The 57,148-nt window shown below is 57.9% G+C and carries 53 protein-coding genes, 2 tRNA genes and 1 pseudogene (1 of these 56 cut by a window edge); 19 read left to right on the top strand and 37 right to left on the bottom strand.

What is annotated here, in order from left to right:
* Positions 1-1,076: the 3' portion of a delta-9 fatty acid desaturase DesA gene (gene desA, locus B1722_RS25925; protein ID WP_041071041.1), read on the top strand. 109 nt of this gene lie to the left of the window's left edge; 1,076 of the gene's 1,185 nt are visible here — the last part of the coding sequence; its start codon lies off the left edge, out of view; it ends in the stop codon at positions 1,074-1,076.
* Positions 1,077-1,323: 247 nt separating this feature from the next.
* Positions 1,324-2,313, top strand: coding sequence for a sensor domain-containing diguanylate cyclase (locus tag B1722_RS25920; protein WP_041071038.1), 990 nt, complete (start codon positions 1,324-1,326; stop codon positions 2,311-2,313).
* A gap of 130 nt (positions 2,314-2,443) precedes the next feature.
* On the opposite strand, the gene B1722_RS25915 is transcribed toward B1722_RS25920, so the two are convergent.
* The 3 genes from B1722_RS25915 to gabD all read right to left on the bottom strand — a co-directional run bounded on the left by B1722_RS25915 (position 2,444) and on the right by gabD (position 6,695).
* A complete protein-coding gene (locus B1722_RS25915) occupies positions 2,444-3,655 on the bottom strand; it encodes a response regulator (protein ID WP_086794828.1) in 1,212 nt (403 codons plus the stop codon).
* Between the two features lie 131 nt (positions 3,656-3,786).
* The gene (gene gabT, locus B1722_RS25910; protein WP_086794827.1) at positions 3,787-5,067 is read right to left on the bottom strand and encodes a 4-aminobutyrate--2-oxoglutarate transaminase; all 1,281 of its coding nucleotides are present in this window, start codon (positions 5,065-5,067) and stop codon (positions 3,787-3,789) included.
* A gap of 185 nt (positions 5,068-5,252) precedes the next feature.
* Complete coding sequence (gabD, locus tag B1722_RS25905) at positions 5,253-6,695, bottom strand: NADP-dependent succinate-semialdehyde dehydrogenase (RefSeq protein ID WP_086794826.1); 1,443 nt, start codon at positions 6,693-6,695, stop codon at positions 5,253-5,255.
* A gap of 442 nt (positions 6,696-7,137) precedes the next feature.
* Between gabD and B1722_RS25900 the strand changes: the two genes are divergently transcribed.
* From B1722_RS25900 to B1722_RS25890, 4 genes are all read left to right on the top strand, one after another.
* A tRNA-Arg gene (locus tag B1722_RS25900) sits at positions 7,138-7,214 on the top strand.
* Between the two features lie 114 nt (positions 7,215-7,328).
* On the top strand, positions 7,329-7,919 hold the full coding sequence (locus tag B1722_RS29960; protein WP_256578869.1) for a Shufflon-specific DNA recombinase: 591 nt from the start codon (positions 7,329-7,331) through the stop codon (positions 7,917-7,919).
* Between the two features lie 12 nt (positions 7,920-7,931).
* On the top strand, positions 7,932-8,402 hold the full coding sequence (locus B1722_RS29955; RefSeq protein WP_256578868.1) for a site-specific integrase: 471 nt from the start codon (positions 7,932-7,934) through the stop codon (positions 8,400-8,402).
* 286 nt (positions 8,403-8,688) lie between these two features.
* The gene (locus tag B1722_RS25890; RefSeq protein ID WP_217436844.1) at positions 8,689-10,833 is read left to right on the top strand and encodes a helix-turn-helix transcriptional regulator; all 2,145 of its coding nucleotides are present in this window, start codon (positions 8,689-8,691) and stop codon (positions 10,831-10,833) included.
* Between the two features lie 101 nt (positions 10,834-10,934).
* Here B1722_RS25890 and B1722_RS25885 read toward each other — a convergent pair whose 3' ends face one another.
* Positions 10,935-11,519: a hypothetical protein gene (locus B1722_RS25885; RefSeq protein ID WP_086794824.1), complete on the bottom strand. Its 585-nt coding sequence runs from the start codon at positions 11,517-11,519 to the stop codon at positions 10,935-10,937.
* Positions 11,520-11,628: 109 nt separating this feature from the next.
* On the opposite strand from B1722_RS25885, the gene B1722_RS25880 reads away from it, so the two are divergent.
* The 3 genes from B1722_RS25880 to B1722_RS25870 all read left to right on the top strand — a co-directional run bounded on the left by B1722_RS25880 (position 11,629) and on the right by B1722_RS25870 (position 13,618).
* Complete coding sequence (locus tag B1722_RS25880) at positions 11,629-11,934, top strand: AlpA family transcriptional regulator (protein ID WP_086794823.1); 306 nt, start codon at positions 11,629-11,631, stop codon at positions 11,932-11,934.
* 187 nt (positions 11,935-12,121) lie between these two features.
* Positions 12,122-12,958 (top strand): plasmid replication initiator TrfA, encoded by an 837-nt coding sequence (gene trfA / locus B1722_RS25875; protein WP_086794822.1) that lies wholly within the window; start codon positions 12,122-12,124, stop codon positions 12,956-12,958.
* A 285-nt stretch (positions 12,959-13,243) separates the two neighbouring features.
* Positions 13,244-13,618, top strand: coding sequence for a hypothetical protein (locus tag B1722_RS25870; RefSeq protein ID WP_254616385.1), 375 nt, complete (start codon positions 13,244-13,246; stop codon positions 13,616-13,618).
* Positions 13,619-13,708: 90 nt separating this feature from the next.
* Here the strand turns inward: B1722_RS25870 and B1722_RS25865 are convergent, their stop codons facing one another.
* Positions 13,709-14,629, bottom strand: a complete 921-nt coding sequence (locus B1722_RS25865; protein ID WP_086794821.1) for a restriction endonuclease — start codon at positions 14,627-14,629, stop codon at positions 13,709-13,711.
* A gap of 367 nt (positions 14,630-14,996) precedes the next feature.
* On the opposite strand from B1722_RS25865, the gene B1722_RS29655 reads away from it, so the two are divergent.
* The 4 genes from B1722_RS29655 (at position 14,997) to B1722_RS25850 (ending at position 17,562) form a co-directional block, all read left to right on the top strand.
* Positions 14,997-15,086: transfer RNA gene (locus tag B1722_RS29655), tRNA-OTHER, on the top strand.
* Between the two features lie 27 nt (positions 15,087-15,113).
* Complete coding sequence (locus B1722_RS25860) at positions 15,114-16,034, top strand: hypothetical protein (RefSeq protein ID WP_086794820.1); 921 nt, start codon at positions 15,114-15,116, stop codon at positions 16,032-16,034.
* Between the two features lie 260 nt (positions 16,035-16,294).
* The gene (locus B1722_RS25855) at positions 16,295-17,095 is read left to right on the top strand and encodes a hypothetical protein (protein ID WP_086794819.1); all 801 of its coding nucleotides are present in this window, start codon (positions 16,295-16,297) and stop codon (positions 17,093-17,095) included.
* Between the two features lie 59 nt (positions 17,096-17,154).
* Positions 17,155-17,562 carry a hypothetical protein gene (locus tag B1722_RS25850; protein ID WP_086794818.1) on the top strand — a complete coding sequence of 136 codons (408 nt, stop codon included), beginning with the start codon at positions 17,155-17,157 and terminating at the stop codon, positions 17,560-17,562.
* A 69-nt stretch (positions 17,563-17,631) separates the two neighbouring features.
* Here B1722_RS25850 and B1722_RS25845 read toward each other — a convergent pair whose 3' ends face one another.
* The 3 genes from B1722_RS25845 to B1722_RS25835 all read right to left on the bottom strand — a co-directional run bounded on the left by B1722_RS25845 (position 17,632) and on the right by B1722_RS25835 (position 20,378).
* A complete protein-coding gene (locus B1722_RS25845; RefSeq protein ID WP_174377075.1) occupies positions 17,632-18,579 on the bottom strand; it encodes an RES family NAD+ phosphorylase in 948 nt (315 codons plus the stop codon).
* 477 nt (positions 18,580-19,056) lie between these two features.
* On the bottom strand, positions 19,057-19,677 hold the full coding sequence (locus tag B1722_RS25840; RefSeq protein WP_086794816.1) for a hypothetical protein: 621 nt from the start codon (positions 19,675-19,677) through the stop codon (positions 19,057-19,059).
* The gene (locus B1722_RS25835) at positions 19,674-20,378 is read right to left on the bottom strand and encodes a hypothetical protein (RefSeq protein WP_086794815.1); all 705 of its coding nucleotides are present in this window, start codon (positions 20,376-20,378) and stop codon (positions 19,674-19,676) included. The genes B1722_RS25840 and B1722_RS25835 overlap by 4 nt, the downstream gene beginning before the upstream one ends.
* Before the next feature lie 149 nt (positions 20,379-20,527).
* Between B1722_RS25835 and B1722_RS25830 the strand changes: the two genes are divergently transcribed.
* Positions 20,528-21,244, top strand: coding sequence for a nuclease-related domain-containing protein (locus tag B1722_RS25830; protein WP_086794814.1), 717 nt, complete (start codon positions 20,528-20,530; stop codon positions 21,242-21,244).
* A 268-nt stretch (positions 21,245-21,512) separates the two neighbouring features.
* On the opposite strand, the gene B1722_RS25825 is transcribed toward B1722_RS25830, so the two are convergent.
* The 3 genes from B1722_RS25825 to B1722_RS25815 all read right to left on the bottom strand — a co-directional run bounded on the left by B1722_RS25825 (position 21,513) and on the right by B1722_RS25815 (position 24,238).
* Positions 21,513-22,478 carry an S-4TM family putative pore-forming effector gene (locus tag B1722_RS25825; protein WP_086794813.1) on the bottom strand — a complete coding sequence of 322 codons (966 nt, stop codon included), beginning with the start codon at positions 22,476-22,478 and terminating at the stop codon, positions 21,513-21,515.
* Positions 22,478-23,479, bottom strand: a complete 1,002-nt coding sequence (locus tag B1722_RS25820) for a hypothetical protein (protein ID WP_086794812.1) — start codon at positions 23,477-23,479, stop codon at positions 22,478-22,480. Before B1722_RS25820 ends, B1722_RS25825 begins: the two co-directional genes overlap by 1 nt.
* Before the next feature lie 546 nt (positions 23,480-24,025).
* Positions 24,026-24,238, bottom strand: coding sequence for a hypothetical protein (locus B1722_RS25815; RefSeq protein ID WP_086794811.1), 213 nt, complete (start codon positions 24,236-24,238; stop codon positions 24,026-24,028).
* Positions 24,239-24,796: 558 nt separating this feature from the next.
* On the opposite strand from B1722_RS25815, the gene mobA reads away from it, so the two are divergent.
* Both mobA and B1722_RS25800 read left to right on the top strand, forming a co-directional pair.
* Positions 24,797-25,099, top strand: coding sequence for a plasmid mobilization protein MobA (mobA, locus tag B1722_RS25810; RefSeq protein WP_086794810.1), 303 nt, complete (start codon positions 24,797-24,799; stop codon positions 25,097-25,099).
* A gap of 514 nt (positions 25,100-25,613) precedes the next feature.
* Positions 25,614-25,862, top strand: coding sequence for a helix-turn-helix domain-containing protein (locus B1722_RS25800; RefSeq protein ID WP_086794809.1), 249 nt, complete (start codon positions 25,614-25,616; stop codon positions 25,860-25,862).
* 343 nt (positions 25,863-26,205) lie between these two features.
* Here the strand turns inward: B1722_RS25800 and B1722_RS25795 are convergent, their stop codons facing one another.
* The 7 genes from B1722_RS25795 to B1722_RS25765 form a co-directional block, all read right to left on the bottom strand.
* Complete coding sequence (locus B1722_RS25795) at positions 26,206-27,354, bottom strand: DUF262 domain-containing protein (protein ID WP_086794808.1); 1,149 nt, start codon at positions 27,352-27,354, stop codon at positions 26,206-26,208.
* Positions 27,351-28,379, bottom strand: a complete 1,029-nt coding sequence (locus B1722_RS25790; protein WP_086794807.1) for an adenine-specific methyltransferase EcoRI family protein — start codon at positions 28,377-28,379, stop codon at positions 27,351-27,353. The genes B1722_RS25795 and B1722_RS25790 overlap by 4 nt, the downstream gene beginning before the upstream one ends.
* A gap of 589 nt (positions 28,380-28,968) precedes the next feature.
* Positions 28,969-29,199, bottom strand: a complete 231-nt coding sequence (locus B1722_RS25785) for a hypothetical protein (protein ID WP_174377072.1) — start codon at positions 29,197-29,199, stop codon at positions 28,969-28,971.
* A 56-nt stretch (positions 29,200-29,255) separates the two neighbouring features.
* Positions 29,256-29,855 carry a hypothetical protein gene (locus B1722_RS25780; protein WP_086794806.1) on the bottom strand — a complete coding sequence of 200 codons (600 nt, stop codon included), beginning with the start codon at positions 29,853-29,855 and terminating at the stop codon, positions 29,256-29,258.
* Positions 29,852-30,433 (bottom strand): RNA polymerase sigma factor, encoded by a 582-nt coding sequence (locus B1722_RS25775; protein WP_174377079.1) that lies wholly within the window; start codon positions 30,431-30,433, stop codon positions 29,852-29,854. Before B1722_RS25775 ends, B1722_RS25780 begins: the two co-directional genes overlap by 4 nt.
* Before the next feature lie 29 nt (positions 30,434-30,462).
* Positions 30,463-32,148 (bottom strand): VWA domain-containing protein, encoded by a 1,686-nt coding sequence (locus tag B1722_RS25770; RefSeq protein WP_086794804.1) that lies wholly within the window; start codon positions 32,146-32,148, stop codon positions 30,463-30,465.
* Positions 32,149-32,237: 89 nt separating this feature from the next.
* Positions 32,238-32,798: a YbhB/YbcL family Raf kinase inhibitor-like protein gene (locus B1722_RS25765; RefSeq protein ID WP_041071019.1), complete on the bottom strand. Its 561-nt coding sequence runs from the start codon at positions 32,796-32,798 to the stop codon at positions 32,238-32,240.
* Positions 32,799-32,937: 139 nt separating this feature from the next.
* Between B1722_RS25765 and B1722_RS25760 the strand changes: the two genes are divergently transcribed.
* The gene (locus B1722_RS25760; RefSeq protein ID WP_086794803.1) at positions 32,938-34,464 is read left to right on the top strand and encodes an FAD-dependent oxidoreductase; all 1,527 of its coding nucleotides are present in this window, start codon (positions 32,938-32,940) and stop codon (positions 34,462-34,464) included.
* Positions 34,465-34,622: 158 nt separating this feature from the next.
* Here B1722_RS25760 and pgaD read toward each other — a convergent pair whose 3' ends face one another.
* The 14 genes from pgaD to B1722_RS25690 form a co-directional block, all read right to left on the bottom strand.
* Positions 34,623-35,156: a poly-beta-1,6-N-acetyl-D-glucosamine biosynthesis protein PgaD gene (gene pgaD / locus B1722_RS25755; RefSeq protein WP_086794802.1), complete on the bottom strand. Its 534-nt coding sequence runs from the start codon at positions 35,154-35,156 to the stop codon at positions 34,623-34,625.
* On the bottom strand, positions 35,153-36,508 hold the full coding sequence (gene pgaC / locus B1722_RS25750) for a poly-beta-1,6-N-acetyl-D-glucosamine synthase (protein ID WP_041071010.1): 1,356 nt from the start codon (positions 36,506-36,508) through the stop codon (positions 35,153-35,155). Before pgaC ends, pgaD begins: the two co-directional genes overlap by 4 nt.
* 1 nt (position 36,509) lies before the next feature.
* Positions 36,510-38,507: a poly-beta-1,6-N-acetyl-D-glucosamine N-deacetylase PgaB gene (gene pgaB, locus B1722_RS25745; RefSeq protein ID WP_086794801.1), complete on the bottom strand. Its 1,998-nt coding sequence runs from the start codon at positions 38,505-38,507 to the stop codon at positions 36,510-36,512.
* A gap of 12 nt (positions 38,508-38,519) precedes the next feature.
* Positions 38,520-41,000, bottom strand: coding sequence for a poly-beta-1,6 N-acetyl-D-glucosamine export porin PgaA (gene pgaA / locus B1722_RS25740; protein ID WP_086794800.1), 2,481 nt, complete (start codon positions 40,998-41,000; stop codon positions 38,520-38,522).
* Positions 41,001-41,248: 248 nt separating this feature from the next.
* Positions 41,249-42,754 carry a YdgA family protein gene (locus B1722_RS25735; protein ID WP_086794799.1) on the bottom strand — a complete coding sequence of 502 codons (1,506 nt, stop codon included), beginning with the start codon at positions 42,752-42,754 and terminating at the stop codon, positions 41,249-41,251.
* Between the two features lie 247 nt (positions 42,755-43,001).
* Positions 43,002-43,637 (bottom strand): hypothetical protein, encoded by a 636-nt coding sequence (locus B1722_RS25730; protein WP_047290746.1) that lies wholly within the window; start codon positions 43,635-43,637, stop codon positions 43,002-43,004.
* Positions 43,638-43,730: 93 nt separating this feature from the next.
* On the bottom strand, positions 43,731-45,173 hold the full coding sequence (locus tag B1722_RS25725; RefSeq protein ID WP_086794798.1) for an efflux transporter outer membrane subunit: 1,443 nt from the start codon (positions 45,171-45,173) through the stop codon (positions 43,731-43,733).
* Positions 45,170-46,057 (bottom strand): HlyD family secretion protein, encoded by an 888-nt coding sequence (locus tag B1722_RS25720; RefSeq protein ID WP_041070994.1) that lies wholly within the window; start codon positions 46,055-46,057, stop codon positions 45,170-45,172. Before B1722_RS25720 ends, B1722_RS25725 begins: the two co-directional genes overlap by 4 nt.
* Positions 46,054-46,263 (bottom strand): DUF1656 domain-containing protein, encoded by a 210-nt coding sequence (locus B1722_RS25715; protein WP_007957657.1) that lies wholly within the window; start codon positions 46,261-46,263, stop codon positions 46,054-46,056. Before B1722_RS25715 ends, B1722_RS25720 begins: the two co-directional genes overlap by 4 nt.
* Entirely contained in the window at positions 46,260-48,323 is a 2,064-nt protein-coding gene (locus B1722_RS25710) for an FUSC family protein (protein ID WP_086794797.1), read from the bottom strand. The genes B1722_RS25715 and B1722_RS25710 overlap by 4 nt, the downstream gene beginning before the upstream one ends.
* A complete protein-coding gene (locus tag B1722_RS25705; RefSeq protein WP_047290742.1) occupies positions 48,320-48,748 on the bottom strand; it encodes a MarR family winged helix-turn-helix transcriptional regulator in 429 nt (142 codons plus the stop codon). The genes B1722_RS25710 and B1722_RS25705 overlap by 4 nt, the downstream gene beginning before the upstream one ends.
* A 122-nt stretch (positions 48,749-48,870) precedes the next feature.
* On the bottom strand, positions 48,871-49,116 hold the full coding sequence (locus tag B1722_RS25700; RefSeq protein WP_086794796.1) for a hypothetical protein: 246 nt from the start codon (positions 49,114-49,116) through the stop codon (positions 48,871-48,873).
* A gap of 87 nt (positions 49,117-49,203) precedes the next feature.
* Positions 49,204-49,449 (bottom strand): DUF2789 domain-containing protein, encoded by a 246-nt coding sequence (locus tag B1722_RS25695; protein WP_086794795.1) that lies wholly within the window; start codon positions 49,447-49,449, stop codon positions 49,204-49,206.
* Between the two features lie 127 nt (positions 49,450-49,576).
* On the bottom strand, positions 49,577-50,038 hold the full coding sequence (locus tag B1722_RS25690; protein ID WP_041070977.1) for an aminoacyl-tRNA deacylase: 462 nt from the start codon (positions 50,036-50,038) through the stop codon (positions 49,577-49,579).
* Positions 50,039-50,192: 154 nt separating this feature from the next.
* Here B1722_RS25690 and B1722_RS25685 point away from each other — a divergent pair, with 154 nt between their 5' ends.
* Both B1722_RS25685 and B1722_RS25680 read left to right on the top strand, forming a co-directional pair.
* Positions 50,193-50,744 carry an NfeD family protein gene (locus B1722_RS25685; protein WP_065118211.1) on the top strand — a complete coding sequence of 184 codons (552 nt, stop codon included), beginning with the start codon at positions 50,193-50,195 and terminating at the stop codon, positions 50,742-50,744.
* A 2-nt stretch (positions 50,745-50,746) separates the two neighbouring features.
* Entirely contained in the window at positions 50,747-51,505 is a 759-nt protein-coding gene (locus tag B1722_RS25680; protein ID WP_041070974.1) for a slipin family protein, read from the top strand.
* An 80-nt stretch (positions 51,506-51,585) separates the two neighbouring features.
* Here B1722_RS25680 and B1722_RS25675 read toward each other — a convergent pair whose 3' ends face one another.
* The 5 genes and pseudogenes from B1722_RS25675 to B1722_RS25660 form a co-directional block, all read right to left on the bottom strand.
* The gene (locus B1722_RS25675; RefSeq protein ID WP_041070971.1) at positions 51,586-52,530 is read right to left on the bottom strand and encodes an aspartyl beta-hydroxylase; all 945 of its coding nucleotides are present in this window, start codon (positions 52,528-52,530) and stop codon (positions 51,586-51,588) included.
* Positions 52,518-53,303 carry an aspartyl/asparaginyl beta-hydroxylase domain-containing protein gene (locus tag B1722_RS25670; protein ID WP_086794794.1) on the bottom strand — a complete coding sequence of 262 codons (786 nt, stop codon included), beginning with the start codon at positions 53,301-53,303 and terminating at the stop codon, positions 52,518-52,520. The genes B1722_RS25675 and B1722_RS25670 overlap by 13 nt, the downstream gene beginning before the upstream one ends.
* Before the next feature lie 14 nt (positions 53,304-53,317).
* Positions 53,318-53,398, bottom strand: a pseudogene (locus B1722_RS29950) (adenylyl-sulfate kinase); the annotation flags it as partial.
* On the bottom strand, positions 53,382-54,899 hold the full coding sequence (locus tag B1722_RS25665; RefSeq protein ID WP_086794793.1) for a TolC family protein: 1,518 nt from the start codon (positions 54,897-54,899) through the stop codon (positions 53,382-53,384). The gene B1722_RS25665 and the pseudogene B1722_RS29950, both read right to left, overlap by 17 nt.
* Positions 54,900-54,952: 53 nt before the next feature.
* Positions 54,953-57,148, bottom strand: a 2,196-nt coding sequence (locus B1722_RS25660; protein WP_256578867.1) for an Ig-like domain-containing protein, incomplete at its 5' end; no start/stop codon positions are given.

Here is a 57,148-nt window from a genome sequence, read left to right as displayed (position 1 = left end):
CGGCCCATCGCTCGCTTGAGCTGAATGCCGGCCTGAAACACTTTTTCCGCTTCTGGCTGTGGCTGACCACGGCGCAGAACACCCGCGAGTGGACTGCCATCCACCGCAAACACCACGCCAAGTGCGAAACCGAAGATGACCCGCACAGCCCGGTGATCAAGGGTCTGTCCACCGTGCTGCGCAAAGGCGCCGAGCTGTATCGCGCCGAAGCCGAGAATCCGGAGACCCTGCGCATCTACGGCAAGAACTGCCCGGAAGACTGGATCGAGCGCAATCTCTACAGCCGCTATCCGCTGCTGGGTGTGGCGATCATGGGCGTCCTCGATCTGCTCCTGTTCGGCACCATCGGCATCACCATCTGGGCGATCCAGATGATGTGGATCCCGGTCTGGGCCGCCGGCGTGGTCAACGGCCTGGGCCATGCCATCGGCTACCGCAACTTCGAATGCCGCGACGCGGCGACCAATCTGGTGCCGTGGGGCATCCTGATCGGTGGTGAAGAACTGCACAACAACCATCACACCTACCCCAACTCGGCCAAACTGTCGGTGAAGAAGTGGGAATTCGACCTCGGCTGGGCGTGGATCAAAGTCTTCAGCTTCTTCAGACTGGCCAAGGTCCAGCGTGTGGCGCCGATTGCCCACCGCGTCGAAGGCAAGGGCCATCTGGACATGGACACCGCCATGGCGATCCTCAACAACCGCTTCCAGATCATGGCCCAATACCGCAAATTGGTGATCGGCCCACTGGTCAAGCAGGAACTGGACAAGGTCGATCATTCGGTACGCCATCAATTCCATCGGGCCAAACGCCTGCTGTCACGGGAAACCAGCCTGCTGGAAGATCGTCATCACTTGCGCATCCAGAACATGCTCGAGCACAGCCAGGCGCTGAAGGTCATTTACGAAAAACGCCTGGCCCTGCAGCAGATCTGGGTCAAGACCAGCGCCAATGGCCACGACATGCTCGCCGCCATCAAGGAATGGGTGCACGAGGCCGAGGCCAGCGGCATCCAGTCCCTGCGTGAATTTGCCGACCAGCTGAAAACCTACTCGCTGCGCCCCGCCGCAGCCTGACCGCCCTGAACGAATCCCCTCGCCACAGGGGATTCATCCCCGATCGGTAGCGCAGCTACCGCAAATATGTCGACGCGTTCTCATTGCTGAAACGCGTCATCTCTACCGCCCGGCGGGAGCAGGCTCCCTCTCTACAAAAGCGCGGAACTTAGCACCGAAAGCCCTATCTCAAAGACACTTCGCCACCCCGGCGGGCTGTACTGTGGCCGTTGTCGAAATTGCGGCACACCTTTTGAGAAATGTGCCGATGGTCAACAACAATCAAAAAGACTCATCCCTTGCGCAGTGGCCCGAGGCCGCGCAAACCCTGATGGCGCTGATGCACGCCCAAGGCGAAGTCGCCCGGCTGAGCGAGCGCGAACAACTGTTCAGTTCATTGCTGGTGAGCGTCAACGCGGTGCTCTGGGCGTTCAATTGGGAAACCCGTCAGGTGCTGTATGTCAGCCCTGCCTACGAGCGGATTTTCGGTCGCTCCGCAGGCCTGTTGCTGGCCGACTACAACCAGTGGCGCGACAGCATCTACCCCGACGACTTGGATTACGCCGAACGCAGTCTTGCCGAAGTGCTGCACAAAGGCGCGGTGGAAGACCGCGAATACCGGATAATCGCCGCCGACGGCCAGGTTCGCTGGCTCAGCGACAAGTGCTTCATCAACCGTCAGGACGAGCCTGGGCAACCGGTGATCATCGTCGGCATCGCCGAAGACATCACCGACAAAAAACGCATGGAAACCGAACTGCACCGGCTGGCCACCACCGACGTACTGACCCAAAGCAGCAACCGTCGCCACTTCTTCGAATGCGCCAACCGCGAGTTCGACGACGCGCGCCTGCACGGTTCGCCACTGGCCTTCCTGCTGCTGGACATTGATGACTTCAAGCAGATCAACGACAGCTACGGCCACCCGGAAGGCGACAACGTGCTGCAACGTATCGCCGAATGCGGGCGCACCTCGTTACGTCGGGGTGATCTGTTCGGACGTATCGGCGGAGAAGAATTCGCGGCCGTGTTCCCCGGTTGTGCACCGGACATGGCGATGCAAGTGGCCGAGCGGCTGCAGCAGGAGATTCAGCGGATGGTCTTCAATGTCGACGGCCAGACCTTCGGCATCACCGTCAGCCAGGGACTGACCAGCCTCAGGGATGATGACGAAAGCCTCGACAGCCTGTTCGCCCGGGCGGACGCAGCGATGTACGAGGCCAAACGGCAGGGCAAGAACCGGATTATCTCAAGCTGAATCCACCATCCGATTTACCTCCCCTGTAGGAGCTGCGGCACGCTGCGATCTTTTGATTTTTGCTTTAAAAGACAAGATCAAAAGATCACAGCGTGCCGCAGCGCCTACAGGGGGATGCTCGTGAATCCGGTTATTTACGCATCCGCATCAGTTCCGGCAACCCGATCTTCAGCAGCCGCGCCGTGCGACTCTTTGCCAGTTCCTCAACGCCCTCATGTTCGGTCAGGCGTGCCATTTGCGCCGCCATGTTCATCACCAGCGCCTCACGGGAATACACCCCGCCTCCGAGCTGGTAGACCGACGCAATCAACTCGCGCAGCTCCAGCGGCAGGCGCCAGCGCGTGCGCAACGCCGAACCGTAAGCCGCGCCGAATTCCGCCAGCGCGTCACCGACTTCCTCCCACTCATCCAGCTCACCACCAGCCTGCTTCCACTCCTGTAAACAGCGCAACAACGCCAGATCGCCAAGGCGATGCAGCATGCCGGCGCAATAGCAGCGCTCCTGATCCAGGTCGAGCAGGCGCGCCAGGGTGCGGGCGTATTCGGCGGTGTGCAGCGACAAGCCCCAATAGCGCTCGGCGTAATCCGCCAGGCACGGGTCGCTGAGTTTGGCGCTGCGCTTGAGCGCCAGGCCGAGAATCAGGTTCATGCTCTGCCCGGTCCCGAGGCGATGCAGCGCCTGCCCCAGGGTCTGTACCGCCGCGCCATGATGCTGCGCCGCGCTGTTGGCGGCGGCGATCAGCACGGCGGTAATCTGCGGATCGGTACGGATCTCTTCTTCCAGCAGTTTCAGGTCGAGGCCATTGGGGTTGAGGCTGCGTTTGACCGCCACCTGCACATCGGTCATCAACGGCGCGCCATCGGCCTGCTCGCGGCGCCGCTCGAGGAACACCGACAAGGTCATGCCCGGCGCCAGCGTCGGCACCTCGCAGAACACCTCTTCACCCGCATTCAACAGCAAACCCTGCAGCCGCTCGGTCAGGCTTTCCATGTTCAGCGGTTTGGTCAGGTAGGCCGTCGGGGCCAACGGGATGGCTTCGCGCACACTGGCGCTGTCGTTGCGACTGCTCATCAGAATGAACGGCAGCGGCGGATTGCGTTTGCGCTGGCGCACGCTGCGCAGCACGCTCAAGCCATCGATACCGGGCAACTCCCAATCGACGATGGCCAGGTCATAAGGCACTTCGCTGAGTAACGACATGGCTTGCTGGCCATCGGCACACAAGTCCAGCCGCGCATCACAGCGCACGTTGAGCAACACTTGTTTAAGCAGGTCACGAGACCACGGATCGGCCTCGGCAATCAGCACTCGGGGTACGGCGGGTAAATCAACGGCGGTCATGCGCGCTCTCCCTTGCAATGCCTGAACCTTAGCCAATGCTGGCCCTTCGATACAGCGCAAAAGGGTTTCTGAGGCATAAAAAAACCCGCCGAAGCGGGTTTTTTCTCGATCCGATCACACAGTGCCCGGAATTACAGCTCCGAGAAGCACTCTTCGATGATCGCCAGGCCTTTGTCCAGTTGCTCGTCCGGCGAGGTCAGCGGTACGAGAACGCGCAGCACGTTGCCGTAGGTGCCGCAAGACAGCAGGATCAGCCCCTTGTCACGTGCCTTGGCCACCACCGATGCCACTGCGGCAGCGTTCGGCTTGTGGCTGTCGCCATTTTCGAACAGCTCGATCGCGATCATCGCGCCCAGCGCACGCACTTCGCCGATCACTGCCGGGTATTTGGCCTGGATGGCCTTCAGGCCGGTGACCAGACGCTCGCCGACAGCCTTGCAGCGGTCCAGCAGTTGCTCTTCTTCGAACACTTCCATCACGGCCAGGGCCGCCGCGCAAGCGATCGGGCTACCGGCGTAGGTGCCGCCCAAGCCGCCTGGAGCGATGGCGTCCATGTATTCGGCCTTGCCGCAGACACCGGCCAGCGGGAAGCCGCCAGCGATGGATTTGGCGAAAGTGGTCAGGTCGGCCGCAACGCCCATCTGTTCCATGGCGAAGAAGGTGCCGGTACGGCCAGCGCCGGTCTGCACTTCGTCAGCGATCAGCAGGATGCCGTGCTGGTCGCACAGGGCACGCAGACGCTTCATGAACTCTTTCGGCGCGACGTAGAAACCACCTTCACCCTGCACCGGCTCGATGATGATCGCGGCGATGTCTTTCGGCTCGGCGTCGTTCTTGAAGATGCGTTCGATGGAAGCGATCGAGTCGTCGATGCTTACACCGTGCAGCTCGTTCGGGTACAGCGCGCGGAAGATGCCGCCTGGCATCAGGCCCATGCCGGCCGAGTACGGCACGACCTTACCGGTCAGGCCCAAGGTCATCATGGTGCGACCGTGGTAGGCGCCGGTGAAGGCGATCACGCCGGCACGGCCAGTGGCGGCACGGGCGATCTTCACGGCGTTTTCCACGGCTTCGGAACCGGTGGTCACCAGCAGGGTTTTCTTGGCGAAATCACCAGGCACCTTGGCGTTGATCTTTTCACACAGCTCTACGTACGGTTCGTAGGCCAGCACCTGGAAACAGGTGTGGGTCAGCTTGTTCAGCTGTTCGGTCACGGCGGCGATGATTTTCGGGTGCACGTGGCCGGTGTTCAGTACCGCGATACCGCCGGCGAAGTCGATGAACTCACGACCTTCAACGTCAGTCACGGTAGCGTTCTTCGCCGATTCGGCGAAGATCGGGTGAATCTGGCCAACACCACGTGGAACAGCTGCGGTACGACGGGCCATCAGTTCAGCGTTAGTCTTGCTCATTACAGTCCTCATTCACCGCTCATCGGGCGGCGTGGTTCAAGGATAAAGCGGGAGGAATCGGCGGTGGCAGCATGCGATGATCGACTGCCACGGCGTTCCTGGCCGCAGAGAAAATTCCGGTTTGAAACGACGCAAAGGGACAGCGCTCTCGTGCCCTTTGCGTTTGCAGCGATCCCTTTCCCGGCTTAGATGCCCAGGCAGAGGTATTTGATTTCCAGGTAATCCTCGATGCCGTACTTGGAGCCTTCACGGCCCAGGCCCGACGCCTTGATGCCGCCGAACGGCGCGACTTCGTTGGAGATCAACCCGGTGTTGACGCCGACCATGCCGTATTCCAGAGCTTCCGCCACACGGAACACGCGGCCCAGGTCACGAGCGTAGAAGTAGGAGGCCAGACCGAACTCGGTGTCGTTGGACATCGCGATCACTTCAGCCTCGTCTTTGAAGCGGAACAGCGGCGCCAGCGGGCCGAAGGTTTCTTCCTTGGCCACCGCCGCGTCTTTCGGCACGTTGGTCAGGATGGTCGGCTCGAAGAAGTTACCTTCCATCGGCTTGCCACCGGCCAGCACGGTGGCGCCTTTGGCCACGGCGTCAGCGATGTGCTCTTGCACCTTGGCCACGGCTTTTTCGTCGATCAGCGGGCCAGTGGTGGTGCCTTCTTCCAGACCGTTGCCGATCTTCAGCTTGGCCACCGCCACTTTCAGCTTCTCGGCGAACACGTCGTAGACCGAATCCTGAATGTACAGACGGTTGGCGCAGACGCAGGTCTGGCCGTTGTTGCGGTATTTGGAAATGATCGCGCCTTCCACGGCCTTATCCAGATCCGCGTCGTCGAACACGATGAACGGCGCGTTGCCGCCCAGTTCCAGCGAGACTTTCTTGATATCCTTGGCGCATTCCGACATCAGCTGACGGCCGATTTCGGTCGAGCCGGTGAAGGACAGCTTGCGCACGATCGGGTTGCTGGTCAGCTCGCTGCCGATGTCGCCGGCGCTGCCGGAGACCACGCTGAACACGCCTTTAGGGATGCCGGCACGCTGCGCCAGTTCAGCCAGGGCGAAGGCGGAGAATGGGGTTTGCGACGCCGGCTTGAGCACCATGGTGCAACCAGCGGCCAGCGCAGGGCCGGCTTTACGGGTGATCATCGCCGCCGGGAAGTTCCACGGGGTGATCGCGGCGGTTACGCCGATCGGCTGCTTGATCACGATCAGGCGCTTGTCCGGCTGGTGGCCCGGAATCACATCACCGTAAATGCGCTTGGCTTCTTCGGCGAACCACTCGATGAACGACGCGGCGTAAACGATTTCGCCCTTGGCTTCGGCCAGCGGCTTGCCCTGCTCAAGAGTCATCAGGCGCGCGAGGTCGTCCTGGTTCTCGATCATCAGTTCAAACCAGCGACGCAGCTTGCCGGCACGCTCTTTGGCGGTCAGTGCACGCCAGGCCGGCAGCGCCTTGTCGGCGGCTTCGATGGCACGGCGGGTTTCGGCGGCGCCCATCTTCGGCACGGTGCCGAGAATTTCGCCGGTGGCCGGGTTGTTGACCTTGATCGTCTGACCGTTGTCCGCATCGACCCAAGCGCCATCAATGAAGGCTTGCTGGCGGAACAACTGGGTATCTTTAAGCTGCATGTCGGCTTTCCTTAACAGCACCGCGGCCTGCGCGGAGCAAAATTATGATTGTAGAAAGGCGCCTCGCAAGGCTGCCGTCAGGGAAATCATCTACCGGGTGAGGCGCAGTGATCGTGCGTTATTCGCCGCACCTGCGCTTCCACACCCCGTCAAAGAGCGTTTGAAATCTCAAACGGATCGTAGGAGCAAAGGGGTTAAAGGACAATAGGTCGTTCGAAAAAAAGAACAAAAACCCTGCGTTTGCTGGATTTTTCAGATCAACGCGCAAAAAGCCCCGGCCGCAGCCAAACCATAGATCAGCCGGGAAAAAGCGCCAAGCGAGGGTTTTGCAGGACGTTACAGCTTTAAGTAATGCAGCGTTTCCACCGACACGCGCACTGACAAAACCCGCCAAAACCCGGCATGGACGCCCCGAGCCGACCTAGGTATGATGTCGCCCGCTGCACCAGTAGCTCAGCTGGATAGAGTACTGCCCTCCGAAGGCAGGGGTCGTGGGTTCGAATCCCGCCTGGTGCACCATCTTCTTTCCCTTGTATTACAAGGGGATAGCGCTCCTGACAGAAACCTGTCCTAGTCCTGAAAGTCGTTTTTGCCACAAATTTGCCACACTTGAACGTGGCGGGAATGGTCGAAATGGCAACAATCAGGAATCGCGGCGAGTATCAGTGGGAAGCGCAAATCCGTCGTAAGGGCTATCCAGCCCAAAGAAAAACCTTCGAAACTAAAGCCGATGCCCAAGCCTGGGCGCGCATGATCGAAAGCGAAATCGACCGAGGCATTTTCGTCTCTCGCGTCGAGGCTGAACGCACCGCCTTTCATCAACTCATTGATCGCTACATCTCCGAGATCGCTCCGAAGCACAAAGGCGCCTATTCGGAAATCAAACGCCTGGAAGCCCTTAAGCGTCATCCATTGGCGACACGTATCGTTGCCACCCTCACCTCTTCCGACTTCGCCCGTTACCGAGACGAGCGCCTGAAGATTCGCAAGGGCAATACGGTTAAGCGTGAGCTGGCTTTGTTTCAGTGCGTGATTGAGGTCGCTCGCCGGGAATGGGGAATTCATCTCGCCGAGAATCCGGTGCGGATGGTCAGCCGCCCTAGCTATAACGACGAACGCTCGCGACGCCTGGACCCAATTGAAGAGCAATACATCCTCAGCGCCTTGGAGCTTCGAGAGCGCCGCGCCGATGGAACCTATGCGGACGCCTCGCACAACCCTTGAATACGGTCCATCGTGCAACTGGCAATTGAAACTGCCATGCGCCGTGGCGAGCTATTCGAGTTGCGCTGGAAGCATGTGAATCTGGATCGCAAAACCGCGCATCTTCCAGCGACCAAGAACGGGCTCCCAAGAACCGTCCCACTCTCCCCGAAAGCTATTCAGCTGCTGAAGGATTTGCCACGCTCACTTTGCGGCCGAGTCTTCCCCACCACCGCAGACGCCCTCAAGAAAGCCTTCACACGCGGTTTGGAGCGAGCAAGGACGAAATACTTAGGAGATTGCGAACGGGCTCTGGTAACGCCCCAGGAAGACTTTCTGCTCGACCTGCGCTTCCACGACCTACGCCATGAGGCCACCTGCCGGCTGGCCACCAAACTTCCCAATCTGATTGAGCTGGCCAGCGTGACGGGACACCGCGAGGTGAACATGCTGAAGCGCTACTACAACATCACAGCAGAGGAACTCGCGGCGAAACTTGCTTGAAAAGCATGCAAGCCTTGGGAGCATGCCCGCTCGCTGCTTTGCTCGTAGTTCCAGCAGTTGAAGCTAGCTCGTGACCACTTTAAGACATTCGATAACCTACTTACGATCTGCATCCCAAGGGCGATTCCGCGAATTGAGGACGGACAGAATTTCGCACAGCCAGCTACCCCCATACACCTATGAAGCCAACCGAGAGCAATTTACGGCTTAAGAAATATTTCACAATTAAATTGATAAAAATAGAAATGTTGCCAGAATGAGCTCACAACATTTCATAGGTGTGCCCATGAACGAGCAAGAAACCTCCGCAGGATCTGCTGAAGTCGGACGACATCTCATGCAGGTTCGAGACAGAGCCGGCCTCAAACAAGGAGAGCTAGCAAAACGCGTCTCTTTGAGCCCCGCAGTCTTATCACGTATAGAAAGTGGTGAGCGCTCTATTACAGCCGCGGAAGCTCAGGACATCCTGATGCAAATCGGCACACCTGAGGCTACCGACCTTGCACAAGCACTCCAAAGGAACTGGATTGTGCTACCACGCCCTCCTCTTGATCATCCCGAGCAGGAGATTTTATGGGAAGCAGAACTGGTCGCTGCAGAGCTCGTTGAGCTTCGCAATCGTCCCGACACACCTCATGCGTTTGAAAGCCGTCTTTCTGAATACATTGAAGAGTTGAATCGCTGCGCAGGCCTCCTCCTAAAGCGTGACCACCAGATAGCCTTTATCGGCAGTATCGGCGTGGGTAAATCCACAGCAATCTGCCAAATGACTGGCTTAGTGTTTCCAAAAGAAGACGGATCACCTACTCCGATTCTTGAGGTAGGCGGTGGCGGGATCACCGTATGCGAAGTCCATCTGCGTACAGGCCCAGACTATGGTCTTCTAATTGAACCCAGAAGCGATGATGAAATCCGGCAGGACGTAAGCGATCTTGTAGACCACATTCTGAAAAGTAATGCGCATCAGGACGATGACGGTGCGGCTGAATCGCAAGGCATTTCAAAGGAAGTTGCCCGAGCTTTGCGCAACATGGCTGGCCTGGCCGTGCAGCGCCTAAAAGGTGCAGATGGAAAGCGCATCCTCAAAGACCCGGCAAAGGAGCTAGCAGAGATATACAAGACACCTCGCGAGTTTCTCGTCGAAGTTCTGAGCCGCATGGAGCTCCATCGCCGAGACCGACGGGACATTTGGTATGACAGCGCATCTGGAAAGTCACCCAAGGTATGGCTAAGGGACACGTTCTCTGCGATTAACAACGGAAGACATCCAGAAGTCACCCTTCCAAAGCGCATTGAAGTAGTTGTTCCTGACCGCCTGCTCAACACTACTGATTTGACAGTTCGCATCATCGATACCAAGGGTATTGACCGGACTGCTGCGCGAGAGGATATCGAGGTTCATTTGGATGACCCGCATACTCTCGCCGTGCTTTGCTCACCATTCAACAACGCTCCGTCTGCCGAGGCCAGGCTCTTGCTCGAACGTGCGAAAGACGCTGGAGTGAGGAACTTAGACATTAATGCTGCCCTGCTAGTGCTTCCGCGCCCAAGCGAAGCAATGGCGATGAAAGATGACGCGACCGGAACTCCGGTGGAATCCGCCGATGAAGGCTATGACTTGAAAGCGGAGCAGGCTTCTTTGGCTCTCGAACCCCTCGGCTTGCACGACTTGGCCATTGGCTTCTATAACGCGAATGAGGATACGGCCAATCAAGCTCAAGATTTTTTAATTTCAAGGTTAACTGAAGCTCGAAGAGCGTTCAGAGCGCGGACTTTGGCCGCCACGAATGGCGCACGCGAGGTATTGAAAAATCATGGCGAAGAGCGAGTTCGAGCAGTACTTCGAGATGCCAGCGAAACGTTACATACCTGGATAAACGCCAATGACTCCGTACCAACAGTAAATGCCCAGGTCGAAGAAAGCTTGCTGGCCCAGATACAGATCGCTTATGCGGCCACAGTAAGAGCCGCTGTTCGACGAGAAGGGGAATGGGCTCAACTTAGCTATTCTCACCACATCGGTTACGGCGCCCGCCGCATTGCCGTTGTCGCCCTTAGCAAGATCGTAGAGCAATTCACGGGGCACTGCAGGTTGCTGGCTGCAACCCCCCGCTACACAGAGGCAAAAGAACTTATTACACAAGCAGAACGGGTTCTGATCACAAGCTATGAAGATCTCTTGCGCAAAACCCAACTAATGGGTCAAACAGTATTCAAAGACGCATTAAAAGACGACCCCGCTTTCTGGCAGGCTTGCATGCACGAATGGGGATTGGGACCAGGATACAAATCTCGCGTAGCCACCCATAACCGCGAATGGTTCGATAATGAGTCTCGTCAAAAATTGCAGGAAGAACTGAAGGCGCTCATTGATCGTGAATGGCTTAGAGCGCTTAAAAATGTTTCCGAGCTGCTGGAGCCTATCCATTGACCAATCTAATTGAGTTCCTGACGGGCTACAGTGAAGTAACCATGCTGAAGCAGCACTACAACATCACCGCAGAAGAACTCACGGCGAAGCCAGCCTGACAGTCAGTCGATAATCTCAAGCCTCAGGGAGCGCGCTAGCTCCCTGAGCTCTGAATCCGTTCGAACACGGTTTAGCGCGATCTCCTCGCGCTCCCTCTGCTTAAGCAGATAGACCTCGTTGAAACACTCGATAACCTGCTCACGGGTTAAGTCCGAGATCGATACCCGGCGCTTTAGAGTGTTCAGAATATTGCGCGCACTGAGCTGAGCCGCCTCCCGCAGATACGTCCTCAGCAGCAAGTCACGAAAAACCCAATCGCTGACCCACGCCTTCGATAAAGCCCAAAACAACAGCCGCTGGTAGGTATCCCAAGCCATGCGCGTTTGGCCACTCAGATACCGCCGCAGAATCCGCCCATCTGCGTCCTTGAAACCGTATATCCCAAGATCCGTAAGCAATCGCTCAAGTGCGACCTTCGACATGCCTGACTTTTGCAATATCCCGGAGAACAGGTACTCCACCAGATCCACCGGAACACGGACAACAAAGTTTTTCCGGCCCGTTTCCTGATGACTTTCTATCTCACGGAAAACGAGCTGAAAGACTTCTTCGGGATTGATATTGAACTCAAAGGACGATGGCTGCATGCACCCATTCTTTGGCTAACAGTCGCATCTGTCAAAAAGGTGTCCTAGCTGATCAGCTTTCGTTTATCTAAAGCTGGACGTACTAAATAGCAACCGAGCGACTGTAACGATGAGCGTCGATTACGAAACCATTCAAAAAATCCAGAAGCTTTCAGATGACGTACTGATAGGCGTAGCCGAGGTCGCGGCGCTAACAGGATTCAGCGTGTTGACCGTTCGTCAGCGCAAACTGCCGGGACTTGATCCCCTTCCGGGACTATCGCGGCTACGCTGGCGTCTCGGCGATCTTCGCCAGTGGATGCGCCATGGTCCCGAATGCACTTCGGCTTCGCCAGCCAAGTCAGTGTTAAAAACTACGCCAGGAAATCGAGTTGGTCGCCCTACAAAAAAAGAGCAAGTAGAGGCTAGAAAATGAGCACTCGCACACCTGCCTCCATTCAAAATTAAGCAGTGGTCACTTCGTTTATAAACGAGCCGCTAATGCCGCCAGAGCTCCATACGAATGACATCACGACTTCAGGGGGCAGGCGTCTTGCACAGCTAGCCAACTTGAAGCTCGAGCAAGAGCGGCTAACAAGGCGCAGCTCAAGCCAAAGCCTGCGATTACAACCCCAACGCTGAAAACATGGCCGGATGAGGTTCGCGGCGTACCGAATGCGTTCTTGCGGTCGGCGCTTTTCGGAGCAGTAAGGAAGGGCAGTCGGACTGATCAAAAAATGGTGGCGATTAACTCAATCGGGGGCGTGCAGATTTCTTATACAGGAACGCGTCTCGACCAGATCGACCTTTCCGTATGGCTAAGCGTGTTGCACCTCTCTCGACGGCAAATGCTAGGCCACGAGCTCCGCTACAGGGCTTACGGCGTGCTTAAACTCATGAAAAAGACCGACACGGGTAAGAATAGGAAGCTGCTGCACGATCGCTTGCGGCGATTGGCAGCGTGCACCGTTGAGGTAGTGCTGGGTGATATTTCCTACACCGGTAAACTGATCAAAGACTTCTATAAGGACGAGAATAGTTTGGAATACGTCGTAATCCTTGACGCCAGGCTAAACGCACTGTTTTCCAAATCTGGCTTCAGTTACATCGACTGGAGTATTCGGTCTGCATTGGATGGCCAGCCACTTGCCCAATGGCTTCATGGATTTTATTCGAGCCATGCAAAAGCTTACGGACTCAAAGTAAGCACGCTGCACCAGCTCTGTGGAAGCGAAGCCCGCGAAATCTGGAAATTTACCCAAACGTTATGTCGCGCGTTTGACGCTTTGAACGCTGCCTACAACAAACACGGTAAATCATTCGAGTACGACATTCGAGGCGATTTGGTACACGTCCAAAGACAGGAAAGCCAGACACAGTGCCGACATCTCTTGAGGGTGGAAAAAACAAAAATGATGCGTGCCGTTCTAGCGGGTAGAGAATACCGTTCTAGCAGGTAACGCTTGCCGTTGCAGCGGGTAGCGTAGCCCGTTCCAAAAGGTAGGCTATCCACAGTCAATAGTGCCTGTCAGCCTGATTGCACAAAGGCCGCAGCATGTGCCCCTCTAAAAACTAATCTGAACCTAATCAGTACTAATCGGATCTCGGACGGAAGTTCAGCCCCTAACGAGCAGTCGAGGGAATGTCCGCAGCCGGCTCAAACGCGGAAGATGAATGCTATGGCTAACCGGAGTCGTACCACCGTTGAGCGAATAATTCTCCAAGCCCGGATATGGGGGTGGGATATGTCCTGGTCGTTCAGCATGGCCACACCGACCGATACCAGGCAAATCGGTCACCATTATTCAGAGCATACTGCGATCAAGCTTTACGGCTCCATCCGATACCCTGAAGCATTCAAATACCCTGCCCTAGAATGCTACCTATACGTTGACCCATTACTCCTAAGCGACAAGTCGGCTCCTCGCTGCATCGGTTCTATGCAGGCGACTGGCAAAAAACTCATCGCATATGTCGCCGTTCACAATGACCGCTTCAACAGCTTAGTCATCGCTGCAAGTCGACTTGTTGCCCTGGAGATCAATGCGGAGCCGCTGAGATATCGCAAGGCAAAGGTGATGGGTATCCACCTAAGCACCGAGCTGGAATCTGATTGGTAATGGTTTTTTGATCATCGGAGCGCTAGTGTCCAGTGCTCGTTTACTAGCCCTGCCCCCGGAGCCGAGAAACTATGACGAGGTCCAAAATCCTCACTCCTCGTCAAAGTAATCGCTATCCAGTTTCGGCAGTTTGAGAAGCCGGGACGTTACCCCAACCTCGTAGTCCATCATCAGGTTGACAAGGCGGATGCCATCCACCAGCACCATGCCTTCCACTGAACGGGCAAAGTCGATTCCTTGAGCAGTGAAACCTGACGTAGTAATAAATACCCCTCGCTTGGCCTTTTGCCCGGCAAGTGCTCCATAGAAAGCTTGCAGCTCAGGACGGCCTACAGTGCCTTGCCAGCGTTTTGCTTGGACATAGACTTTTTCCAGCCCGAGCTTATCAAGCGAAATTACCCCGTCAATTCCGCCATCTCCGCTACCACCAACACGCTGCAAATCGTTTCGGCTAGCCCCGTAGCCAAGGCTGTGCAACACGTCGAGCACAATAACTTCGAAGCGGTTGGGGCTGACTTGTAGCAAGTTATCCAGTAGATCCGCTGCTGTTGCATCGCGTAGCTCACGCAAAGCCTGTTCCAACCGATCGTCCGGGCTCACAGTTGCTGATATCGGTGTATCTGCACCCTGCTCTAGCCCATCTAGTGGGACGGCATCTGTGGGGCTCCTAAGCTTCACGTCCATGAAGCCGACGGTGAGTTGTTCAACCTGATCCGCCGTGAGCGGTGACGGGTGCTGTGTGGAATAAGCAGTGCCAGCTTCGGTGAGCCTCCAATAGCCTCGTTTGGCGCTGGAGGATAACCCTGCGCGCTTGAGACGGTCGTGAGCCCATCCAGCGCGGTTCTTATAGGTCGCTTGCCCACTCGCAATCAGCTCTTGAAGCTGTGATTCAGATAAATTCAAAGCCTGGGCAGCAGCTTCATGCACGTCGCGTGCTGTCGCGCCTTCCGGATTCGCCGCCAGGTAGCGCAAGATCGGCTCAATGAATTTGTCGTATGTAGGAACGGACATCAGGACTCCCTTCGCAAGGTTGCCAGCGTGGGCAAATGTGGTAATCCGCATGTTATCCGGAGATTGGAAAATTATGTTTGCGGTCTATACGTGTTCAGCGAGACATTGTTCCCAACACGGTCTACGCATGAGTATCGGTTGTTCCCTACGTACAGGACTTTCTGTTGCTACTAGGCAATTGAATTAGGTCGTCCTCGATCCGGGTCGACGGCGTTGCCTCTTATCTGCTTTCGGCACGCACTGTAGACAGGGTCGACCCTGCCAGGTCGCTCATACAGCTGGACGAGTGCAGATCGAGCAAGAGATTAACGGCGAAACCAGTTGTATCTACTTTTGTTGGTATTGGTGTTTCGCGTAGAATTCGCTCGACGACGTGGTGAAATCGGTATCACGCCCGCCGATAAAAGGGTAACCATATTGAAAGCGGGAATTATGGGTTCGAGCCCCAGCGTTGTCAGATCATTCCGGGTCGATGGAAGAGGCGATGTCAGAATTACAAAATATCGCTCAATCGGGCGTTACTGATCGCGCTCAGGCCGTGCCTGACGCGATAAAGCGGCCGGTCAACTCCAGCACCCAAGCTTTGGCTGACTTTCTGCAAGTTGTAGGAAGCGGCGTAGCTGACTTGAATACCATCGCGGTAGGCTTGGCGGCAATCACTCCAAATCATGAGAAACCCGACGGATTGAATATCAGTTGGGCGCCAAAGGATCCATTGCTTGCAGCACGCAAGGCTCGCAAGGCAGCTGTGCATGCTGCGATGGTCGTTACAGTGGAGGCGCTAGGTCAGTACGTACGGGCCATCACGAAGTTGCCGCGATTTGAAAGGCTGACCACGGAGTGGAAATCAAGAAAACCAAAACCGCCATCCGCAGCTGAAAGGTTCTCCGAATTAGCAAAGCAACTGTTCGCACCAACCTTTCCAGTGAAGGATGCAGCAGATTACGAAACTCGATTCAGATCCTGCTGTGTAATGCTGCTTATCCATTGGCGCAACCGCCATGTACACACTGACTCCAACGCCGAACTGACGCACAAAGAAAAGCAGGTGATTCAGGCCAACGAGGAACGCATACGTACCAATTACGCGGGACTTGACGTTGAAAGGCTATTTTCCGACTTCAAGGACAATCGTCCGACTTTGAAAGATGTCACGACACTCATCGCAATGGCTATCCAAGAGGTCAGGGCGATGGATGAGGCTGTGTATGTCTGCAACGATGCGGCTGACCTGCAAGCGTGGCTTAGCCATTACAAGCTCACCGAACGGATCGAAAAAATTCACCGCGAATCCAATCCTGCAAAGAGATATGCCTCAGTCCTTCGCATGCTGAGTACACACGCGCCCCGCTTGAAACCCTGGTATGAGAAGTTCATTCCGGATCCGGTTATCGTTACACAGTAGTAAGTGTCGATCACCCATAAACGTTAGCGTCTGCGACGTTAAATGAGCATTCTTCATGGCTTCACGGTGTGGTGCATCGAGTAAATAGATGGCCCTATGTCGCTATGGATCTTGTGCAGTCGATCGCCAATACGCCGATTTGCTCAGGACGAGTGCGAACAGTTGGTCAACGAATACAAGTGCTGGTGGATTGCAATGCGATTGTGCGGACACGTGCGTGCACGTTGCGCACCGGATCCATCCAATAGCTAGGTAAATTCATGCGTTACTTGCACCGCGCGCTCTTCTATCCGCTCATGTTGTTGGCGTTCTTTTGGGGGTTCCTCGCATTAAGGGTTAACCCTATCGCGTTGGTTTACAATTTTGAGTTCGTTGCCCTGCTCAAAGTCTTTTACATTGTCGGCTTTACCGCATTTTTATGGCCATTGGCTTATATTGAACTGGTCGACTACGTGCATTCACGCTTGGGCAAAAACGGTCGGCAATACCTTGATTACGCCAAATCGCTACAGAAGGATCTGATCGTCTCTGGGCTAACCGCGGTGGCGTTAGTCGGTATTTATTGGCTGGACTCGGTGAGCTACGTTTTCTCGGGTATCGACATTGCTTTCGTTGGTTTCCCCTTCTTGATTAACGCCCTGTACACGCTAATTCAGAGCACCCAAGTGAGTTTCGCCGGCCAACCTATACGCAAACGAGCACCATTGCTCATGTTCTGTGTGGTGCTGGGAGCGACTACGGCGGTGTATTGGTTGCTGGTGAAAAACTCTTCCGGTGAACTGGCTACGGATCAAGCGTTGTACCTGCAACTGACCGTCTTGTTCGGTGGCTTCTGCTTCTTTTTGAACAGCAACTTTATGCTGCACTGTTGGAGGCACGGGCGATTTGAGAGCTCAGCTTTCAAACGTTACTTCTTCACTGAGGTTGTCAGGTCCAAATCAAACCTTTACAGCGACCTGGACAACGTCCTGAAGCCTTTCAATAAGAAAATGGAACAACTCAAATCTCAGCATGCTGCAGCTATTCGTCGACAGCAGAAGGGCCGTCCGCGAAAACGTTGATGTCCCGCGCGGATTGGCAAACTTATCCCAGTTTCAACTCGTGTAAGGAAAGAGCATCAGTGTTTAAGGAACTTCTAGAAGCTTTGGGTAGGGTCAAGTCTCGCCCGTTGTTGAGCGTGTTTGCCGCGCTGGCCTTCTCAACGGTCGTGGAAGGTGGGGGACCGATCAAGGATCCTTTTTCCGTTACCAGCCTGTTGTTGCCGTTCTTTTTGATGGTCTCTTCCATGCTGATCGTATCCTGGGTGCTCTGCGTTAACTCCCTGAACAGTCGTCTTGCCGACCATGACCTCTTCAGTTGGGGCCCCTACCTCGGTGGAACGATATTGGCGTTCTGCCTATGCGTGGCCTTCTGGTACGTGTCGAATGTTCCCGACCCCATCAACCTGAAGCTACTCGGCAGCGTTGAATTTGTTCGGATGTTCGCCCTGTATCTGTTTGCGGTCGAAACGATCAATATCAAGCGTTGAAACAGTCAAGTCATTGAGCCAATGACCCCATGGTCGCGCATATCTCGCAAATTGAACTCAGCACGCGACTTACTCAGCTATGTAGTGCGTGATGACGTCGTCAGAGGCTATCTGTAAGTCAAAAATCGGGCGGCTGCCTGGGACCTGTGAGCTACCGAAACTGCTTTTGTCGAACAGCACGAAGTTGACGCCACCCTCATGCTGCACAGAGCGAAAGGACATGCCGTCAAAGGTTTTATGCTCGTTATAGCGAATGAATTCCGCCAAGGCCTGAGTCACCACGTAATGCGTATCGAGCAGGCCAACTGGTCGTGCAATTTCGTCATGGAGATACCGTAGCAACCTTCGGTGGTCACTCCGTTTTTCAAAGTCAGGGCTGAACAGGCTCAAGGGAGCATGTTGTAGCTGATTACTCAGCGCAGTGAAATCAAAAATGGTCATTGGAGTCATGGACGTAAATTGACCGACCACAACAGAATCACCCGGGGATGGTTGGACTTCGGCGATGCAAGTTCTGATGTCCTGCGACACGTACAGCAAAGAAACACCAGCAGCGCTCATCCGGTTGCTTTTCGCGCGATCGATGGGAGGAGCGCCTAACTCATCAGCCGGGTTCGTTCTGAAAAGTTGTACCTCTGTATCGTCTCGAGCAATCCTGGCCCGATAGAAGCATGTGTCAGAGGGAAGCGTTGTGACGACCGCTGGGGCACCTGGGCGGCCGGCGGTTTCCGCGTTGAGCGCTTCGAAAATGAGCGAATCAAAAAACTTTCGGGCGTTGTCGTTGAAGAAGCGGCGGCCATGGCACAGATCATGGGCAATCTGTTCCCACTCACCGACAACCCACCACCGCTCATGTTCCTCTGAATCGAAAGGGCTGGGTGCGAAGCAATACTCTTGTCCTGGCCAATAAAAGTCTTCCTCATCGGTTCCAGGGCTGACCATATCCGCTGCAATCGCCTCGCACACAAGCGGGTTATCACATCGAACGGCGACTCCTACAACCTCTGCCAGGCTCATTTCATGACCCTCGTAAAGGCCATAGTCAATGATGAAATGTTTCGGCAAATGCTCACGTATGAACTGGGCTACTCGGTGGGGCGTGAGAACCCTGCGGGTAATCTGACCGCATGCTGAACAGGTTTTCTCAGATGCCGGAAAGGACTTGAGCCCCCTGAGCATTGGGTCCCCAACGCAATCTTGGCAGACAAACATTACCTGGTGGTCTTCAACATCCAATAGCTCTTGCTGGAGAGGGTGCTTAATTCGGAAGCGCATATCGATGTGGTTGTTCGTCTTCTGATTTAGTCGTGAGGGGCCCGGCCGAGATGGTGCCGGCGCAGTGTGCGCTGTGCCCATCAAGGTCACCATTCCCCTCGTCAGTGAAGTCCGTTCCAGGATGTCCATGCCCGCGAAGGCAGGGGAGATGGCAATCCGTCAGAATATATAGCATTTAGCCAAAAAAGCCGGAGTAACGAGGTTGCTTGAGTTCTCGCGTCATATCAGAGGGACTTTTAGCGCAGTTGCAGCATCCTTGCGCCATTGGTCGATGGCTGCATCCACTGAAACTTGATCAGCCAATCCCGCCAAGTCGATGCTTTTGGCGTAAACCCGATACCCTGGAACGGCCTCGCTGACACCCACCTCACCGTCTTCTGGATATGGTAGAGGGTTCCAGACTTTGTTATACCAGTTGCCTGGGTTGTCGTTTGGTGTGTCACAAATCACAACAGATAGGACAATCAGGCTTTTGGATGCCTCGGCTGTTTCTCCTTTGTAGATACCCTGATATTTATCGAAGCCGGTATCACTGCGCACCCATGCGCCAAACATCAAATCGCCAGGCAAGTGCTTGTCCCAAAACTCAACCTGGTTTTGATGACGGAGCCAGATCGCAGAAATGTCCATGAATGGCAGGAATCGCAATCCTGCATTGGTTTGATTTTCAAGACCTCGCAGGTCTCCAGGGCGAGCAAATGCATAAGCTTGATAATAAGGGACGGCGTCCAGTTTGTTGCGAATGTAGGAAAGCAGATCAAATTGACGTTTTTGGTAGTCGGCCAACAAGCGATAAGCACGGCGGACGTCAAGCAACGCCGCATTAAGGTCCTGACTCATTTCAGCTTCCATTGGTCGAAGGCATTTGGGGTTGTGGTTAGATGCGCTGGTTTCAATGCGTTCAGCCATAACATGCGATGAGTGCGCAGACCATGCCAGGAATAGCAGTCGGACAAGTCTGAAAGCATCCGTTGCAGTCCTGGCTCAGATTGCTTCTTCAGTTCGTCCTCCAAGAGGCAGAACAGTTGCTGCCAACTACAGCAGACCAGTTTGAATCGGTAGTCGTTGCCAGGAGGGAGGGCTGTGATGATGTCTTGGTGCAGATCTTCACGCGTACTGTGGCTTAGATCAGCCAAGCCACCGAGGGTCAGCAAGATACAGTTTTCGGCAAGCTTGCCCCCAGCCCAACCGGCTTGTAGCTCTGACGCCAACTGCCCCGCGTATTGCCGCCGAGAATAGTCATGGCGTTTGGCTTCCACCAGCAGCGACTGTTGCCCATCACTTATCACTACGTCGGGCTCGACGCGGCGACCGCCAGGTAGGTACCACGATGGCCAGAAATCAATCTCTTCAATTGCACCAAATGCTTCGCCCAGCAACGTGCTTAACGTGGCACTGAATAAGGCGTCGGGTAGGTAAGCCAGGCGCTCGAAGACGCTCGCAGTGATCACGTCTTCCGCGCCCTCTGCTTGGCCAAGTAGTAATCGGGCCCCTTCAAGTCCGGTACCTCGTTTCTTTCCAGAAATGACTGCATTCAACATGATTCGCTTCCTAGTGGCTGCTCACGACTCGCTTTGAGGCTCCTGGTCGGTAGCGGCGCAGTGAGCTTGCTCTAAAGTTAGCCAAGGCTAGCGGGCATAATTTTGCCATTTTCAGCTGAAACAGCTCGGCAATTCATTGAGGCATTGAAATGGACCTCTCTCACATCATCACCCGGGCTTGGGAGGCCTTTCACTGGTTTATCCCGCCGATACTGCTGATTGGTCTGCTCAATTCACGTTGGGGCAAGGGCCATACCGGCGAACTCCGCTTACGTCTGTTCGCAAGATGGCATCTGGACAAGCAAACCTATCGCCGGATGCACAACGTGACGCTCAATACCATTGACGGCACCACTCAGATTGACCATGTATTCATTTCTCCCTACGGCATCTTCGTTGTGGAGACCAAGAACATTAGTGGCTGGATCTTCGGTAGCGAAAAGCAGTCCCAGTGGACGCAGAGGCTGTACCAAAAAACATTCAAGTTCCAGAACCCGTTACGGCAGAACTACAAACACCTCAAGGCACTGGAGGTCGCTCTCGGTGTAGTAACCGAGTACCTGCACTCGGTTATCGTTTTTGTTGGCGCAAGTAGCTTCAAGACCGACATGCCGGCCAACGTCACTCAAGGTAAAGGCTTCATTCGTTACATCAAGTCGTTCAAGCAGCCGGTATTTACGGAGGCCGAAGTCGACGCACTTGTGCAGACTTTGCGAACCGGGCGGCTGTCGCCAAGCCTCGCAACCCAGCGTGCACATCTCCAAAACCTCAAACGCCGAAATGAACCAACAGCTGAGCGTAAGTGCCCAAAATGCGGCAGTGCATTACTCATTCGCACTGTGAAGTTGGGCCCGAATGCAGGGTAACAATTTTGGGGGTGCTCGGCATATCCCAAGTGCCGAGTGACGCAGAGGTTGTAGTGAAAGCATGAGATGGAAGGGAAGAAATGACCAGCTTCTATCCGTAGCTAATTGCCGCACCTACCCCCGAAAACCGTCGCATTTATGCTGCTTGCCTCCTGTTGGCCAATGCGACGGCTTCTCCACAATCCGGACAGAGGGACCTAATTTTTCTTCGGGGTTTCCTTAACTACCTGTAGGTATCAGAACCAGGGCCAATCGAGCTGAGCAAACTCTATGGGGGGCTAACAACCGCCGTGTTGTTTGACTCAGCTTGCTTAGCCAATAATTGGGATTCCAGGTCGGCAGCACTACCAACCATCACGCTTTCCTCTCTATTACGCAGCCACTCATACAGCCTATCTGGAATGGGCCAACTGTCCCGTCGATTGATGTACAACTGGTCTTGAACCATTTGACATAGCTTAATAATATGACTCTCCTGTTGGTTCTCGCTATCAATGGCGTCAGTAAGGTGATCTCTAAGGCGATTAATATTCTCAATGGTCTTCTTGTTGCCGGAATACACTGTGTATCCGAAATCTACGACAGGCCCTGCCAGTGCTACCAGGTTGGTTAATGCGCTGAATGTAGACAGATTTAGGAAGATGCTGAGCCCCAATGCAGAACCAAAAATTACGAACCCGAAAATCAAGAGGAAGAGGTTCATTGTCGAGCGCAAACTAGCGTCCCAAGAAAGGCAAGCGTTCTGACAAATCAGGATTTGATAAGGGTGAATTAGCTTATCTTCCCTTAGCGCATACCAGTCTTCAAAAGGCTTCTTACCCTTTTTCTTGAGAAGCCTCTCACCATGCTTGGTGACCAGAGCCGAATTTGGCGGGGAACCTGCCAAGGGAGCACTCCACTCAAAGCCGTACAGCTTTCTGTCCGCTTGATCTTGGACCTTCGCAGCTTCCTCCTTGTATTTTTCAATTCGCTCAGTGACTAAAAATTTATCTAAGGTCAGGACCACGACAGAAATTACAGCAACGAGCTTGGAAATATCGATCGTCTCAAAGCCGAAATAGGTACCAGCTGATTTGCTATTCAAAATGATGGAAAGAAAGGCCATTACGCTCACTAATACCACGTTTAGCATCAGGTAAGCGTTCTGTCCTTGTTTGGCTAAACTATACAATCTCCGTGCAGCAGCGAAACGGACGATGAAGTAGTGATCGTTTTGCTTAGTGCGAATTCCCATCAGCCATACTCCGGAAAATCACTGCCAAATATTTCGCGCCATTTGTTAATGGATTCTTTGTGTGTTTGGCATTCCCGCTCCAACCTGCGGGCATCTAATGCTTTGTCTTTATCTGTACCAGCACGCGTATAAATTTTTAACTTATCATCAAAGCTAAGATCGTTCAGATCACTCTGAAAACCTTTCGGGTCAGGCACAGTGGAGAAAATCGCATTACGCACAGCTTGGAATGCGTAAGGTAGTTCCACATCAATGTAGTCGGAGCAACTGGACGCAACGTCATAATGATTGAGAATAATGTTCTCAAGAAGATACGATGACATTGTTGGCATCGTAGCTCGTGCGTTCCAATACTTCATGACTCGTATGACGTTTAGAATTTTACCATTATGTTTCTGGTTGATTCGGGTTGTCCTGCTTTGGTCGATCCTTGGATCCGCTTTCTTCCAGTTACCGGCGCCGTCGGGGATCAAATAAAAATCCTTGTTGTTAACGGTAGAGGTAATAAAGCAAGGTACGATATCGAAGGACCAATCCTTGTTGTTCAACGTCAAAACGACAGTTTCCTGTCGCCGGTTGACTTCGGAGCTTCGATAGGCGTACACAGATTCGACAGAAATTTTAAATTTGTTAAGGATTTTTATTGAGTTAAGTGTCTCGTTGTCATTGTTAGTGAATTGATAAAGGTTGGTATTGGTGTTGGTGACGTGGATCTTTATGACACCATCCGACACTTCGTTGTAATGGGCGCCACTTCCGTTCATACAGAAAAACATGTCAACGTCATCTAGTGGGCGCTTTTTGGTCTTTCGAGCAAACGATCCGAAATTGATGTCCGCATCCGTATGCAAAGTTGGAAAGTTGACCACTTCAGATTGAAAGCGTTGAATCCGTTTACGAAGGTTATCTCGGTCTGTACGGGCAGTTTTACTGTCTTCAGAGTAGAGATTTACCGTTTCGCTTAAAAACTTACTGAATGCTACATTTACGTTTGTTGGCATATCCTTTCTCTCTCTCCTCGTAGCTACCTGCCATCCTTGGCGTATTTCAACACGACGACGAGCATGTTTGCTACAGGGTTTATACAGGTGCTTTTTGGCGCCAAAGTATTGGCTTTTAGAGAATGTTCCCTAATCAAATACTAACTGGCACAGCTCAAAATTTACCGCGTCCCACATATGCGTAGCTCTGTTGGATACCCAGGGGTGGCCACCTATGGTCACGGACAGGATTGTGCTGGGTAGGATCGTTTCATGCCCCTGGACAGGTCAAATGTAGAGGGGCGAGCAAGTCAGTGCAATTACAAAAGAATATTTCACAATTGCTTTAACCAAAACTGAAAGCGCAGTCTGTGCCTGATGATCGTGGAGTGAATCCAAAAGACAGCTGCTGCCTACGACCGCCCATGCAGAGCCTGGGCAGTAGCAGTCAGCCTGATCACTAATTGATAATGACCTCGCACTACTCTGTGAAACGTCCGAACTCCGCAATGAAAACAACGACCCGCATGCCGCCACTCTCGCAAGAATCTTTCGATACGTGAGGAGCTATTTGCTCTTAACGAACGCTGGCGGGGCAATGCGCTGTCGGCGCTGGCTTGGATTGACAGAGTCAAGCAGAACTTCCTTGATGCGCTGAGCAGAAATCTCGAGCTCTTCGGGGGAGGCGTTCTGGATAGCACGAATCAACCGCTCACGATTGGAGCGCTTCAGATCCATAATCTCGGCGAAGCTACTTTCGGAGTCACTGGACTGTTCCATAACTATCTCCAAGGTATCTTGAGAGAATTACCTGAGATCTACACGCCAGTGTCAAATAGCTCCCTCAGATTCGTCACTTTAGCCTTTGTGCCTCCGCATCACCACAAACGTCCCAAAATCGTCTCACGCTTATCAACGTCAAGCGTGCACACATGCTGTTTATACCCTCCCTCTGCATCAGAAAGTCACTCAAGGCTAGGGGCAACTTGGTAAATCCTAGCTGTCGCTCTAGCGTCTTTCTCGCCATCCAATCGTTGTATCCTCAGCCGCTGATGGATGATGCATTCTTTGCTTATTTAAATCGTTTTGAATTCGCCTTTTTTTCGTACCCAAGGCGTCCCCTCAATGCTTACGCCTTTTGCATCCCGGCTGTAACCGGGTAGTGCACAACTCATCTAAATTCTGAAAGTAAAGACTAGGACAAGGTAGGGTTTGTGATACCGCCAGTTCCTGGCGACTCACAATCGGCGCGCACCAGTCGTTACACTCCCTTTGCTTGCCTACCTTCCCTACTCAGGGCAAGCCCCGAGCCCCCAACACCTGGAAAAAGGAAAGCTCATGAGCCGTAGCGAACAACGCCGACGCACAGGATGGCTGCCGGCAATTCGTTGTTTCGAGGAAGAAGAAGCACTGGTACGCGAGAAAGCCCACGACAGCGGAATGAGTGTTGGTCAGTTCGTGCTGGCCGCCGCATTGAAGCGACAGACCAGAAGCAAAATTGACTCCCACGTAATCAATGAGCTGCGGCGTCTAGGTGGCCTTCAAAAGCATCTTTTCAACGAGGGCAACGGCGCGCTTTCCAAGGAGTACGCAAATATCTTGGTTGAGATAACCGAGGCAATTAAGCGTATCGGATGTTGAGGTAAACCCGTTGGTGCCTTGGTGATTCACAGTTCTGCCCTTATCTCATGCAATGCCAGGACTTAGTGCTCTACTAGACCACGACTGCGCTGGTCCAACCCTGCCGTCGAGCTCAGCACTTGATGTTCGAGACTCAGTATTGAGTACCTCTGTCGGCTTTAAAACGAGGCTGAACACGGGAACATCAAGACTGCTGGTCAGTACCTCCAATCGATGATTGTGCTTTCCTACCGGGACGATGCGCCAAGCATTAATTTCATCGAACCTGAAAAAATGCTCTACGCCTTTGACTGGGTAGGCCAACAGCCTACGTGCAGATCCATCGATACCCAGGTAGGCATCGTTAATCTTTGCGAATACTTCGAGCTGCGGTTGAAAACCTGCGCTCCCGGAATAGCTCCCAAATCTGCCTCATCACTTTTACTCACGCCAATGTCCAGCACAAAATATCTGATAATCAGATAACTCAAAAAGCAGATATAGCTTGGTCAGCCGCCCCTCCAGATACACGGCAATGACCAAAGCAATCTATCGACGTGAGCATGAGATTCTTTTTCAATTGCTCAAACGCATGCGCGGCGAATCCGGAATGACTCAAGCACAGTGCTCTGCTGCCCTGGGTAAACCGCAGTCATTCATGAGTGATGTGGAGCGAGGAGTCAGAAGGCTCGATATTGTTCAGCTTCGAGATCTTTGTCTCGTCCTCAAGACTGATCTCTCAAGCTTTTCAAAAACGTATGAGCAAGCCCTTAATGAGGGGTAATGCACGCGACGCAATCCAGCTTGTATCCGGCAAGGGCATGACCGGCAGAGATCAGCCAAAACCGGCCCCTCACGGTCGGAAGCGCTTAACTCATAACTATATCAGCCGTCGCTGGCTATCCGATCTGGCCGAGCGCGTAACGTGCCCGCCTTTCTCGCGCACCCACTTCTTCCCGCAGATACCGCAGCCATAGTCCTGCTCGTCGGAGTGCTTGCAAATGATGATTTCGCGCAACGTTCTCCTCCTCGCCGCGCTTGCGGGAAGCGAGAACCCTGTTGCTCTGCCAACAGGCCCAACGACCAGCCGAGAGCTAGACGCGTTGCCCGCACCTGACTTACCAGAATCACCTGTTACCTTTTGAACGATTGTGCGAGGTGCAGAGCATCTCGCAATTGGAGATGTCCGTCGAACCACCCTTCGACCAAGCGGTCACGTGATCCGCGTCCATCTCGGTGAACTCGTAAATGCGCTGGGCATTGTTGTTACCTCCGGCCGTGCACATCGGGCAGTTCGATGTGCCGGCAGCCATGGCCGCCTTTGTTTGCCCGCCGTAGGCTGCGAGCTTAGTCTTTTCATCAAAGACCCGCACTTCGATCAGTTTCGTGTCACTTTCGCCGCCCAGCACAAATTCGTAGATACCGACCTTCCGCTTGACGTCGGTATCCGACATGAGATCGCTGACCCGCTCTTCGAGCTTGATTGGATCAAGAGTCGTGCTCTTGTAGGTACGATGGAGTGCGCCCCATTTGACCGACTTCATCTGAGAGCGCTTCTTCGGGAAATTGGCCACGACCCAATTGATAACTCCCTGGAAGTAGAGCCAAAGCTCATTGGCATTCGAAGCGTGCTGATGGTCACGCATATATGCTTCGACCTCCCCCTCATTGATCCACTCGATCGCGGTCTCAAGGTATTCCTGACGGATTGGGGAGCCTGAGAGATAATCACTAGCAATCGCATAGGCCGCGCAGCCGTTCTTGGAGAAGTATTTCTTTGCCGCGGAGACCCACGGCCCATGAAAAACCGCATTTCGCAGCTCTTGATCGGTCAGCTTCTCGCCAGCGATATTGATGGTCTTGAACCAGCCGAGCTTCTCCGAGTCAGTGCCTGTACAGAGATAGATCATAAGCTCGTAGTCCAGAATTTCCTCCTGCTGGTCAGGTTGGAGGTTATGGAAAGCTAGCTGGTGGCCATCGACGTCAATCGAGAAATCTCCGTTTACGTACTGACAGATCGAAATTGTGCGCTGCTGGCCGTCGATTACCTCGAAGTTTCCGTCGCCCTGTACGGCCCAATACATGACATTGAGAGGAAACCCCCTCCGCAAAGTCTCCAGCACCGCGTCGCGCTGTTTATCCTTATAGACAAACTCTCGCTGGTAGGGTGGTCGGACGTCGAGTTTGCCACCGTATGCCTGTACTCCCAGGTCATCGTTGTCTTCATAGTTATCGACGAGATCACGGATCTTGATGCGTTCGAGTTCTATCTTCACAGCTGCTTTTTCCTAATCGCCAGGCGTTCGTAGGTGCGGCGGTAGGTTCCGTCACCATTGCTGAGGTAGAAGTTCGGGCCACCCTGTGGGTAGGACCCTACCGCAGCAACCTCCGACATAGGGCGGGCAAGGATCAAGCTCGTACCGAGAATTTCAAATTGATCAGGGTTGTATTTACCCAGGAACGTGATGGGCACACCCATCACTCCTGGGTAGTCCAGCGGGATGTCGACAACCTTGGAAACCTCGATGCCGTCAAAGTTCGCATACGACGGATACTCCCCGGGGTCGTAGGATTTGAAAAGGGTGATCTCTTCGTGACGCTTGGAGTGGTCAAGATTCGTGAACCAAGCGGAATTGCCGATCGTTTGATAGCGATGGCCGTTCTCATCAGCCTTCTGGCCGGTCTTGATGGGCGCGTCGTCAGTGATGCGAAACCACATCTGACCTGTGCCGGTGCGGGTGACACCCAACCAGAGACGGTTCTCCTGAATGAAAGGCCAGACTTCCTTGTACTTGAGCGCGTTCAGGTTCCCTATGATGATGAATTTCTTGTCGTACTCCATGAGTTGAGCCACATACTCGCGAAAGAGCGAAAACGGTGGGTTGGTAACCACAATATCGGCTTGTCTCAACAACGCGATACTCTCAGCGGAGCGGAAGTCTCCGTCTCCCTCGAACTCGATAACCTCGATTTCATCGCGGCCCGGGATGCGGTCGCCATCCTTGTCACCTTCATATTCGAGGTAGACAGCGCGCTCAGCGTCACTAGACGAAAAGAAATCTACGTCCTGACTTTTGTAGCAAGCAGCGATGAGTTTCTTTAGACCAAGCTTCTCGAAGTTGTAGCTAAAAAAGTGGAAAAACTCCGATTCCCGTGGGTCGTCGCAGTTGAGGTATACGACCTTTCCCCGAAAATGCTTGCGATAATGCCTCAGTTCCTTCTCGATATCAGATAGCTGCGTGTAGAACTCATCCTGCCTGGCCGCCTTCGCATTCCCGAGGCTCCGCTGTTTTGTTGCCACACGACACTCCTTTTTCTTAAATCGAATATGTTACAGGGCTCGCAGTAGCGCCCGCCACAGTGACACATGATTGAGCCGAGCGGGGAACACTCCTGCAGAGCACTCTCCCAATGTCGGGGGCAGACTCAATGGCGATATGTTCCCCGCCGCCGTCAAGCCTAACCCGTTTAGTAAAGCAATCGACATGGCAGAAAAAGTTTACCTTTGTTCCGCTTCACTACTTAGGTCGGCTTAACCTCGGAGCTAGCGCCCGCTTCTGGCCGCTTACTGCCCTTCACTACTGGCTAATCTGGACGAGTCCAGTCGATTAGGTGAGCGGAGAGGCTTACCTACTGATCGAAATGCCACAAGTTTGCCACACTCGCCCCGCTAGCCGGGGCGAAAGCTCGCTAACCTCAGCTAACACAACTTATTGATTTCACAGCTAATCACCGCTAACGTTTTGATTCTAAACGTCGACTTTTAGGACTCCGAAGGCAGGGGTCGTGGGTTCGAATCCCGCCTGGTGCGCCATGAATTGAAACGAGAAAGCCCCGGACTGTGATGGTCCGGGGCTTTTTCGTGGGCGCGGTGTTTGATGCAACGACGGTCACTCCGTCGTCCAGTCAAACTCATCGTAATCGTCATCTTCCTCCTCTTCCCCAGCCTCCTCAAAAACCTCGTCTTCTTCCACGACGTCGTCTTCCGACTGGTTCAGCAGGAACTCCTTGCGCGCCTCGGTAATCGCGCGCCGCATCTCCTCGCCCTTCTGCGGGCAGTTGAGGAGTTGGGCGATGCGGTCGATTTTTGCTGCCACTTTGTTCTCCAGCGCTTCAGCCATGGCTCGATAGTGCGCGTTTTTGCCGGGCAATGCCAAATGGCTGGGTGAACAAGCGGTCAGTTCTGGCGTATGCGCTCAAGTCGCAGGTCGAGGTTCACCCCGGGGTAGCGTTTGTGCAGATTGTTATACAGCGCATCCGCGGCTTGCGACTGGCCGGCCTCGCGCAGGCGCAGGACTTCGCGCAGTTGCTCATCCAGGCCGTTGGCCGGGGCGGCGGCGCGTTTGCTGAGTTTGGCTTCGTCGGCGCTGATCGCGTCGCTTTGCATCGGCTCGGCCATTTCCATCATCGGTGCGGGTGCGGGTATGGCCGCAGCGGGCGGAGAGGCCAGTGCCTGCGCTTCGGGCGCTTGCTTGCGCGCCATTGGCGCAGCCGGTTTGGCCGCCGGGGCGAAGTCGAATTGCGCTGGCGGCTCGGGCGCACGTTGTACCAGTGACAGCATCAGCGCCACACCGACCATACTGGCGAATGCGACCTGCCAACGCGGTTTCTGGCAGGCCTGCAGCCAGCGTTGCCACAGGCTTGGCTTGGGCGCCGGAGCTGCGCGGCGCGCAGCGGCGAGAATCAGCGCATCGAGCTGTTCTGACGGCTCGCTGGTGTGTTGCTCGCGATAATGTTTGAGCAGTTGCTCTTCCGGCGTCTGGCGGGCGTCAGTCATGTCAGTACCTCCTCGGCCAGCAGCCGACGCAGTTTTTGCTGGGCGTAGCGCAAGCGGCTCTTGACGGTTTCCAGCGATGTTTCGGTGAGGCTGGCGATTTGCGCCAGGTCGAGGTCACCGTGGGCGCGCAGCAGAAACACTTCGCGCTGCTCGGCGGGCAGGGTTTGCAGGGCGCTTTCCAGGCGCTGGCTGTCGCGGCTGAGGTTCAGCAGTTGCTCGGGATCGTGGGTCTCGTCACCGACCGCGTGCAGCTGTTCGTCGTAACTGTCGTGCAGCGGCTGATATGCACCGTGTTTACGCCAGTGATCAATCAGCCGATTGCGCGCAATCTGGAACAGCCACGTACGAAACGTCGCCCGTCCTTGTGGCTGACTGGTGCTGCGGATCAGGCTCAGCCAAGTGTCCTGAAACACCTCGTCAGCCAGTTCCGGTTTGCCGCTCAACCCGAGCAGAAAGCGATACAGACTTTGCCGATGACGGGCGTACAAAATCTCGAACGCCGCGCCGTCGCCTTCGCGATAACGCGCCAGCAGCGTTTCATCGCTGCTGGCGGTCGGGCTGTCTGGCGTAGCAAACAGCTGACTGATGAAGCCTTTCAATCGGCTCACTATTCGATCCGTCGCTCAGGGGGCAGCGTATTCGATGCGGTTGAGCTGCGCAGGCTTTGCGCCAGTTCGACCAGTTGCACGAACTCGTTGCGCAAACCGAAGCGGTCGTCGCCGCGAGCGCCACGGGCCAGCGCTTCGGTGTCTTTCAGGCTGAAGTCGCCGGTGTAGCGAGCATCCTTGAGCTGCTGGGAAAACGCCGCCACCGCCGCTGCGAAACGCAGATCGTCACTGGCCGGTGCGACTTGATCGGTAATCGGCCGCTCGATCAGCAGACTTTTCCTACCTTCTGGCTGTTGATAACGGACACGCAGCATCGCCAATTCCCCGTATTTCGCCGAAACCGCCGCTTCCGATTTACCGTAGCGCAGCGGTTCCAGCCAGCCCTGCTCACCTGCCGGGACAATTTCATACAGCGCGGTCACCGTGTGTCCTGCGCCAACTTCACCGGCATCAACCTTGTCGTTGCTGAAATCCTCACGCTTTAACGCACGGTTTTCGTAGCCGAGCAGGCGATATTCACTGACCTGTGCCGGATTGAATTCCACCTGCAATTTGACGTTTTTCGCCACCACCGCCAGGGTCGAACCGAGTTGATCCACCAGCACTTTGCGCGCCTCGCGCAGGTTATCGATATAGGCGTAGTTGCCGTCGCCAGCGTCGGCCAGCTGTTCCATCAAGTGTTCATTGTAGTTATCCACACCGAAACCCAGGGTGGTCAGGGAAATCCCGGTTTTGCGTTTATCCACAGCCATTTGCTTGAGGCTGTCGAAGTCGCTGATGCCGACGTTGAAGTCACCGTCAGTGGCCAGCAGGATGCGGTTGATGCCTTTGGGAATGAACGCCTGTTGTGCCATTTGATAGGCCAGTCCGATGCCCGACGCACCTGCAGTTGAGCCGCCAGCGGTCAATTGCTCGATAGCTGTGCGAATTTTGGCTTTTTCCCGGCCAGACGTTGGCTCCAGCACTACGCGGGATTCGCCGGCATACACCACCAGCGACACCCGGTCCTGCTCGCGCAACTGATCAACCAACAGTTTCAGCGTGCTTTTGACCAGCGGCAGGCCTTCGCGGCGATCCATCGAACCGGACACGTCCACCAGAAACACCAGATTGGCCGGGGCCAGTTCCGCCACGGCCCGGTCGGAGGCCTTGATGCCGATCCGCAGCAGGCGCGTGTGCTGATTCCACGGGGTGGCGGCCAGTTCGGTAGTCACGCCGAAGGGCGAGCCATCGCTGGGCAGCGCATCGTTGTAGGGAAAGTAATTGACCATCTCTTCCAGCCGCACCGCACCTTCCGGAGGCAGGCGTCCCTGATTGAGCAGACGCCGGACGTTAGCGTAGGCGCCGGTATCGACGTCGGCGCTGAAGGTTGAGACCGGAGATTCGGCCACGCTATGGATCGGATTATCGGCCAGCGCCTGATATTGCTCGCGCTGCTCGTCGCGATAGCCTTGTGGATAACTTTCCGGGGCCGGCATCGCCGCGAAACTCGCCATTGGCGCCGGTCGCGCACTGCGCTTGGCCATGGCGCCATCGACGCTGAGCGCTTCATGCTGAATCGACGCCTGTGGCTGGGCCGGCGCCGGGACAACAGCCGATTCGGGATTGGAAGACACGCCGCAACCGGCGACGGTCAACAACATACCGACAGCAACGGGTCGCAGAAAAGGCAGGGAGCGGGACATGGGGGCTGACCTCGGGATGAAAGTGATCCATTCATCCACTGAGACGGGCAGCCCCTTCAGATCGGGTTAAACCCCGCCAAAAAAAATTTTTAGCGGTGATAACGCCGCACCACGCTGCTGTTACGCAGTACGTGGCCTTTGATCTTGTCCATCAGCTCGGCACGGGTCAGGCCGGCGGGCAAGGCATCCGGAGCCAGATCCAGGGCGTAGATCTGAATGATGTAGTGGTGGGCGCTGTCGCCAACCGGTGGGCATGGCCCGATGTAATGGGTGGTGCCTTTGCTGTTGGTGCCGCCTACGCCTTCGAGACTGGATTTGGCGCCGACACCGGCCGGGATCTGCCGGGTGGTGGCTTTGATGCCGTAATGAATCCAGTGATCGACGCCAGCCCCTTTCTGGCCGTCCGGGTCGTGCATGACGATCGCGTAGCTCTGGGTGCCGGCAGGCCCCGCGTTCCAGGCCAGTGCCGGGGACTGGTTCTTGCCACCGCAACCGGCCGCATCGCTCGCGGCGGCGGAGGTGAACAGGCGGTTGTCCGAGACACCGGGGATATCGAGGGTAAAGCGCTCGGCCGCCTGCGCCGGAAACTGCACGCAAAGGGCGACGGCAACGGCCGCCAGCCAAGGGTTGAGAGAGGTCAATCGGGTCATTCCGGGAGTACCTTGTGCAGTTGGGCCTTCGTCGGCCTGCAAACTATAGCCGTACCGTTCGTGCCGTGGCAGTGGCAATTGGCTGAACCTCGCACTGCGGCGCAAACTCGTAAGAGAAATGCCTGTCAGGAGCACGACAATGAGCCTGCACCGTGTCGCCCGTGTCGCCGATGTCCCCGAAGACCGTGGCCTGCAAGTCGAAATCGGCGAGCGCAAGATTGTCCTGTTGCGCGCGAACGGCCAACTGCGCGCGTTTCAGGGCGAATGCCCACACGCCGGCGCGCCATTGGCTGACGGCGCGTTGTGCAACGGACGCCTGATCTGCCCGTGGCACAAAGCCGCGTTTCGTGTCGAAGACGGTGCGCTGTGCGAGCCGCCGGCCCTCGACAGCCTCAAGCGTTATCCGCTGGAGTTACGTGGCGATGAGGTCTGGGTCGATGATCAACCGCTACCGGATGGGCACACGCCGCCGGCCGATGATTCGCGCACCTTCGTGATTGTCGGCGCAGGTGCAGCGGGCACGGCATGTGCGGCGGCACTGCGGGAGAAAGGTTTCGGTGGCCGGATCATCATGCTCGACCGCGAAGCGGAAGCCGGTTACGACCGCACGGTGCTGAGCAAATTTGTCCTCGCCGGCGAAATGTCGGCGAAGGAAACCCCGCCGCTGCGCGATGAAGGCTTTTATAAAGAGCAGCGCATCGAACGCCGACAAGGCGAAATAACTGCCCTCGACGCCTCAGCGAAAACCCTGCATTTGCACGATGGCCAATCCCTGCGTTACGACGCCGCGGTGCTCGCCACCGGCGGCGAGCCCAATCCGCTGCAACTGCCCGGCGCTGATCTGCCGCAAGTGTTCGTCCTGCGTTCGAAAGCCCAGGCTGAACAGATCATGCGCACCGCCAAACCCGAACAGCGGGCGCTGATCATCGGCGACAGCTTTATCGCCCTGGAATGCGCCTCGGCCCTGCGCCAGCTCGGGCTCGACGTAACGGTCAGCGCCCGCCACGCCATTCCGTTTGCCGCGCAATTCGGTACAGCCGTGGGTAAAGCGATCCGTGCGCTGCATGAACAACACGGGGTGAAATTCATTACCGATCACGAAGTCCGGGAAATCATTGGCGACGGCAAAGTCGAAGCGGTGCTGTTGGACAACGGTTTGCGCGTCTCGGCGGATCTGGTGCTGGCCGGGGTCGGCGTGCATCCGGCCACCGAGGCTTTTGCGTCGCTGCCGAGGGAGAAAGACCAGTCACTGCGAGTCGACGCCGGCCTGCGTGTTTGCGACGGGCTGTGGGCGATTGGCGATATCGCCACGTTCCCCCTGAGCGGCCAGCCGCAACGCATCGAGCACTGGCGCCTGGCCCAGCAGCACGCACGCATTGCTGCCGCCAACATGTTGGGCGCCGATGAGCATTATCTGGATGTGCCGTTTTTCTGGACCTGGCACTTCGGCAGGAACTACGACTACCTTGGCCATGCCAGTCAGTGGGATGAAATCGAGTTCAGGGGCGAACCCGAGCATCCGCCGTTCATCGGCCTGTTCGGCCACAACGGCGTGGTGGTCGCCGCGGTGGCCTGCGAGGAGGAGCGGGCCATGGCGATGCTCGCGGAGCGAATGAAACAACCACTGGCGATGGAAGAAGCTTGGGAGCTGATTCGCNAATGCTGAATGCTGAATGCTGAATGCTGAATGCTGAATGCTGAATGCTGAATGCTGAATGCTGAATGCTGAACAATGTAGGAGCTGCCGAAGGCTGCGATCTTTTGATCTTGATTTTAAAGATTAAAAGATCGCAGCCTTCGGCAGCTCCTACAGGGGGACATCTTTCAGGTGAGGCGATTCATCGGGTCGCGATTATCGTCATCCTCGGCGTGCAGAAAGATCACCCGCGGATGCTCCAGCGGCGCCAGCGGTGGCGGCAATTCCGCCGGTTCCAGCGGCCGAAAGTTCAGCACCACATGGCTGATATCACCTTCCTGATCGTTGTGGATGGTCATCACCCCGGGTGTGCGCAGCTTCTCCAGGCGGTCATCACACAGGCGGAAGCTCTTGCTCAGCCCTTCATCATCGACCACCGGCGCCGGCAATCGACGCTGGGCGAAGCTTCTGCTTTTGCGCTGTTGGTAACGCGCCCAACCAATCAGGATCACTGCGTTGACCAGCGCCACCCACAGGTAGATCTGCAACGTACCCAGGGCCTCGAATGCCGAGTTGTCGATGCGTGGCCCACCGGCGTGGGTTTCGATCAGCGGCCACAGCCCGCGTATCAGCAGGAACAGCAGGCCGACCCAGGCCAGCACGGTGAGAATCACGTCGATCACGACCAGGAACGGTCGCTGGCGGGTCCGGATGATTTTCATTTGATGACCTCCTCTTCGTCGTCGCCGACCGGTTTGATGCCCCGATCAGGACTGACCCAGCGCGCACGCTTCTGATGTTGGCCAAACAAGACCTTGGGGAAGCTGACCAAGGTGGTGAGCAGACTGACCAGCCAGAAAGCGATCGGATACCAGACCACCCAGAACATGGTTCGGCCCAGACCTGGCTCATAGCGCCGGTCGATAATGATGCTGACGGCGAACTGCACCAGACAGACGAAGGCCAGCAACAGGCCGGTGAACGCCGGAGGCATCAGGTGATGCACGGCAATCGATTCCGGCATGACCACGAACTTGCCAACGGCCCAGAAGATTACCGACAGCAGAAAGGTGAAGGCCCAACCGGTCGAAAGGCAATACTCGAACAGCAGCGGCCACAGGTAACGATGGCGGTACTGCCAGATGCCGCGGATGTTCTTGAACAGCACCTCGGCACCGCCCTGGGCCCAGCGCAGGCGCTGCTTCCACAGACCACGCAGGGTTTCCGGCATCAGGATCCAGCACAGCGCGCGCGGCTCGTAAAAGATGCTCCAGTGATCGAGTTGCAGCTTCCAGCTGATGTCGATGTCTTCGGTGATCATGTCCGGGCTCCAGTAGCCGACCCGGTTCAACGCGGTACGGCGGAACGCGACGATCACCCCGGACACGGTGAAGATCCGCCCGAACACCCGTTGCGTGCGCTTGATCAGACCGATGATCGACGAGAACTCGCCGACCTGCACCCGCCCGACCAATGTCGAACGTGTACGGATACGCGGGTTGCCGGTCACTGCGCCGAGGCGCGCGTTGTCGAGCATCGGCGCCACCAGATAGGCCGCCGTGTTCGGTGCCAGCAGCGCGTCACCGTCGATGCACACCAGATATTCGCTGCGCGCGGCAATGGCGCCCATGCGCAGGGCCACGGCCTTGCCCTGGTTTTCCGCCAGATGCAGCACCCGCAGGCGTGGGTCTTCCTGGGCGAGCCGGTCGAGCACTTCGGCGGTGTTGTCCTTGGAACCGTCGTTGATCGCGATGACTTCGATGTTCGGGTAATGCTGGGCCAGCGCCGCGTGAATGGTATCGGCGGCGTTTTCGCCTTCGTTGTAGCAAGGGATCAGGATCGAGATCAGCGGCTCGCCTTCCAGTGGCGGCGGTAGGGTGTCGTCCTGCCATGGCCAGTGACGCTCCCAGTGCAGCCAGAAATACAGGCCGCCGGAAATCCACAGGCCGGACATGAACAACGGGTAGAAGAACACGAAGTCCATCAGGAACTGCCCGGTGACCAGGAAGATCAACCCCAGCGGCACGCCGAGGACGAGCGCCAGAACAAGCAGGGCTAACAGTCTATCCAGCATGTCATGGGTTCCATTTGTTGGAGAGCGCAGGCCTTACGGTTTTCAGGTCCGGCAGGTTGTCGAGGAAGTTGTCCGGGTAGTAACCAAAACTGGTCGCCCCCTGACGCTTGAGCCGGCCCATCCAGTCCGCCAGTTGCGCACCGTCAATGTCGGCCTGATCCTTTTTCGTCCAGTCGCGGGCTTGCAGTTCGAACACCGTGCGATTCAGCGCGCCGGGGCGTTGCTTGATCTTCGCCACCAGTTCTTCAAGCCACGGGCCGGATTGCGCCTCGGTCTGTTTTTCCATCAACGGCATGGCCATCGGCGCCGTCCAGTCGTAAGTCACGAGGAAGTCGTCGAGGTTCTGCGCAAACCAGGCTTCGCTATCAGGATTGAGCACCGGCTCGGCGAAGATGTTGCGTGCGGTCAGCACCTGCGGGCCACGGATCGCACGGACCTTGGCGGTCAGCTCCTTGGTGAAATCGATCAGGTATTGACTCTTGAAGCGCGTCCAGCGCTGCATCGCCGCCGGATCATCTCGAAGCGCAGCGATTGACCCGGGCAAGCCGTGCGCGGCATAAGCTTTCAGAGCCTCGGGGCTGGCGTCTTCGAAATCCGAGAGCACCGCGTCGTCGTGGTACAGAATGCCGTCCACCGACGTCAGGCGCGCCACGTCTTCGTAGATTTCACCGATGATCCGCCGTACTTGCGGATCGAACGGCGACAGGCGCTGATATTGGCCCGGATCGACCGAGGTGGTGCCGGTCTTCGGATCCCAGCGCGTGACACGCGGCAGCTTCGAGTCGAGGCCAAAACTCAGCACCGGCATCCAGGCGAAGACTTTCACGTGCGCCCGAGTGCGCAGTTGCCAGGCAACGCGGTCGAAGATGTCGGCGCGCACCGGCAGGTGACGGTTGGGGAAGTACAGCGAGTGCACCAGTCCGTCGCCCTTCGGATCGGCGAAAGCCTGCAGGAACACGGTGTTGGCACCCATGTCGGCCATGCGCTGGATCAGCTTGCCAAGGTTGATTTCCTGCTGTGCCGGGTCCGGGTCGTAAACGTTGTCCAGATCGATGTGCACCACACGCATGGCGAAATCCGATTGCACGCCGACGATGCTGTTGGCGAAATGCTCGCCGTCAGGATCCGAGGCCACCAGAAAGCGCGGGCTGCTCATCAGGTTGTCGAGGGCGTCGAGACCGTCGTCCAGGGTCAGGGCCATTTCGTAGCCCTGCTCGCCGATCACGGTCAGCGAAGTGCCGTCCGCCGTGCCGTACGGCCAGACCCAGATGCGCGGTTTCTTGCCGGTGACTTTGCGGATTTTTTCCGAGATGGTCGCCACGTCATTGTTGATTCGAGCGCGGAACTGTTCTTCGGACTCATAGCGTTTGGTGAGCGGATCGTAGCGTCGGGTGGCCGCCGCCGGCTGCATGTTGCCTTGCGGGTTGGCGAGGATGCCTTTGTGGCTGGCGTCGGTGTGCGCGGCGATTTCCACCAGACCCGACCGCGAGATTTCCCGCACCTGATCCCAGGTCAGGAAGTCGGAGCGTGCGCGGGGGGCGCCGGCAAAATCCACCGGTTGATTGAGCGGCGTGTCGATCCACACGCCGACCGGCGCCAGCAAGGCGTGCCAGTTGTAGGCGCGCAGCACCGGCAGCACGCGGGTGTAGAAGCTTGAATAACCATCGTCGAAGCTGAGCAGGATCGCTTTGGCCGGCAGTTCCGGGCCGCCCTTGCGCGCCGCCATGATCTGATCGACGGTGACCGGTTGGTAGCCGTTCTCGCGCAGCCACGCGAGCTGCTCGATCATGCGCTCGGTGCGCACCGCCACCACCGCCTGATCGGGGTCGCGGTCTTCGATATCGTGATAGGCAATGCCCAGCACATGGTTTTTCGGCCAGGGTTTTTCATTGGCCGCCACCGGACGTTGCGACGGCGGCGCGAAAGCCGGGGCTTGCTGGGCGCAGGCGCTGATCAGCAGCACTCCCAGCAGAAGGATGAAACGCGTCATCAAAGGCATCTTCAAACTCTTCTAGAAGCGGAAAGTGAGGTCGACGAGCAGACGCAGATCGGTCTCCCGATCACCGTCGTAGGGCCGGTTGATCACACTGAACAAACCGCCCACCTCGAACACGTCGTTCCAGGCATAACGCTGGCCGTAGCCGAGCATCGCCATGCCGCCGGTGCCGTGGTCACGCTGGCTGTAGGTGCCCGCCCCGGCCTGAAACTGCTGGCTCCACGAGGTTTCGTAACGGTGGTAGAGCACATGGTTGACGTTGACCGTCGGCATCACGCTGAAGTCCGCCTTCGGGTTGAAGTACGGCACATCCTCGGACTTGGAGTTGTGACTGGTACCGACTTCCAGACCGGCATCGACTTGCACGTTCGGCGCGCTGTAGACGCCCTCGCGCCCGGTGAGCAAGGCTTCGACGCGGTTGTTGCCGTCGCTGAAGTGCGACGGGCTGACCGACAGCCGCCACTCGCGACTTTCGTTGGCGCGCCAGCGAATGAACGCGTTGCCGCCGTTGGCCTTGATGTCGCTGTTGAGCGCCCGCAACGGCGTCTCGGCCGACAGATAGGCGAAGCTGCCGCCGTACTGCCAGTGATCGTTGATGTCGCGGGCAATCGCGATGCGCGCGCCCTGTTTGGCGCCGTAACCGTAATCGTGGTTGGAGACCTCGGCTTCCAGGCTCATGTCGCGGGTACGGCGCTCCAGACCGACACGCTGGAAGCGGTCGGTGCCCGTGCCTTCGGCGAAGTCGCCGGTGGCATAACCGGCGCCGACGAACACCCGCCAGTCTTCATCGATCGGCGGGCTGTACAGAGTGCTCTGGATGCCGAAATCGCGGCTGCCACTGACCGCGCCCGCACCACTGCCGCCGCCTCCGTTGGCCTTGCCGCCATAGGCTTCGACGCGCAGTTCGGACATGTCGTGCACTTCGCGCTCGCGGGCCGCTCGTTGCACCTGACGGTTGTCGGGAAAGCGCGCGACCACGTCATCGGTCAGCGCATCCATTTGCCGCCATTCCTGCAGGGTCATCGCGGTGCGCGCCTGAGCGAGTTCCAGGCCCATGTCGCGCGGGACCATGCTCTCGGTTTCCTTGAGCTGATTTTCCGCGCGGCGTGGCCATTGCCGGGCCAGGTACAGATCGGCCTGCGCCAGGCGCAGGCCGATGTTGCCCGGGGCCTGATCGACCAGTGTCTGCAGGCGCTCTTCGCCGTGCGGCAGGTCGGAGCCGTAGGTGCCGGCCTGCGCCGCGAGTTGCTGGGCGTCCATCCACTCATCATTCGGGTTGCCGATCGGCAAGCCCTTGAGTTCGACGCGCGGTTTCTGGGTCTTGGCCAGATCCTCGGCGAGTTTGCGCGCTTCATCGGCGCGGTCGCTTTCCAGCAGCGAGTAGTACAACGCGGTGGTGTCTTCGAGGCGATCACCGACATCGGCGTCCGGGGCCGACAACACCTGGCGATACAGGTCGGTAGAGACTTCTGGCTGGCGCTGATCCAGATACGACGCGGCGACCCAGCGCAAGGCGTAAGTCGGAATCTTCACGCCTTCGCTTTGCAGCTTCTGGTATTCATTGATCACGTCGGCGGTGCGCGCCCGGGCCTTGAGCGCGCCCATGCGGTCGATGCGCCAGCGAATCACGTCATCATGGGCGCTGGCATCCGGGGTCCAGGTGGCGAGCAGTTTGTCGTAATCGGCCAGCGCGCGGTCGGCGATCACGTAGCGTTCTTTTTCACTGCGGGTGGCGAGTTCGGCCAGACGCACGCGTTCGGCGGCCAGATCACCTTCGAGTCGACGCAAGGTGACCGGGTCGATCAGCCCCGGACGTTGATTGGCCAGACGCAGCGCCGGTTCCGGCAGCCGCGCCTTTTGCAGGGCGACCACGTATTCGCGGGCGACTTCCGGCTTGCTGCCGGCACGGATAAACGCTTGATCGTATTCAAACAACGCGTCGTACTGCTTGCCGGCGCGGGTCAGTGCATAGCCCAGTGCGAGGCGGCGCGAAGGATCGTCGGGTTTGGCGGCGACCAGCGCCTTGGCGCGGGTCACGGCTTCGTCGGGTTTGCCCGCGTCAGCCTGAGTCAGGGCCAGCCCCAATTGCAGGTCAGCGTTGTCCGGCTCCAGCGCCAGCGCCTTGTTGTAGACCTGAGTCGCCTGCTCCCAACGCTTGAGGTTGCGATAGGCGCGTGCGGTGGCGGTCAGTGCCTGCACCGGCAGCGCCCGGTCACGCCCCTGGGTTTCATAGACCTGCACCACTTCGGCATCGAGGCCGGCCCAACTGGCGATCTGCAGGTGATCGCTGATCTGGCCAGTGGTCGACTGCCCCGGCGGCACCTGGCGCAGCACGTTCAGCGCAGGCGTGGTCTGCCCGGCACGGGCATCACGCACCATCTGATCATAGGGCGTATCGGCAAACGCCAGTGCCGGCCAAAGCAACTGGCTGCACAGCGCAACACGAAACAACGGGCGTAAACCACGATGTAGAACAGGCACATCAATACGCGGCATTCGTCAGCATCCTTACATGGCCAGCCGGGTCGCAATGCCCCCCTTGCCCATTCGTAACGGAGGCTGAGCCAATAAAGACCCAGCCAAGCTTAGTCAGGCAGTCTTGCATGCAAGCGTAGTCGAATATTCAGAACACAATAATTGTTCAGAATCGTGCCGCCGGCTCAGTGCAAAACCCGAACGCCAGACAGCAAAACGCCCGGCGTCCGCGAATCCAGAGGCCGGGCGTTGCTATTTAGAGCGCAGGATTACTGCACTTGCGTGACGCCAGCGAACTTGCTCATCAGGAAGCCGACGAACTGCTCGACGGTCATCTTCTGGCCGTTGAACTCCACCTGATTGGCAGCGTAATGCAGCTTGGTCACGACATTGGTGCCGTCGACGGTCGCCAACTGCGAACCGACTGCCATGCCGGAGAACATGTCGGCGCCGGCGCTGGCCTGATCGACGATGGCTTTGGCGTCAGTCTGGCCGTCGAGCTGCGCCTGCACGCTGAGCAGATCGATCAGCATCGGCTTGGACACCTGAATATTCAGGTCCAGCAGCGCGATCAATTGCTTGCCCAGTTGATCCGGCGGCAGATCCATCGATTGCGGCTTGGTCAGATCAATCACCAGGCTGGCGCGGCTTTCACCGTTGGCGGTTTTCAGCGACAGGTTTTCCAGCGCGATCTGTGGGCTGGCGGCCAGCAGTTTCTGCAGGTCAGCCTTGACCTGTGCCGACTCGGCTTCGGTCAGGTTCAATTCCGGTGCCGGCAGACCGGCCTCGGCAGCGGCCGCCGCTTCCTTCTCGTACGGCTGCAATTTGGTCTGGTAGATCTGCATCAGCGACATCGTCGACGGGATGTCGAGGTTCTTCAGGCTCATGGCCATGTTGGCCGAACCGATTTTCTTGTCGTTGAGGGTGACTTCACCGACCTTGTAGTCAGCGCGGCCCGAGGCATTGCTGCCGCTCTCTTCGGTGAGATTCTTCATTTCGAAGCTCTTCACACCGAGTACCGACTGCTTGGGACCGAAGGTGGTTTTGCTGTTGGTCAGCTCCAGGGTGTTTTCCCCGGTGTAGTAGCCGTAGCTGCTCTTGGTGAGGTTGCTGGCCAGGGTCAGACCGTTGAGTTCGACCTGCACCGGCGCCTGATCCTGCGCCACGGTGACCAGTTTCAGGCTGTCCATGTAGCCGTCAGCCTTGACCTTCTGCGCCTGGGCACTGGCGGAGATGTTCATGGTCAGGCCGGAGAATTTCAGGCTCGACTGCTCGTCCAGCGCGGTTTCCAGCGGTAGCAACTCGAGGCTGCTGGTGGTGGATTCGTCGTAGCCGATGTTGGTCACACCTTTGAGCGGCGCGGCGCCCTTGGTGGCGGCAAACCATTTTTCGGTGGCCGGGCTCTTTTCCAGCTCGTAATTGCTGGTGGCCATGACCGGCAGCCACTTCAGCGACACCAGGCGCGAGAACGGCAGCGGGCCGTGTTCGATGTGATCGACGAACAGCAGCTCGACCGGCTGGTCACCGAACATCTCGCCTTCGCCCTTGAGGCGGTAGTGCGCGGTGCTGGTGAAGGTGTGGCGCTCCAGCGACACCAGCTCCAGCGACGCGCTGCCATTGGAGCCGGCCATCGCGGTCTGCAGCTCTTTGTTGGCGTTGCTGACGGCGTTGTTCAGTACGCCTTCAATCTTGGTCCCGGTATACCAGGCCCCGCCGGCGCTGATCGCACCGATGGCAACAACAATCCCGAGAAGCACGCCTGCTGATTTATTCATGAATGACCTGATCAATGTCCGTGGCTGAAAGTGTGGTCGTCTTCCCTGAACCCGTGACCGGGTCGCGGCTCGACTCCGCTGAAATTAGCGGTGGAGATTAGCACTGGCAGCGCGAGGCGGCCCAATGTTTAAAGGTTAAAGAGTGTCTATGGGGAGTGTGGACAGCTGACAGGCGGGGAGAGTTGCGGTGTTTTTGAGGACGCTATCGCTGGCAAGCCAGCGATGGGGCCAGAGGACTCCCAGAAGATCAGGAATACTGAACCTCGATCTCATCGAGCTGATGATCAAAGCTCTTCAACCGCGCCGTCCACGTATACACCAGCACTTCAAAGTCGCGATCAATCACCGCCCCGCCAGGCCCATCGGCCCGGGGATCGCAGAAATCCAGTTGATAGCGCTCACGGGCCATGGCCGTGGCGACATCCGACAGTTCGCGGGCATTATTGAGCCAGTGCCAGCCTTCATCGGCAATCTGCTTGTCGAGTTCCAGACACTGCTTTTTCAGGGCTTCGAGGCTTTTTTCCAGCGGCGTGCCGGTCAGTTCGCCCATGACTTCGGCGAAGGTGCGTCCCGGTTGCCAGTAGCTGCCCCAGAAGTAGCGATCAAACACGGTTTCGACCCGGCGCAGGGCGACTTTGGTGTCCCAGATCAGCACCAGGGTCTTGCCCTGTTCCAACTGGCGTTTCTTGACCCGCTGCACCTGAACCGAGGCCCACGCCACGACGACGATGGCCATCACCGCGATCAACGCCGTGGCGCTGTCGAGGAAGACCATGGCCTTGTCGATCTGATGGGCCAGCATGATGCCGTAGAAATAGGTGGCCGATAGCAGCACCAGCGCTACCAGGGCGCACCAGAAGCCGAGAGCGTAAGGGTTTTTCATTATTGGTTTCCCCTAGACCAGCGCTAGCAATGTGCGCTGAAAGGGTGCGTTGCACGGGGCACCCTTTCAACACTTCAAAGCATAGCAACGGCTTCAGGGTTTGCTGGCGCTTGAGGCTTGCGTTCGTCCGCTTTCCCAGCCGCCACCCAGGGCGAGGAATAAATCGATCTGGCTCATGGCGACCTGGGTGTTGGCGGCGGCCAGTTGCGCGGTGACGTCGGTGTAGGTGCGGGTCGCCTGCAGGTCGGCGAGGAACGACTCGCGCCCGGCCTGGAAGAAGCGGTGGGTCTGGTCCGCCGCCAGTTTCGCCGACTGCTCGGCATCGGCCAGTGCATCGCGACGCTGCAGCAGTGCGCTGTACTGGGCCAGACCGGTCTGGGTTTCGCGGATGGCGTTGAGCACCACACCGTCGAAATGCGCCAGCGCGCCCTGAGTGTTGGCTTCGGCCTCACGGATCCGTGCGCGGGCGCCGTTGGTCGGCACTTTCCAGCTCAGCGACGGGCCAAAGCCCCAGCGGTTGGTCGAAGGATCGCCAAGGTCGGAAACGATGCCGACGGTGCCGATGGTCGCGCCGATGCTGATGTCCGGGTACAGCTCACCGGTTGCAATGCCGATACCGGCGGTCGCGGCGGCCAGACGACGCTCGGCTTGCCGCACATCGGGACGACGCTTGAGCAGCGCCGCACCGTCGCCCACCGGCAACTGTTGGGCGATTTTCGGCAGTTCGGCACAGGTCGCGGTGCCGGCAGGCAACTGGTCGAGCGGTTTGGCCAGCAGCATCGACAGGCGGAACAATCCGGCCTGACGCGCCGCTTCGTAGCGCGGCAGGTCAGCCCGCAAGGATTTGAATTGGGTTTGCGAACGGGTGACCTGGGTCTCGTCACCACGCCCGGCATCGCGCAAGCGCTGGATCAGCGTGGTGCTCTGCGATTGCAGGTCGAGGGAATGCTGAGCGATTTCCCGTTCTTCGTTGGCGGCGCACACTTGGGTGTAGGCACGGACCACGTCCGCCACCAGGGTGATGCGCGCGGTGTCGGCCGCCGCTTGCGTGGCATCGGCGTTGGCTTTCGCCGCTTCGATCCCGCGTTGCAGCGTGCCCCACAGATCGAACTGGTAAGACGCGCTGATACCGATGTCAGCGACGTTGGCCACCGGGACTTTTTCCGGCAGCAGGAATGCTTGTCCGGATTCCTGCAAGCGCTGCGCGCCCATCTTCACGCCGCCGCTCCAGCCGCCGGCCGCTTCGGCTTCATCGACCTGGGCACGCGCCCGCGACAGGTTGGCCGCCGCCACGCGCAAATCCGTATTGGAAGCCATGGCTTGCTGTACCAGTTGATCCAGACGCGGGTCTTGATACAGCCGCCACCAGTCCGCCGGCACCGGCGCCGACACCACTGGTTTGCCGTCCACCGCCAGCTCGCCCTGAAAATCCTTGCGCTGCACCGCCGCGTCAGCGGGCAGGTGATAGTCCGGCCCGACCATCTGGCAGGCCGAGAGCATCAGGCCCAACCCGGCGATCATCAGGGCCCTGTTCATTGCGCGGGCTCCTGCGTTTTGTCGTCGATGATCGACACGGTCGCGGTCCGCCCGGCGATCATGCGGAAGTCTTCCGGCACCTCGTCAAAGGCGATGCGCACCGGAATCCGTTGTGCCAGGCGCACCCAGCTGAACGCCGGGTTGACGTTCGGCAGCAGGTTGTTGCCGCTGGTGCGGTCGCGATCTTCGATACCGGCGACGATGCTTTCGACATGCCCGCGCAGCCTGGCCTTGTCGCCGATCACACGGATATCCACCGACTGCCCGACATGAATGCCATCGAGTTTGGTTTCTTCGAAGTAGCCGTCGATATGGAAAGAGTTGCTGTCGACCACCGACAACACCGGACGCCCGGCGGTGACGAATTCCTGCACACGCGGCGCACGGTCGTTGACGTAACCGTCCACCGGGCTGCGGATCACCGAGCGATCCAGATTGAGCTGCGCGCTGTCCACCGTCACCAGCGCTTCGGCCAGCGCCGATTGCGCGCGGGCAACTTTCGACTGGCTTTCTTCCAGCTGTTCGGCCGGCACCAGATTGCCCAGACCACGGTTACGCTTGGCTTCACGCTGCGCCTGGGCCAGGGTTTCTTCGCGATCGGCGACCGCCGCTTTAGCCTGACGCAGGGCCAGTTTGAAGCGGTCCTGGTCGATGCTGAACAGCACTTGGCCGCGTTTGATCAACTGGTTGTCCTTGACCTCGACCTGCTGGATCAGCCCGGACACGTCCGGGGCGATCTGAATAATGTCAGCGCGAATGTGGCCGTCACGGGTCCACGGCGCAAACATGTAATACATCACCATGCGCCAGACGAGGACGACGGCGAAAGTCACGATCAGCAGGGTCAGGACCACGCGACCGATAGTCAGAAACGGTTTTTTCATGTCATCAGGTATCGACTGAGTGAGTCCACGCCGTACAGCATCACGGCGTAGAGGGCCACGTTGAACAATGCCCGGTGCCAGACCAGACGGTAAAAGTGCAGGCGCGTGAGCACGCCATGCACCAGCACAAACAACACATAGGTGATGCCCATCAGCACCAGCAGGGTCGGCAGGAAAATGCCGCTGATATCCAGATCACCGATCATAGGGGCGCTCCATCGGGCAGCGGTTCTTCGGCATCGCCCGTGCTGACGAATTCCACACCGGGCAGCAGCGCCAAGCGCAAACCGCTCAAGGCATGCAACAGGTTTAGCCGGGTTTCTTCATCGCCGTGGCCTTTGAGCGCACGGCGGGCGCGATCCATGGTCATCAATAAAGGACTCGGTGCCGGCAAGCGTTCGCCGGCCTTCAGACACGCGCGAAAATACTCGCCGACCTCAGCCACCACTTGCTGCAGCAGGGCCTTCGGCGCGCCGCTGACCCGTGGCGTGTAAGCCAGCAGATCGAGCAGGTTCAAGCCCACGCGCACTTCACGCATGGCAATCCCGGTGTCTTGGCCGGTCATGGCCAGACGCGGCAAGTGCTGCATCAAACGGTCGAGCAACTGCACGCCCAGATGCCGATGTTCGGCCAGATTGGCCGGCTCGGTCATGCGCACGATGTCTTTCCAGCTGAAGCGGGTCAGACGTTTGGCGGCCAGTTCGACGCCGAACGGGCGGGCGATCAGGGTCCAGATGAACGCGAACAACAGGCCCAGAGGGCCGGCCAGGTTGGAGTTCACAAAGGCGAAGAAGTCCGCGTCGTACGCGCCCTGAATGCTGATGAACGACGAGGTGTTGACCAGCGTCAGGAGCATGCCGAGGAAGAAGCGCGGCTGCACCGTCAGGGTGCCGACACAGATGAACGGAACCGCAAACGCCAGTACCAGCATCGGGAAATCGTGCAGGTTCGGCAGAATCAGAAACAGGTAAAGGCTGGCGAACAGCACCGACATCCCGGTCCAGAAAAAAAATCGATATATCTGTGGCGCCGGGTCGTCCATCGAGGCGAAGAAACTGCACGCTACCGCCGCCAGAATCACCGCACTGCCACCGTCCGGCCAGCCGAGCAGAATCCACAGCACCGAAGCGACGATGATCGCCAGAACGGTCGAGGCCACCGAATACAGCATCATCCCGCGGTCGAGAAACGGCGTCAGCCGCCCGAGGCGCCAGTGCCGGTACACCGCACGCCAGCTGTCCTGGCGCTCGCAGAGAATCGCGTCCTGCAGACTGCGGCAGTCCTGCCACAGATCGATGAATTCGCCGAGGCGATAAATCGCGTTGGAGAACAGCAATTGCTTGCGATCTTCCAGCGCCTCGCAGCTTGGCTGCAGGGCCTGAAGTTGATCCTTGAGCGCCTGCCAACGCACCAGATCGGCGTCGTTATGGCCGAGCCACTCCTGGGTCGCGGTCAGCAGCGGTGCGAATTTCTCCACCAGCTCCGGGGTGCGCCGTTCGAGGGCGTAAAGCGAGTCTTCCAGCGCGTCGATCACCGGCAACAGGTGGATCATCCGCCCGCGCAGCTCCTTGGTGTTGCGCACGGTTTGCGGCCGGGCGCCTTCGTGGGGCAACTGGCCGATCATCAATTCGAGGCTGTTGAAGTTAGCGACCATGGCCATGCGCAGCGCGGCGATCTGTTCAGGCTGCACGTCACGGCTGAGGAACTTCAAGCTGTAGGTGGTAGCGTCGGCGAACCATTTGCCCACCGCGTCGTTGAACACCGGCGCCAGACGCCGCGGCCAGAACATCGCGCCGACCACCGCCGCCACGGCGATGCCAAGAAAGATCTCTTCGGTGCGCGCCTCCGCCACGTCCCACACCGCCAGCGGATTATCCACGGTCGGCAAGGCAATCAGCGGCAATGTGTAACCGGCCAGCATCAGCGCGTAGTTATTGGCGGTGCGCAGGTGCAGCGACAGGAACAGCAAAATCCCCGTCCACAAGGCAATCACCACCACCAGCACATATGGGCTCTGCCCGAACATCGGCACGAACAGCACCGCCGCCGCCGCCCCGAGAAAGGTGCCGATGGCGCGGTACAGCGCCTTGGAACTGGTCGGGCCGAGAAACGGGCTGGAGACGATGTACACCGTGGCCATCGCCCAATACGGACGCGGCATTTGCATGAGCAAGGCGATGTATAGCGCAATCATCGACGCTGCAAAGGTACGAACCCCGTAGAACCAGTCACGGGCAGGCGGAATGCCGGAGAAAAAACCGTTCAAGAATTGATCACCACAGGCGGATTGGCCGCCTCAAAAGCTCGCAGTACTCGAAGCGTAGCCTCCAGATCACTCTGGTCGATGCCTTCGAGCACTTCATGACGCAGACGCACCAGTTCGCTTTCCACCGCTTGCACCAGCTCACGGCCGGTGTCGGTCAGGCTCAGGCACTTGGCCCGACGATCCTGCGCATCTTCGGTGCGACAGACGTAGCCGGCGTGGCACAACTGGTCGAGCAGGCGTACCAGCGACGGACTTTCCATCCCGGCTGCCTGCGCCACTTGCACCTGACGCACGCCCTCGCCCAACCGCCCGATCATCAACAACGGCACGGCGCAGGCTTCGGAGATTCCATAGTTGACCAGCGTGGTCTGGCAGATCTTCCGCCAATGCCTGGCGGCCACCACCATGGCACTGCTGATGTTCATCTGGAGAGCGTCGAGGGAATTCGGCACGGGAAAATGCACACTGTTAGTTTGCTAACTATCAATATCGCATTGGCGGGGAATTTCAGTCAAGTTTTGAAACAAATCTTCTCGGCAGAGAATTTCTATAGTTCATCCAGCTCAATGGCTACCCCTACTTCGTTCCTGCGCGAATATGTGATTGACACCAAATCGAAATCATCCAGCTTATTCAGGATCGCTTCATAAATTTCTGGCGAAATCAGCACAGCCACTGTTGTGTCGAGCTTCCGAAACTCGACAGGCCCGTTGGAGATGCTTTCGATCACTGCCTCAATACAGTCCCCAAGCGCGTCAACATCAATTGTTCTGACTGGCAAAAATGATTGCATCGACGGCTCCGGATTGTTGAATTGGCAAGCTACTCCAACATCGATAGGGATCCTGCGGACATTCTGTAATAAGGTTTTACTTCAGTCCTACAAAACCCGCCCCTTGCGCAACAACACATTCAACTGATCCACCACCTCCGCCCAATCCGCATCATCAAGAATCTCATCCCGCAAAAAATCCGCCTGGCTCTTGCTCCAGAAAAACGCGTCTGCGAGGTGCAGCTCGGGTTTGAGCGGTGAATGGGTGGCGATGAATTGGTCAATGCTGGTCGGGTCGCTGTCCAGGCCCAGTTGCTTGAACAGGGACGGCAGGCTGTGGGTGGGCTGTTCCATGGAGGGCTCCTTCAAGAATGCGGTGGGTGGGAGATTATTCGCGAGCAGGCTCGCTCCCACAGGAGAACGCGTTCAACCTGTGGGAGCGAGCTTGCTCGCGAAGGCGTCCGCGAAAGCGCTACAGAACCTACTGACTCAACTCCCGCACCTCGGCATGCGGCACCATTTTCAGAAACTCGGGCATGCTCATGTGCAGCAGGTAGTTGTGGTTGCCGGCTTCCAGGTAGATGTCTTTCTGCCGGGTCAGCAGCGGGTCGATGACCATGTCCAGGCCGTAGGAATCACCCAGCGGCGGCACCGCGCCGCGTTCGCAGTCATCGAAGATGTGCGCCAGGTTGCTTTCCCGGGTGATCTGCCATTCGCCGCGGCTGCGCACTTTGCTCAAATCCAGGTGCCGGCTGGCCGGCAGCACGGCCATCAGGTAATGCCCGTGGTGGTCGTCGAGAATCACCGACTTGGCCACGCGCTCGGCGGGCACCCCGGAAACCCGTGCGGTTTCCAGACTGCTGGCGGAGTGGCGGTGGGCCACGATGTCATATTCGCAATGCGCCCGGTTCAGGCTGCTTTGCACTTTTTTTGCCATACGCATGCTGCACCTCGGTGTCACGCGGAACGTTGTGCCTGTTCTGCTGAGTCTAGTTCGGCGAGGCTCAGGCGAAGGGAAATCCGCTCACTGGACACATTTGCTCATTGAACAGAATTCATTCAGCGCCAGGCTCAACTAGACTTAAGGAAACACCCCCATGACTCTCCCGGAGGGTCACGTGAACAGCCGATGTTGTCTGTTTTTTCTGATACTGCTGACCAGCGGCCCGGCCCTCGCGGCTGACGTCCCGCTGACGGCGGTCAATCCGGTCGGCCTGTGGCTGATCTCTCTTGGCATTGCCTTTCTGATCGCCGAAGCCGCGCTGCCCAACTACGGGGTCATCGGCCTTGGCGGGATCATCATGTTCGTCATCGGCGCGCTGATCCTGAGCAACGCCGAGGTGCCGGTACCGATGATCATCGGCCTCGGCCTGCTCAGCGCTCTGCTGCTGATCGCGTTGATCATCCGCGCCTTGAAAACCCGCCCGCGCCACGCCGTCAGCGGCGATGCCGGGCTGGTCGGCAGCGTGACGGCGGTGACCACCGTGCAAGCGGAAAACGCCCACAACGGCTGGGTGCATTTGCAGGGTGAACACTGGCAAGTGCACAGCGCCACACCCTTGCACACCGGGCAATCGGTGCGCGTGGTAGGGCGCAAGGGCTTATTGCTGAAAGTCGCCGCGACTGACGCGGTGCGACACGGAGAGTGATCATGGGTCTGCAAATCGGTTTTGTTGCACTGCTGCTGTTGGTGATCGCCCTCGCCGGGTCGACCTTCCGCATCCTGCGTGAGTACGAGCGCGGCGTGGTGTTCCAGCTCGGGCGCTTCTGGCAGGTCAAAGGGCCGGGGCTGATCCTGTTGATACCGGTGGTGCAGCAAATGGTCCGGGTCGATCTGCGCACCGTGGTCCTCGACGTGCCGCCGCAGGATGTGATCACCCGCGACAACGTCTCGGTGAAGGTCAATGCGGTGCTGTACTTCCGCGTGCTTGACCCGCAGAAGGCGATCATTCAGGTCGAAGACTTTCTTTCGGCCACCAGCCAACTGGCGCAGACCACCCTGCGCGCGGTGCTCGGCAAACATGAGCTGGATGAACTGCTGGCCGAACGCGAGCAACTGAATATCGATATCCAGCAAGTGCTCGACGCCCAGACCGACGCCTGGGGCATCAAGGTCGCCAACGTCGAGATCAAGCACGTAGACCTCAACGAATCGATGGTCCGTGCCATCGCCAAACAGGCCGAAGCCGAACGTGAACGCCGGGCCAAGGTGATCCACGCCGAAGGCGAGCTGCAAGCCTCGGAAAAACTCATGCAGGCCGCCGAAATGCTCGGCCGCCAACCCGGCGCCATGCAGTTACGCTACATGCAGACCTTGAGTTCGATTGCGGGTGACAAGAGTTCGACGATTGTCTTTCCCCTACCCATCGAGCTGCTCAAGGGGATGGCGGATCTGTCGGGAAAAACCTGACAGCAAAAGATCGCAGCCTGCGGCAGCTCCTGCAACGGTTATGCGTACACCCTGTAGGAGCTGCCGAAGGCTGCGATCTTTCATGCGTTGCGCAGCAATTCAAGATTCAGAAAGGCATCCTGGGCACATTGCCGAACCCGTTCGCGCAACCACGGCGAAGCCTCGCGACGCTTGTCTTCGCCATCGGCAACAAAGCGCTGGGACGGCTGCTTGGCATGCTGCATCGTCGCCGCCAACACCTGCTGCCGCTGCTCGACATTCAAACGAAAAAACTTCGCCAATCGTCCGGCCATGGCGTCGGGCAACTCGCTGTAGTTCACCAGCAGTCCGTCACCCTCACGGCAGTGCAGATACGCCGACGCCAGTAAGTGTCCAAGCCGTCGTGCAATGAAGTCTTCACTGCCGGTAAACGGCAAACCATCGTCGAGCACACAATCACCAAGCATCCCCGGCACCATGTGCATCCCCGGACGACGCACGTGCGATACGGCGATTTCCAGCGGATCGCGATACACGAACAGCCACGGCGTGTCGGGAAAGCATGCCTGCAACAGAGGCCATTCGCCGATGTTCCAGGCATCGAGCTTGATCACCAGTCGCTGCTCGATACCGCGTCGACGTTGACCGTAGGCCGAGAGCAGTCCACTGATCGCTGCCCGCCGCTCGGTTTCGGGTAGCTCACCTCGCAAAAGCGCATCAAGCGGCGGTGGCTCCGAGACTACGATGTGGTCATCGAGCCGCGCGAGCATCTGGCTGATCAATGTCGAACCGCAACGCGAGGCGTGCAGGATAAAGGCACTCGGCGCCAGTCCCGGGCTTTGCCTGTGCCACTGCGTCAGCGCCGACAGCGGCGTCTGGCGCCGAAAGACCTGATTGAACGGCAAACGCAACGCGTCCTCGACCGCATCGCGAAAAAACGGCTGCTGCAAAGGTCTATCACCGAACCAGCACCAATCGACCTGCCAAAGCCCCGCAACCGGCCATACCCGGATCGGCAGCCAGCCGTCGAAATTCAGCCGCTCCATTGCGCGTTCCATTGCCGACGTCCTTGGCGCATCGCCGCACGCAACTCTTCCCGGGAGAACGGCAAGCCGTGTTCGGCGGCCAGCTCAAGAGTACGCTCGATGAATAATTCGGTGTCCGTCATGTCCTGCAACGTCGCCGCCAACGTGGCATCGCCCGCCACCCATCGCTGGAGTTGCTGCAACGCCGAGTCTGGCCGTTGCGTTGCGGGGGTGTCGTTCACACCTTCGACGATTTTCTGCGCAAGCCAGGCGCCGGGGCGGCAATCGAGCACCAGATGAATCCGTGCCGACGTATCGAAGTTATCCACCCGATGCGCACGAGCAAGATCGAGAAACCAGCACTCCCCCGCCGTCATCGGCACACGCTGCCCCTCGAGCCAGAAGTCTGCGGCGGGCGGGCTGAGCAACGGAATGTGCAGGCGCAGATCGGCGTCCGGCCCCTCCAGATCGTAATCACGGTGCTCATGAATTCGCCCGCCGGGCCCCAGTCGCAGCAAGCGTGCGCTGACGATATCCAGCGCCAGCTCGCGCAGCCCCCGCTGCCATCGTTCATCACGCAACCACGGCGTGCGCTGCAGCGGCAAACCGCGTCCTGGGGATAACTCACTCAGTGCATCTGCAGCCGAAATCAGCGCCACGCCGCTCCAGTCGCCCGTGAAGTAGTCCGTGTTGAAGTGGCCGCGCCATGCCTCTTCGGCAATCGCCTGCAGCGCCTGCAGCAGCAGCGGCAAGTCCACCGCCACTGGCAGACGAGAACATATCGGGCGACTCATGCCTTGGGTAAAGCACCGCGATGGCCGTTGCGGGCCTCGCGTTGCCTGCGGCTGATGCTGGCGACGGGCGCCTGCAGATTATTTGGCGCCGGCATGGGCCACCACCGGCACCGAGATATCCCCCGACGCCCAGGCCGATTCGCGGTTGGCCAGGGCCGTGGCGATCGACTGCACCGCGGTGGATTGCACTTGATCCGGAAGCGGATCGAGGCCGGCGCTGGCGAAAATCTGCCCATAGGCATTGCGCAGATCGGCATACGACAGGTCACGGCGCAGATCCGCTTGCAGGTTGTTCAGTTCACCCTGAATCAACTCCAGCTCGCCGATGCCGGCGGCCTGGTGCCGATTGCGCAACTGACCGACGATCTGCCCGTCGATGTCCGACAGTTGCTGGTTGGTTTTGAACTGACGCAGCGCCTCTTGATAGTTGGCATTGGCCACATACAGCTGCGCCAGCACCGCGATCGACATCGCCTGACGACGAGCGGTGGCGACTTCTTCGCCGGCCTTGGCCACATCGATGGCTGCCGGGGCGGAGATCACATTGAACAGGTTCCAGGTGACTTTCACCCCATAGTCGGCCCAGCGATCGTTCACCAGGAACGAGTTGCTGTCGTAGTGTCCGCCGGCAGAAAACTCCAGGCCCGGCAACATGCGCAACATCGCCTTGCGGGTTTCAGCAGCACTGATCCGGGTCTGGTAATCCTGCTCGCGCAGTTCCGGACGGCTGGTCAGGGCTTCCTGTTCCAGCCTGGAAATATCGACCTTGAGTTCCGGGATCTGATAACCGTCGTCAGTGGCCAGCGTCAGGTTGGTGCCCAGCGGCAGGTTGATCAGGGTCGCCAGTTCGGTTTTCGCCAGCGACAACGCCCGGCGTTGCTCTTCCAGTTGCTGGGTCGCTTCGATCAGCGAACGCTGGTAACCGAGGGACTGCACCGGATCACCGATGCGCTGCTCGCTCATGCTTTCGCTGTTGCGCCGGGCGGTATCGACCCGCGCCATCAGGCTGTCGATCTGTTTGAGCAGGCGTTCGGCCGCCATCGCCCGCCAATAGGCCGAGCGCACGTCCTGAACGATGGTGTTGATCACTTTGCGTCGGCGTTCCTGAACGATCAGGCGCTGGTCGCCCTGTTGCTTGGCGTTGATGTAGCTGACGCCGAAGTCGAGGACGTTCCAGACCATGGTCAGGTCGGCGACGTTGCGGTCGCGGTCCTGGGAGGTCGACGGTTCCAGGGACTGGGTGCCGGTGCGTACGCTCTGGCTGCTGGAGGCGCTGACATTGTTGCGTCCGACGTAACCGGCATCCAGCGCCATGCGCGGCAGCATGTCGAAGCTGGCGAGGTCGAGCTGCCGCTTGGCCAGCGCTTCCTCCATGATTTTCAAGCGGCCTTCGAGGTTGTATTTCACCGCGCGGGCCATCGCCTGGTGCAGGGTCAGCGGACCGCTCAGCGGTTCCTGGCCCTTGTACATGCTTTGCAGGTCGGCTTTGGCCCGTTGTTCGCTGACACTGCGTTCGATCGGTTCACTGGTGACTGCACATCCGCTGATTGCCAGCGCCAGCAGGCTGGCGCCGAACAATTTTTGACTTTTCTTCATCCCTGCATCGCCCCTGGGTGCTGCGCATATTGAGTTGTTGTGTGTGTGTGTTATCAGGCCTGCATTTCGCTGATACCGACCTGTTGCAGAGCCGCCGCCAGGTTGTCGACCCGGTGCTGCTCGCTGTCCTTGATCTGTTGCAGTTGCTGGCCCAGGGTCGGCACGCCGAACACACCGCGCAGGCCCTGGGAAATATCGCCGCCCGTGATCGAATGACGGTCAAAAGCATTCAGCGAATCGCGCTCTGCGGCGCTGTCCTGATGGAACAGGCTCGACAGCGTGCTGCTGCCGAACACCCCGCCATCGCCACCGCCAAACCCGAGGAAGCCATGGCCGGAACCATCGCCGCCGCTGTCGCTGCTGGTGAAAACCTGGGCGATGAAGCTCGGGCTCAGGGCGCCGTGGTTGATGAAAATGTCACCCAGCGGACGGATGCCGTTGCCGATCACCCGTTGTTCGAACAACGGCGCGAAGGTCAGCGGTGAGCCGAGGTCGCCGGTGGGCGGTGTGAAGATGAGCGGTTGCAGCGGAACGTTCGGTGCCGGTGGTGGCACGACGGGGTCACCGCTGCGGAACTCCGGATCCGGCGGCACCACCACCAACGGCGAGGTCGGTGTCACCGGCGGTACGACCACCGGCACCGTATTGATCACGTAGTTCCCGGACTGACTGATCCCGCTGCCGCTGTTGCCCGACAGGTCACTGACCCCGGCCGTGTTGATGCTGATCGCATTACTGGCGCTGTTGACGTTGGCGGTCGGCGTCAGGGTCGCGGTCCAGGTCTTGCCACCGTCGCTGCTGCTCAGGTTGGACAAGGTGCCATTGGCCACGCTGAGGTCCGCCAGCTCGAAACCGCTGACCGCTTCGTTGAAGGTGATGATCACCTGCGAAGTCTGGCCGACACCCAGATTCGGGTTGGCCACCACGACCGTGGCGGTCGGGCGCTCACTGTCGAGGGCGTAGTTGTTCGACACCGCCACCGTGCTGCCGGCATTGCCTGCCAAGTCGGTGACGTTGCCGGTGTCCAGCGCGATGAAGTTGCTCGGGTCGGTCACGTTCGCGGTCGGGGTGAAGGTCGCGGTCCAGGTCTTGCCGCCATCGCTGCTGCTCAGGTTGCTCAGGTCGCCGTTGGTCACGCTCAGGTCGGACAGGTCGAAATTGTTCACCGCCTCGCTGAAGGTGAAGGTCACCGTGGTGGTCTGGCCGATGCCCAGATGCGGATTGGCAACCACGATGTTCACCGTCGGCCGGGTCGCATCGAGGATGTAGTTGTTGGAGATGGCGATGCTCGCCCCAGCATTGCCGGCCAGATCCTGGACGCCGGCGGTGTCGATCAGGATCAGGTTGGTCGCGTCGTTGACGCCGGCTGTCGGGGTGAAAGTCGCCGTCCAGGTGATGCCGCCGTCGCTGCTGGCCAGGTTCGACAGCGCACCATTGGCGACGCTGATGTCCGACAGATCGAAACCGCTCACCGCCTCGCTGAAGGTGATGGTCACGGTGGTGGTTTCGCCGATGCCCAGGCGGTTGTCGGCGACCACGATGGTGGCGGTCGGCAGCGCGGTGTCGATGGCGAAGTTGTTGGAATCGGTGGTGCCAATACCGCTGTTGCCTGAGACGTTGGTCACTCCGGCATTGTTCAGGCTGATCAGGTTGGTCGCGTCAGTGACATTGGCGGTCGGGGTGAAGGTCGCCGTCCAGGTGACACCGCCGTCGCTGCTGCTGACATTGCTCAACGTGCCATTGGCGATGGTCAGGTCGCTGTTGTCGAAACCGCTCACCGCTTCGCTGAAGGTGATGGTCACCAGCGAGGTTTCCCCGGCCTTGAGTGAAGTGTCGGCAACCACGATGGTGGAAGTCGGCACCTGAGTCTGCACCTGATAGTTGGCGGAGTTGGTGGTGCCGGTGCCGGTGTTGCCGGCCAGGTCGGTAATACCGGTGTTGTTCAGGACAATCAGGTTGGTGAGATCGGTGACACCAATGTTCGGCGTGAACGTGGCCGTCCAGGTGATGCCGCCGTCGCTCGACGCGACATTGCTCAAGGTGCCGTTGGCGACGCTCAGGTCGGCATTGTCGAATCCGGTCACGGCCTCGCTGAAGGTGATGGTCACCAACGCGGTTTCACCGGGACGCAGGTCGCTGTCGGCCATGACAATGGTCGCCGTCGGACGCTGACTGTCGACCGCATAGTTGTTGGAATCGGTGGAGCCGCTGCCGGCGTTGCCCGCGAGGTCGGCGATGCCGGTGTTGTC

This window comes from Pseudomonas sp. SCPG-7, from assembly GCF_002156405.1.
In the GTDB taxonomy this organism is placed as follows: domain Bacteria; phylum Pseudomonadota; class Gammaproteobacteria; order Pseudomonadales; family Pseudomonadaceae; genus Aquipseudomonas; species Aquipseudomonas parakoreensis.
The sequence above is the reverse complement of the archived record's forward strand: the minus strand, read 5'-3'. Positions and strand labels throughout refer to the sequence as shown.

Coding starts and splice junctions, on each gene's coding strand:
- B1722_RS25920 (WP_041071038.1), top strand. CDS start 1,324: ATGGTCAACAACAATCAAAAAGACTCATCCCTTGCGCAGTGGCCCGAG.
- B1722_RS25915 (WP_086794828.1), bottom strand. CDS start 3,655: ATGACCGCCGTTGATTTACCCGCCGTACCCCGAGTGCTGATTGCCGAG.
- gabT (WP_086794827.1), bottom strand. CDS start 5,067: ATGAGCAAGACTAACGCTGAACTGATGGCCCGTCGTACCGCAGCTGTT.
- gabD (WP_086794826.1), bottom strand. CDS start 6,695: ATGCAGCTTAAAGATACCCAGTTGTTCCGCCAGCAAGCCTTCATTGAT.
- B1722_RS29960 (WP_256578869.1), top strand. CDS start 7,329: ATGGCAACAATCAGGAATCGCGGCGAGTATCAGTGGGAAGCGCAAATC.
- B1722_RS25890 (WP_217436844.1), top strand. CDS start 8,689: ATGAACGAGCAAGAAACCTCCGCAGGATCTGCTGAAGTCGGACGACAT.
- B1722_RS25885 (WP_086794824.1), bottom strand. CDS start 11,519: ATGCAGCCATCGTCCTTTGAGTTCAATATCAATCCCGAAGAAGTCTTT.
- B1722_RS25880 (WP_086794823.1), top strand. CDS start 11,629: ATGAGCGTCGATTACGAAACCATTCAAAAAATCCAGAAGCTTTCAGAT.
- B1722_RS25870 (WP_254616385.1), top strand. CDS start 13,244: ATGTCCTGGTCGTTCAGCATGGCCACACCGACCGATACCAGGCAAATC.
- B1722_RS25865 (WP_086794821.1), bottom strand. CDS start 14,629: ATGTCCGTTCCTACATACGACAAATTCATTGAGCCGATCTTGCGCTAC.
- B1722_RS25860 (WP_086794820.1), top strand. CDS start 15,114: ATGTCAGAATTACAAAATATCGCTCAATCGGGCGTTACTGATCGCGCT.
- B1722_RS25855 (WP_086794819.1), top strand. CDS start 16,295: ATGCGTTACTTGCACCGCGCGCTCTTCTATCCGCTCATGTTGTTGGCG.
- B1722_RS25845 (WP_174377075.1), bottom strand. CDS start 18,579: ATGAGCCTGGCAGAGGTTGTAGGAGTCGCCGTTCGATGTGATAACCCG.
- B1722_RS25840 (WP_086794816.1), bottom strand. CDS start 19,677: ATGAGTCAGGACCTTAATGCGGCGTTGCTTGACGTCCGCCGTGCTTAT.
- B1722_RS25835 (WP_086794815.1), bottom strand. CDS start 20,378: ATGTTGAATGCAGTCATTTCTGGAAAGAAACGAGGTACCGGACTTGAA.
- B1722_RS25830 (WP_086794814.1), top strand. CDS start 20,528: ATGGACCTCTCTCACATCATCACCCGGGCTTGGGAGGCCTTTCACTGG.
- B1722_RS25825 (WP_086794813.1), bottom strand. CDS start 22,478: ATGGGAATTCGCACTAAGCAAAACGATCACTACTTCATCGTCCGTTTC.
- B1722_RS25820 (WP_086794812.1), bottom strand. CDS start 23,479: ATGCCAACAAACGTAAATGTAGCATTCAGTAAGTTTTTAAGCGAAACG.
- B1722_RS25815 (WP_086794811.1), bottom strand. CDS start 24,238: ATGGAACAGTCCAGTGACTCCGAAAGTAGCTTCGCCGAGATTATGGAT.
- mobA (WP_086794810.1), top strand. CDS start 24,797: ATGAGCCGTAGCGAACAACGCCGACGCACAGGATGGCTGCCGGCAATT.
- B1722_RS25800 (WP_086794809.1), top strand. CDS start 25,614: ATGACCAAAGCAATCTATCGACGTGAGCATGAGATTCTTTTTCAATTG.
- B1722_RS25785 (WP_174377072.1), bottom strand. CDS start 29,199: ATGGCTGAAGCGCTGGAGAACAAAGTGGCAGCAAAAATCGACCGCATC.
- B1722_RS25780 (WP_086794806.1), bottom strand. CDS start 29,855: ATGACTGACGCCCGCCAGACGCCGGAAGAGCAACTGCTCAAACATTAT.
- B1722_RS25770 (WP_086794804.1), bottom strand. CDS start 32,148: ATGTCCCGCTCCCTGCCTTTTCTGCGACCCGTTGCTGTCGGTATGTTG.
- B1722_RS25765 (WP_041071019.1), bottom strand. CDS start 32,798: ATGACCCGATTGACCTCTCTCAACCCTTGGCTGGCGGCCGTTGCCGTC.
- pgaD (WP_086794802.1), bottom strand. CDS start 35,156: ATGAAAATCATCCGGACCCGCCAGCGACCGTTCCTGGTCGTGATCGAC.
- pgaC (WP_041071010.1), bottom strand. CDS start 36,508: ATGCTGGATAGACTGTTAGCCCTGCTTGTTCTGGCGCTCGTCCTCGGC.
- pgaB (WP_086794801.1), bottom strand. CDS start 38,507: ATGCCTTTGATGACGCGTTTCATCCTTCTGCTGGGAGTGCTGCTGATC.
- pgaA (WP_086794800.1), bottom strand. CDS start 41,000: ATGCCGCGTATTGATGTGCCTGTTCTACATCGTGGTTTACGCCCGTTG.
- B1722_RS25735 (WP_086794799.1), bottom strand. CDS start 42,754: ATGAATAAATCAGCAGGCGTGCTTCTCGGGATTGTTGTTGCCATCGGT.
- B1722_RS25730 (WP_047290746.1), bottom strand. CDS start 43,637: ATGAAAAACCCTTACGCTCTCGGCTTCTGGTGCGCCCTGGTAGCGCTG.
- B1722_RS25725 (WP_086794798.1), bottom strand. CDS start 45,173: ATGAACAGGGCCCTGATGATCGCCGGGTTGGGCCTGATGCTCTCGGCC.
- B1722_RS25720 (WP_041070994.1), bottom strand. CDS start 46,057: ATGAAAAAACCGTTTCTGACTATCGGTCGCGTGGTCCTGACCCTGCTG.
- B1722_RS25715 (WP_007957657.1), bottom strand. CDS start 46,263: ATGATCGGTGATCTGGATATCAGCGGCATTTTCCTGCCGACCCTGCTG.
- B1722_RS25705 (WP_047290742.1), bottom strand. CDS start 48,748: ATGAACATCAGCAGTGCCATGGTGGTGGCCGCCAGGCATTGGCGGAAG.
- B1722_RS25700 (WP_086794796.1), bottom strand. CDS start 49,116: ATGCAATCATTTTTGCCAGTCAGAACAATTGATGTTGACGCGCTTGGG.
- B1722_RS25695 (WP_086794795.1), bottom strand. CDS start 49,449: ATGGAACAGCCCACCCACAGCCTGCCGTCCCTGTTCAAGCAACTGGGC.
- B1722_RS25690 (WP_041070977.1), bottom strand. CDS start 50,038: ATGCGTATGGCAAAAAAAGTGCAAAGCAGCCTGAACCGGGCGCATTGC.
- B1722_RS25685 (WP_065118211.1), top strand. CDS start 50,193: ATGACTCTCCCGGAGGGTCACGTGAACAGCCGATGTTGTCTGTTTTTT.
- B1722_RS25680 (WP_041070974.1), top strand. CDS start 50,747: ATGGGTCTGCAAATCGGTTTTGTTGCACTGCTGCTGTTGGTGATCGCC.
- B1722_RS25675 (WP_041070971.1), bottom strand. CDS start 52,530: ATGGAGCGGCTGAATTTCGACGGCTGGCTGCCGATCCGGGTATGGCCG.
- B1722_RS25670 (WP_086794794.1), bottom strand. CDS start 53,303: ATGAGTCGCCCGATATGTTCTCGTCTGCCAGTGGCGGTGGACTTGCCG.
- B1722_RS25665 (WP_086794793.1), bottom strand. CDS start 54,899: ATGAAGAAAAGTCAAAAATTGTTCGGCGCCAGCCTGCTGGCGCTGGCA.